This window comes from Mariniflexile sp. HMF6888, from assembly GCF_044335535.1.
In the GTDB taxonomy this organism is placed as follows: domain Bacteria; phylum Bacteroidota; class Bacteroidia; order Flavobacteriales; family Flavobacteriaceae; genus Mariniflexile.
Genome location: NZ_JBIQVZ010000007.1, coordinates 1 through 57,671 on the forward strand (window position 1 = coordinate 1; position 57,671 = coordinate 57,671).

Annotated in this window: 51 protein-coding genes (1 of these 51 running past the window's edge); 36 read left to right on the plus strand and 15 right to left on the minus strand. The window is 33.4% G+C overall.

Annotated elements, in window-relative coordinates; genetic code table 11:
* Positions 1 to 348: 348 nt before the first annotated feature.
* Entirely contained in the window at positions 349 to 2,238 is a 1,890-nt protein-coding gene (locus ACGLWY_RS14350) for a peptidase M61 (RefSeq protein ID WP_396620361.1), read from the plus strand.
* 112 nt (positions 2,239 to 2,350) lie between these two features.
* Here the strand turns inward: ACGLWY_RS14350 and ACGLWY_RS14355 are convergent, their stop codons facing one another.
* Complete coding sequence (locus ACGLWY_RS14355; RefSeq protein WP_396620362.1) at positions 2,351 to 3,115, minus strand: TIGR02757 family protein; 765 nt, start codon at positions 3,113 to 3,115, stop codon at positions 2,351 to 2,353.
* A gap of 267 nt (positions 3,116 to 3,382) precedes the next feature.
* Here ACGLWY_RS14355 and ACGLWY_RS14360 point away from each other — a divergent pair, with 267 nt between their 5' ends.
* Positions 3,383 to 4,192, plus strand: a complete 810-nt coding sequence (locus tag ACGLWY_RS14360) for a hypothetical protein (RefSeq protein WP_396620363.1) — start codon at positions 3,383 to 3,385, stop codon at positions 4,190 to 4,192.
* A gap of 179 nt (positions 4,193 to 4,371) precedes the next feature.
* Here the strand turns inward: ACGLWY_RS14360 and ACGLWY_RS14365 are convergent, their stop codons facing one another.
* Positions 4,372 to 5,037 (minus strand): ABC transporter ATP-binding protein, encoded by a 666-nt coding sequence (locus tag ACGLWY_RS14365; protein WP_396620498.1) that lies wholly within the window; start codon positions 5,035 to 5,037, stop codon positions 4,372 to 4,374.
* 327 nt (positions 5,038 to 5,364) lie between these two features.
* Between ACGLWY_RS14365 and folE the strand changes: the two genes are divergently transcribed.
* The gene (gene folE / locus ACGLWY_RS14370; RefSeq protein ID WP_396620364.1) at positions 5,365 to 5,952 is read left to right on the plus strand and encodes a GTP cyclohydrolase I FolE; all 588 of its coding nucleotides are present in this window, start codon (positions 5,365 to 5,367) and stop codon (positions 5,950 to 5,952) included.
* A 52-nt stretch (positions 5,953 to 6,004) separates the two neighbouring features.
* A complete protein-coding gene (locus ACGLWY_RS14375; RefSeq protein ID WP_396620365.1) occupies positions 6,005 to 6,280 on the plus strand; it encodes a hypothetical protein in 276 nt (91 codons plus the stop codon).
* 166 nt (positions 6,281 to 6,446) lie between these two features.
* Here ACGLWY_RS14375 and ACGLWY_RS14380 read toward each other — a convergent pair whose 3' ends face one another.
* From ACGLWY_RS14380 to ACGLWY_RS14410, 7 genes are all read right to left on the minus strand, one after another.
* Positions 6,447 to 8,657 (minus strand): TonB-dependent receptor domain-containing protein, encoded by a 2,211-nt coding sequence (locus tag ACGLWY_RS14380; protein WP_396620366.1) that lies wholly within the window; start codon positions 8,655 to 8,657, stop codon positions 6,447 to 6,449.
* A gap of 75 nt (positions 8,658 to 8,732) precedes the next feature.
* Positions 8,733 to 9,074, minus strand: coding sequence for a hypothetical protein (locus tag ACGLWY_RS14385; RefSeq protein ID WP_396620367.1), 342 nt, complete (start codon positions 9,072 to 9,074; stop codon positions 8,733 to 8,735).
* Positions 9,074 to 9,376 (minus strand): DUF6787 family protein, encoded by a 303-nt coding sequence (locus ACGLWY_RS14390; RefSeq protein WP_396620368.1) that lies wholly within the window; start codon positions 9,374 to 9,376, stop codon positions 9,074 to 9,076. The genes ACGLWY_RS14385 and ACGLWY_RS14390 overlap by 1 nt, the downstream gene beginning before the upstream one ends.
* A gap of 37 nt (positions 9,377 to 9,413) precedes the next feature.
* A complete protein-coding gene (locus tag ACGLWY_RS14395; protein WP_396620369.1) occupies positions 9,414 to 9,851 on the minus strand; it encodes a DUF6146 family protein in 438 nt (145 codons plus the stop codon).
* Positions 9,852 to 10,418: 567 nt separating this feature from the next.
* A complete protein-coding gene (locus ACGLWY_RS14400; RefSeq protein ID WP_396620370.1) occupies positions 10,419 to 11,369 on the minus strand; it encodes a D-2-hydroxyacid dehydrogenase in 951 nt (316 codons plus the stop codon).
* Positions 11,370 to 11,570: 201 nt separating this feature from the next.
* Positions 11,571 to 12,635: a 3-phosphoserine/phosphohydroxythreonine transaminase gene (gene serC / locus ACGLWY_RS14405; protein WP_396620371.1), complete on the minus strand. Its 1,065-nt coding sequence runs from the start codon at positions 12,633 to 12,635 to the stop codon at positions 11,571 to 11,573.
* 73 nt (positions 12,636 to 12,708) lie between these two features.
* On the minus strand, positions 12,709 to 13,770 hold the full coding sequence (locus ACGLWY_RS14410; protein ID WP_396620372.1) for an acyl-CoA reductase: 1,062 nt from the start codon (positions 13,768 to 13,770) through the stop codon (positions 12,709 to 12,711).
* 67 nt (positions 13,771 to 13,837) lie between these two features.
* Between ACGLWY_RS14410 and ACGLWY_RS14415 the strand changes: the two genes are divergently transcribed.
* The 13 genes from ACGLWY_RS14415 (at position 13,838) to ACGLWY_RS14475 (ending at position 24,361) form a co-directional block, all read left to right on the plus strand.
* Positions 13,838 to 14,188, plus strand: coding sequence for a 4Fe-4S dicluster domain-containing protein (locus ACGLWY_RS14415; protein ID WP_396620373.1), 351 nt, complete (start codon positions 13,838 to 13,840; stop codon positions 14,186 to 14,188).
* Between the two features lie 821 nt (positions 14,189 to 15,009).
* Entirely contained in the window at positions 15,010 to 15,450 is a 441-nt protein-coding gene (locus ACGLWY_RS14420; RefSeq protein ID WP_396620374.1) for a hypothetical protein, read from the plus strand.
* A 213-nt stretch (positions 15,451 to 15,663) separates the two neighbouring features.
* A complete protein-coding gene (locus tag ACGLWY_RS14425; RefSeq protein WP_396620375.1) occupies positions 15,664 to 16,929 on the plus strand; it encodes a hypothetical protein in 1,266 nt (421 codons plus the stop codon).
* Between the two features lie 178 nt (positions 16,930 to 17,107).
* Positions 17,108 to 17,863, plus strand: coding sequence for an ABC-three component system protein (locus tag ACGLWY_RS14430; protein ID WP_396620376.1), 756 nt, complete (start codon positions 17,108 to 17,110; stop codon positions 17,861 to 17,863).
* A 2-nt stretch (positions 17,864 to 17,865) separates the two neighbouring features.
* Positions 17,866 to 18,099 (plus strand): ABC-three component system middle component 7, encoded by a 234-nt coding sequence (locus tag ACGLWY_RS14435; protein ID WP_396620377.1) that lies wholly within the window; start codon positions 17,866 to 17,868, stop codon positions 18,097 to 18,099.
* Positions 18,083 to 19,684, plus strand: coding sequence for a DUF2326 domain-containing protein (locus ACGLWY_RS14440; RefSeq protein ID WP_396620378.1), 1,602 nt, complete (start codon positions 18,083 to 18,085; stop codon positions 19,682 to 19,684). The genes ACGLWY_RS14435 and ACGLWY_RS14440 overlap by 17 nt, the downstream gene beginning before the upstream one ends.
* A gap of 120 nt (positions 19,685 to 19,804) precedes the next feature.
* Positions 19,805 to 20,002, plus strand: a complete 198-nt coding sequence (locus tag ACGLWY_RS14445; RefSeq protein ID WP_396620379.1) for a hypothetical protein — start codon at positions 19,805 to 19,807, stop codon at positions 20,000 to 20,002.
* Between the two features lie 149 nt (positions 20,003 to 20,151).
* Positions 20,152 to 20,736: a hypothetical protein gene (locus tag ACGLWY_RS14450; RefSeq protein WP_396620380.1), complete on the plus strand. Its 585-nt coding sequence runs from the start codon at positions 20,152 to 20,154 to the stop codon at positions 20,734 to 20,736.
* A 149-nt stretch (positions 20,737 to 20,885) separates the two neighbouring features.
* On the plus strand, positions 20,886 to 21,458 hold the full coding sequence (locus tag ACGLWY_RS14455; RefSeq protein WP_396620381.1) for a nucleotidyltransferase family protein: 573 nt from the start codon (positions 20,886 to 20,888) through the stop codon (positions 21,456 to 21,458).
* Positions 21,459 to 21,646: 188 nt separating this feature from the next.
* Positions 21,647 to 22,204: a hypothetical protein gene (locus ACGLWY_RS14460; RefSeq protein ID WP_396620382.1), complete on the plus strand. Its 558-nt coding sequence runs from the start codon at positions 21,647 to 21,649 to the stop codon at positions 22,202 to 22,204.
* A 247-nt stretch (positions 22,205 to 22,451) separates the two neighbouring features.
* On the plus strand, positions 22,452 to 23,321 hold the full coding sequence (locus tag ACGLWY_RS14465; RefSeq protein WP_396620383.1) for a cation diffusion facilitator family transporter: 870 nt from the start codon (positions 22,452 to 22,454) through the stop codon (positions 23,319 to 23,321).
* Positions 23,322 to 23,376: 55 nt separating this feature from the next.
* Positions 23,377 to 23,631 (plus strand): transposase, encoded by a 255-nt coding sequence (locus ACGLWY_RS14470; RefSeq protein ID WP_396620384.1) that lies wholly within the window; start codon positions 23,377 to 23,379, stop codon positions 23,629 to 23,631.
* A gap of 235 nt (positions 23,632 to 23,866) precedes the next feature.
* On the plus strand, positions 23,867 to 24,361 hold the full coding sequence (locus ACGLWY_RS14475) for a DinB family protein (protein ID WP_396620385.1): 495 nt from the start codon (positions 23,867 to 23,869) through the stop codon (positions 24,359 to 24,361).
* Positions 24,362 to 24,671: 310 nt separating this feature from the next.
* Here the strand turns inward: ACGLWY_RS14475 and ACGLWY_RS14480 are convergent, their stop codons facing one another.
* Positions 24,672 to 25,427, minus strand: a complete 756-nt coding sequence (locus tag ACGLWY_RS14480; protein ID WP_396620386.1) for a class I SAM-dependent methyltransferase — start codon at positions 25,425 to 25,427, stop codon at positions 24,672 to 24,674.
* 69 nt (positions 25,428 to 25,496) lie between these two features.
* Here ACGLWY_RS14480 and ACGLWY_RS14485 point away from each other — a divergent pair, with 69 nt between their 5' ends.
* From ACGLWY_RS14485 to ACGLWY_RS14535, 11 genes are all read left to right on the plus strand, one after another.
* Entirely contained in the window at positions 25,497 to 26,285 is a 789-nt protein-coding gene (locus ACGLWY_RS14485; protein ID WP_396620387.1) for an AraC family transcriptional regulator, read from the plus strand.
* A 156-nt stretch (positions 26,286 to 26,441) separates the two neighbouring features.
* Positions 26,442 to 26,975: a hypothetical protein gene (locus tag ACGLWY_RS14490; protein ID WP_396620388.1), complete on the plus strand. Its 534-nt coding sequence runs from the start codon at positions 26,442 to 26,444 to the stop codon at positions 26,973 to 26,975.
* A gap of 71 nt (positions 26,976 to 27,046) precedes the next feature.
* On the plus strand, positions 27,047 to 27,346 hold the full coding sequence (locus ACGLWY_RS14495) for a DUF6615 family protein (protein WP_396620389.1): 300 nt from the start codon (positions 27,047 to 27,049) through the stop codon (positions 27,344 to 27,346).
* A gap of 177 nt (positions 27,347 to 27,523) precedes the next feature.
* Positions 27,524 to 28,135, plus strand: a complete 612-nt coding sequence (locus ACGLWY_RS14500; protein WP_396620390.1) for a hypothetical protein — start codon at positions 27,524 to 27,526, stop codon at positions 28,133 to 28,135.
* Between the two features lie 149 nt (positions 28,136 to 28,284).
* Entirely contained in the window at positions 28,285 to 28,725 is a 441-nt protein-coding gene (locus ACGLWY_RS14505; RefSeq protein ID WP_396620391.1) for a hypothetical protein, read from the plus strand.
* 671 nt (positions 28,726 to 29,396) lie between these two features.
* Positions 29,397 to 30,812, plus strand: coding sequence for a pyridoxal phosphate-dependent decarboxylase family protein (locus tag ACGLWY_RS14510; protein ID WP_396620392.1), 1,416 nt, complete (start codon positions 29,397 to 29,399; stop codon positions 30,810 to 30,812).
* Positions 30,813 to 31,125: 313 nt separating this feature from the next.
* Positions 31,126 to 32,112: an SPFH domain-containing protein gene (locus tag ACGLWY_RS14515; protein WP_396620393.1), complete on the plus strand. Its 987-nt coding sequence runs from the start codon at positions 31,126 to 31,128 to the stop codon at positions 32,110 to 32,112.
* On the plus strand, positions 32,112 to 33,047 hold the full coding sequence (locus tag ACGLWY_RS14520; protein ID WP_396620394.1) for a sugar kinase: 936 nt from the start codon (positions 32,112 to 32,114) through the stop codon (positions 33,045 to 33,047). Before ACGLWY_RS14515 ends, ACGLWY_RS14520 begins: the two co-directional genes overlap by 1 nt.
* A 430-nt stretch (positions 33,048 to 33,477) precedes the next feature.
* On the plus strand, positions 33,478 to 33,987 hold the full coding sequence (locus ACGLWY_RS14525; RefSeq protein ID WP_396620395.1) for a MarR family winged helix-turn-helix transcriptional regulator: 510 nt from the start codon (positions 33,478 to 33,480) through the stop codon (positions 33,985 to 33,987).
* Positions 33,965 to 34,702 (plus strand): hypothetical protein, encoded by a 738-nt coding sequence (locus tag ACGLWY_RS14530; protein WP_396620396.1) that lies wholly within the window; start codon positions 33,965 to 33,967, stop codon positions 34,700 to 34,702. The genes ACGLWY_RS14525 and ACGLWY_RS14530 overlap by 23 nt, the downstream gene beginning before the upstream one ends.
* A gap of 7 nt (positions 34,703 to 34,709) precedes the next feature.
* Complete coding sequence (locus ACGLWY_RS14535; RefSeq protein WP_396620397.1) at positions 34,710 to 35,102, plus strand: RidA family protein; 393 nt, start codon at positions 34,710 to 34,712, stop codon at positions 35,100 to 35,102.
* Between the two features lie 549 nt (positions 35,103 to 35,651).
* On the opposite strand, the gene ACGLWY_RS14540 is transcribed toward ACGLWY_RS14535, so the two are convergent.
* Positions 35,652 to 38,330 carry a TonB-dependent receptor domain-containing protein gene (locus tag ACGLWY_RS14540; protein WP_396620499.1) on the minus strand — a complete coding sequence of 893 codons (2,679 nt, stop codon included), beginning with the start codon at positions 38,328 to 38,330 and terminating at the stop codon, positions 35,652 to 35,654.
* 401 nt (positions 38,331 to 38,731) lie between these two features.
* Between ACGLWY_RS14540 and ychF the strand changes: the two genes are divergently transcribed.
* From ychF to ACGLWY_RS14565, 5 genes are all read left to right on the plus strand, one after another.
* Positions 38,732 to 39,826: a redox-regulated ATPase YchF gene (ychF, locus tag ACGLWY_RS14545; RefSeq protein WP_396620398.1), complete on the plus strand. Its 1,095-nt coding sequence runs from the start codon at positions 38,732 to 38,734 to the stop codon at positions 39,824 to 39,826.
* Positions 39,827 to 40,166: 340 nt separating this feature from the next.
* The gene (locus ACGLWY_RS14550) at positions 40,167 to 40,631 is read left to right on the plus strand and encodes a cell division protein (RefSeq protein WP_396620399.1); all 465 of its coding nucleotides are present in this window, start codon (positions 40,167 to 40,169) and stop codon (positions 40,629 to 40,631) included.
* A 704-nt stretch (positions 40,632 to 41,335) separates the two neighbouring features.
* Entirely contained in the window at positions 41,336 to 42,232 is an 897-nt protein-coding gene (locus tag ACGLWY_RS14555; RefSeq protein WP_396620400.1) for a DMT family transporter, read from the plus strand.
* Positions 42,233 to 42,532: 300 nt separating this feature from the next.
* The gene (locus tag ACGLWY_RS14560) at positions 42,533 to 44,389 is read left to right on the plus strand and encodes a DNA topoisomerase IV subunit B (protein ID WP_396620401.1); all 1,857 of its coding nucleotides are present in this window, start codon (positions 42,533 to 42,535) and stop codon (positions 44,387 to 44,389) included.
* 155 nt (positions 44,390 to 44,544) lie between these two features.
* A complete protein-coding gene (locus ACGLWY_RS14565; protein WP_396620402.1) occupies positions 44,545 to 47,211 on the plus strand; it encodes a DNA gyrase/topoisomerase IV subunit A in 2,667 nt (888 codons plus the stop codon).
* Positions 47,212 to 47,747: 536 nt separating this feature from the next.
* Here ACGLWY_RS14565 and ACGLWY_RS14570 read toward each other — a convergent pair.
* The 4 genes from ACGLWY_RS14570 to ACGLWY_RS14585 all read right to left on the minus strand — a co-directional run bounded on the left by ACGLWY_RS14570 (position 47,748) and on the right by ACGLWY_RS14585 (position 53,588).
* On the minus strand, positions 47,748 to 48,551 hold the full coding sequence (locus tag ACGLWY_RS14570) for a TerC family protein (protein WP_396620403.1): 804 nt from the start codon (positions 48,549 to 48,551) through the stop codon (positions 47,748 to 47,750).
* Positions 48,552 to 48,795: 244 nt separating this feature from the next.
* Entirely contained in the window at positions 48,796 to 49,998 is a 1,203-nt protein-coding gene (locus ACGLWY_RS14575; RefSeq protein WP_396620404.1) for a carboxypeptidase-like regulatory domain-containing protein, read from the minus strand.
* Between the two features lie 165 nt (positions 49,999 to 50,163).
* The gene (locus tag ACGLWY_RS14580; RefSeq protein ID WP_396620405.1) at positions 50,164 to 51,990 is read right to left on the minus strand and encodes a cytochrome-c peroxidase; all 1,827 of its coding nucleotides are present in this window, start codon (positions 51,988 to 51,990) and stop codon (positions 50,164 to 50,166) included.
* A 74-nt stretch (positions 51,991 to 52,064) separates the two neighbouring features.
* The gene (locus tag ACGLWY_RS14585) at positions 52,065 to 53,588 is read right to left on the minus strand and encodes a hypothetical protein (protein WP_396620406.1); all 1,524 of its coding nucleotides are present in this window, start codon (positions 53,586 to 53,588) and stop codon (positions 52,065 to 52,067) included.
* Positions 53,589 to 53,912: 324 nt separating this feature from the next.
* Between ACGLWY_RS14585 and bshC the strand changes: the two genes are divergently transcribed.
* The 3 genes from bshC to guaA all read left to right on the plus strand — a co-directional run.
* Complete coding sequence (bshC, locus tag ACGLWY_RS14590) at positions 53,913 to 55,517, plus strand: bacillithiol biosynthesis cysteine-adding enzyme BshC (protein ID WP_396620407.1); 1,605 nt, start codon at positions 53,913 to 53,915, stop codon at positions 55,515 to 55,517.
* 3 nt (positions 55,518 to 55,520) lie between these two features.
* Positions 55,521 to 56,891 carry a pyridoxal phosphate-dependent decarboxylase family protein gene (locus ACGLWY_RS14595; protein WP_396620408.1) on the plus strand — a complete coding sequence of 457 codons (1,371 nt, stop codon included), beginning with the start codon at positions 55,521 to 55,523 and terminating at the stop codon, positions 56,889 to 56,891.
* 226 nt (positions 56,892 to 57,117) lie between these two features.
* Positions 57,118 to 57,671, plus strand: the 5' portion of a protein-coding gene (guaA, locus tag ACGLWY_RS14600; protein ID WP_396620409.1) for a glutamine-hydrolyzing GMP synthase. The gene runs 982 nt beyond the window's last position; only the first 554 of its 1,536 coding nucleotides appear in the window; its start codon is at positions 57,118 to 57,120; its stop codon lies off the right edge, out of view.

Here is a 57,671-nt window from a genome sequence, read left to right on the forward strand (position 1 = left end):
AATAGACAATAGACAATAGAAAAATAGAAATTGCATGATAGACAAATATTTCTCGCTAAGGCGCAAAGGCGCAAAGCTTTTTAAGACAATAGATAATTGTAATCTAACAGTGAAACAAGAAACTTGAACAGAACTCCGAACCCATAACTTTAGTGCACTTTAAGTCCCCATAACTTTAGGCACTTTAAATTAAGTACCCATAACTTTAGTGCACTTTAAGTACTCATACCTTTAGGCACTTTAAATTCAGAATTCAAGTTAATTAAGCTTTTTAACAAAACCTTAAGATGTGGATGCGTAACATAATAGTAATTTGGACGTCAATTACAAAACTCTAAAAAGCCATTAATGAATACTAAAACTTTAGCCGCTTTATTCGCCGGCATTTTATTAGCTAGCTGTAGTGCTACAAAAACATCAGGGAACGATTTAGCTACAAGTGTACCCATAGAAACTTCAATAAATTTATCGAAAGTTGAAAACGATAAAGCCCCTGTAGTTATTAATCCTGGGCGTTTTACCGTTGAAACCGTTAGCTATCATTTGCCTAAAGTGGTACAAGGTACTTATTCGGTAAGTGATTTTGGAAAGTATATTGACGATTTTAAAGCTTTCGATTATAAAGGCAACGAGATGCCTGTAAACAAAACCGATGTAAATACATGGGTTATTAAAAATGCGAAGCAATTAGACAAAATCACGTATTTTGTTAATGATACTTATGATACTGAAGTTTCAGGTAGAATTGGATCAGAAAACCCTTTTTCACCAGCAGGCACAAATATAGAACCTGATAATTATGTATTAAACCTACATGGTTTTATTGGGTATTTCGATGTGTTAAAGAATAACCAATACAAATTGGATGTTACAGCTCCTGCCGATTTTGTTCGTACTTCGGCTTTACAAAATACAGGCTCGAAAACAAGTGAAGATGGTACCATTACGACAAGTTATTTCGCAACACGCTATTTTGATATTACCGACAATCCGATGATGTATGGTAATTTAAGTGTTGAAGAGTTTCAAGTAGGCAATATTAAAATTGTTTTAAGTGTATATTCCCCAAATAAAGTACACTCTGCTGCGTCTTTAAAGGAAACCATTTTTAAGATGATGCAAGCCCAAAAAGCATTTTTAGGTGATATCAATTCTACACCACGTTACGATATTTATTTGTATTTATCTGAAGAAAAAGATGAATCACCAAAAGGGTTTGGAGCTCTTGAACATCATACATCTACTATGGTGGTTATGCCCGAATCTATGGAAGAAGATGCTTTGGCAGAAAGCATGCTAGAAACGGTATCTCATGAATTTTTTCATATTGTAAGTCCGTTATCAATTCATTCTGAAGATATTCATTATTTCGATTATAACAATCCCACCTTCTCAAAACATTTGTGGATGTACGAAGGTGTAACCGAATATTTTGCAAATTTATTTCAGGTAAACCAAAGTTTGATAGATGAAAATGAATTCTACAACAAAATCATGGAAAAAATTCAACGTTCAAAAACAATGAATGATGCTATGAGTTTTACCATTATGAGTGAGAATGTATTAAAAGCACCATATAAGGACGAATATTATAATGTATATCAAAAAGGTGCGTTAATTGGCATGTGTATAGACATTTTAATGCGTGAAGAAAGTAATGGCAACCGAGGCATTTTATCTTTAATGAAAGAACTATCAAACAAATACGGTAAAAACAAGCCCTTTGAAGACGATAAGCTTATTGAAGACATTTCGAGTATGACGTACCCTTCGGTTCACGATTTTTTAACAACACATGTGGTTGGTGATATCCCAATTAACTACAACGGGTTTTTTAATAAAGTAGGCTTGGAGATTGGCGAAGGTAAAATAGAAACAAATTATATTTTAATGAATGGTGCTCCGATAGTTAGTGGAGACCCTCAAACAGGCACCATATTTTTTACAGATATGGTTCTACAAAACAGCTTTTGGACAGATAATGGAGCACAGCCAAACGATGTTATTAAATCTATTGGTGGTACCGAGTTGACCATGCAAAATGCAAACCAAGTATTGCAAGGTGTATTTATGTGGAAACCAGGTAAAGACATTGAGGTAAAATTAGAAAGAGATGGTAAAGAAGTCGTTGTTAAAACTAAAACCACACCAACTTACACAATGGGTGAAAGCATTGTGGAAAAACCAGATGCTACACCAGCACAAAAAAAATTACGTGACGCTTGGTTAAAAGGATAATGTAATTCTCGATTTTAGAATTTATATTAACGATTGATGAACTTTAAGTTTGTCAATCGTTTTTTTTTAGAACCCAATCAGGGTTTTAAACCCTGATTGGGTTGGTTAATCATTAAAACCCCTCAAACACACCCAAACCAAACAAAGCAAAATCGTATTTAACCGGATCGTTGACATCAAGGTTTCTTAAAGCAGTATCTAATTCCAATAATGCTTTGGCATCATTTTGCTTTCTTTTTAAAAGACCTAACTTTCGAGCAACATTGCCTGAATGAACATCTAACGGACATGACAATTGAGCAGGAGAGAGGCTGTTCCAAATGCCAAAATCAACCCCAGTTTTATCGTTTCTCACCATCCAACGCAAAAACATATTAATACGTTTTGCTGCCGAATTTTTTGATGGATCGCTAACGTGTTTTTGGGTTCTTTCTAAATGTTCAACTTCAAAAAAAACGGTTTTAAATTTAGAGATGGATGTTTGAAGTGACTCTTTTTCGGCATGTTTAGCAAACACAGTTTCCAAACCGTTATGGTTTATATAAATATTTCTTAGGCATTTTATAAACTGTATGGTATCATTACCATTAAAAGTTCTGTGTACAAAAGGATATAGCTTTTCTAAATCGGTTTCAGTATGATTCATTACAAAATCAAAAGGAGAATTATCAAGAAACTCCATGAGTCGTTTCGCATTAGTAATAATGCTTTTTCGATTTCCCCAAGCGATGGTAGCAGTTAAAAACCCTGCAATTTCAATGTCTTCTTTTATAGAAAATTGATGCGGAATTTGAATGGGGTCACTTTCAATAAACTTTGGGTTATTGTACTGTGCTACTTTACTATCTAGAAAGTCTTTTAGTTCGCTTTTATTCAAGAAATTCAATTTTAAAATTCAAAAGTAAACTTATTTTTTTACTAATTGAAGGTATTGAGGAGGCAAAAGGGGTATCGATAATCTTACCGGTAACAGGTATTCTTTTATGGTATGGCAGAAAATATAAAAAGGAAAAACTTGTAAAAATTATCGATGAAAAGTAAAAATAGACTTTAAACAGTAAGATTTTAGTGTTTGAACTAACTAAAAATAAAATTTATAACGTTATTTAGTTTCAAAATTAATGTATTTCTAAAACATTGTATTATGAAAAAAATGATAGTTCCCATTCTTGCACTTTTTTTTATGAGTTGTCAAGAAGATGATTTAAAACCAAATGTTGATCCTGCATCTGCTATGGAAGCTTTAACCGAATATGCCATAGTAAATAAGGTTTTTCAAGATGCAGGTAATAATAGTGGAGACGCTGTTTTAAATTCCGAAAATTCAGCATCTATTTCAAAAATAAGTAAAACGAGTGCCGTGGGGCCAATAATAACCGTTGAGCCTTTAGATTTGACCACGTTTCCCAAGACCATAACTGTTGACTACCAAGATGGTGTGTTATGTAAGGATGGTATAACACGTAAAGGAATCGCTACTATCGTTTCAACCAATTGGTATGGTGTAGAAGGTAGTGAGCATACAACCACCTTTAACAATTATTATCACAACAATTATAAAGTAGAAGGAACCCATTACGTGAAAAATTTAGGTAAAAATATAGATGGTGATTTGCAATATAGCGTTATCATTGAGAATGGAAAAATAACCACAGAAATGGGTAAAACCATCAATTATACCGAGAATTCTACCAGAACTTGGGTAGCAGGTTCTGATACGCCTCTTAATATTTGGGATGATGAATATATGTTAGATGGCACCCAATCGGGTGTGAGTTCAAAAGGCATTGAATATTCGTTAACCATTGAAGAATCACTACATTTTGTGTTATTGCCAAGAAGCATCAAATCGGGTATTCTTGATATTGATGTTGCGAATATAAAAGACATCAAATTGAATTATACTACCTCAACAATTACTATATTGGGTCAAACGTTTCCTTTTGGAAATTGATTGAACCTACAACAATAATTAAACAAAAGAGGCTGTCTAAAAAGTTTAATTGGATGTCATATTGAGCTTGTCGAAATATTTAAACATACTGGTAATCAATATCGGTTTCGACAAGCTCAACCTGACAAATTAAATTTAAAGGACTTTTTAGACAGCCTCTTTTGTTTGCTAAAAACCTGTTAGTTATTGATTATTTTCCCATCAACCATTACTAATTTTCTATCAGCTAAATTGGCAAGTTCTTCATTGTGTGTTACAATTACAAAGGTTTGCCCGAATTCATCACGTAGTTTAAAAAATAAGCTGTGTAGATTTTCTGCAGATTCGCTGTCTAAATTACCAGAAGGTTCATCAGCAAAAATTAAATCAGGATTATTTATAAGTGCTCTGGCTACGGCAACACGTTGTTGTTCGCCACCGGAAAGTTCGTTTGGCTTATGATTGTATCGGTGTGATAATCCTAAAAAATCCAATAATTCTTTGGCACGTTTTTCGGCATCGGCCTTTTTGGTGCCTTTTATAAAAGCGGGTAAGCAAGCATTTTCTAAGGCAGTGAACTCAGGTAGTAATTGGTGAAATTGAAAAATAAAACCAATATGTTCGTTTCTAAACTTTGCTAAAGCTTTATCGTTAAGTCCGTTAATGCTAACATTGTTAATAGTAAGCTCATAAGGTTCTTTGGAAGAAGCTCTGTCTAAAGTACCCAAAATTTGCAGTAAGGTTGTTTTTCCAGCACCCGAAGCTCCTACAATAGAGACAACCTCTCCTTTTTGTACATGAATGTCTACGCCTTTAAGAACTTCTAAATCCTTATAAAATTTATGAATGTTTTTTGCTTGAATCATAAGTGTAAAATAATAGCGTGAAAATACTACTTTAAGCCGTTCTGTACAATTAAGAAACTGTTTAAGTTTTATCCGTTGGCTTTTTTGTGTGCCTTTTTCCGCCATACATCAGCTATTTTTCGGTCTATAGCTATGTACCTCTCCCTCTCGGTAGCCTGGCTCCTTCGCTAAAAAGGTCTCCCAGGTCTTTTTTATACGCTCGGCCCTGTCTGACAAAAAACACCCTATAAAGCATTCCAAAAACAAAATATAAACAGTTTATAAGAATTGTTTTTATTGCTATCTGCTATTTATACTTTATATTTAGGTACTATAAAAACATAAAGAATGTCATATAAAGATTTTGAAGAATACAACATACAGGTTACCGATGATGTGACAGACAGATATAAAAAGATTATTGAAGATTTGGGTGAAAATACAGAGCGCGATGGTTTGTTAAAAACCCCAGAACGTGCTGCCAAAGCCATGCAGTTTTTAACGCAAGGGTATCATCAAGATCCTGTTGAAATTCTTAAAAGTGCTATGTTTAAAGAGAGCTATAACGAAATGGTTATTGTAAAGGACATTGAGTTGTATTCCCTTTGCGAACATCATATACTGCCGTTTTTTGGAAAAGCACATATTGCCTATATCCCTAACGGACATATTGTGGGGTTAAGCAAATTACCCAGGATTGTCGATGTGTTTGCACGTCGGTTACAAGTACAGGAACGCTTAACCGAACAGATTTTGGATTGTATAAACGATACCTTAAAACCTCAAGGTGTTGCAGTGGTTATTGAGGCATCGCACATGTGTATGATGATGCGCGGTGTGCAAAAGCAAAATTCGGTAACCACCACATCTGGGTTTAGAGGGCAATTTGAAAAAATTGAAACCAGAAACGAGTTTTTAAAACTAATAGGGAAGTAGTTTTTGGTATATTTATTGTAATGTGTTCAATAACAATGCAATATTATTATAAATGAAATTGGAGAATTTAAGTAAATACAAAAAGCTAGCTTTAGGTATCGTATTCGATATTATTGGTTTTATCACCTTTATAGATATTGTTTGGGCACCACTTTCGGCGTATTTAATGACCAAGATGTATAAAGGCAACAAGGGTAAAATTGCTGGGGTCATTTCCTTTTTAGAAGAGATTATCCCAGGCTTGGATATTATTCCAACCTTTACTATTATGTGGTTTATAACCTATGTTTTTAGTAAGGAAGAAAGCGTTATAGACATTAAACAATAAAAAAGAGGCTGTCTAAAAAGTCTAGTTTGATGTCATATTGAGCACTTCGACAAGCTCAGCACAAGCTTTGTCGAAATATTTTAACATACTGGTAATCAATATCGGTTTCGACATGCTCAACCTGACAAATTAAATTTAAAGGCCTTTTCAGACAGCCTCTTTTGGTTTACAAATTATAAGTTAATCCAACAGTTATATTTTTACCCATATTAAAAATACCATCTGGTTTTAAACGCGACAGATGATTTACATAGGTTTTATTAGTTAAATTAGTTCCCGACAAAGTTATGGTAGCTTCGTTTTTAAATAAGTTGAAATTACCACCCAATCCGGCACTTAACAAACTATAGCCAACAGTATTGGTTTCAAAAGCACTTGCGTTATTTTGGTTAAATGTTGTGGTTAGTTTCACAAACGAATAGGCTTTTTTTAGCCAAGGTCTTTCAAATTCAACTCTTAAAATATTGGTTACCGAGTTTGCAGGAATTAAGGGCAAATAGCTAGCATTGGTTTGTTTTCCGGTAACGGTTTCAAAACTTGACTCCATGTGTAACCAATCTAAAGGATGTGGGTGGATGTGCAATCCAACTTCACCACCATATAAATTTGCGTCATTTTGCAGATAGACAAACACAGGATCGCCATCAATGCTTTCTCCGTTAGGTGAGAGGTAAATGTAATTATTAATTGTGTTATAAAACCCGTTCACAAAAAACTCAACATGTTCGTTTTTAAATTCCAAAGCAATATCCGTTTGAAAGTTTTGCTCACTTTCTAAATTTCCGTTTCCAATTTCGTAACGGTTTGTACCTTCATGAGAACCGTCAGAGGTTAATTCAGATAGGTTCGGTGCTCTAAAACCTGTTGCTAAATTTATTCTTGCGGTTACCTTTTTTAAGATGTCTGTTTTTAAACCCAAAGCACCATTAAAACTATTAAAGTTTTTTTGTAAACCAGTGGTTACATCAATAGTTCGGTTATCAAATCGAGCACCCAATTGCACATCTGCTTTTTCAAAATGGATATGTGAGGTTGCTAAAACTCCAAAATCGTTTGTGGTAGCATTGGGTATTAACTGTTCTTCACCGTAATTGGTGTTTACTTGGTTCATACCTTGTATACCTACAATGGTTTCAAATTTTCCTAGTTTTGGCAGGTTGTATTTAACATCGTAATTAGCTGTTTTCAACTTCATGTGAAGGGCGGCTTCCAATACTTCATTTTCGTCCTCAAGCTCTTCTTCTGCCTCGTCATGGTGGTGTTCTTCAAACTCTTTTCTGTCATTATAGATATAACCCAAATTGATATCTAAACGTGAATTATTAAAAAACACCGATGATTTTGAACTAAACACATGGTTTGTAATATCTTGAAACGGAAGTAAAGGTGTTTTGTTAGTAGATTGTTCGCCAATTTCTTCTGGTATTCCTAATTTGGAATGGTTTACATTATAGCGAAACTCTGTTCTAAAACCTTCTTTTTGGTAGCCCATACCTGCTTTAAAATCTTGTTCTTTAAAGCGCGTGTTGGTCACTCGGTATGTGTTTGTTTTATAATCGGCGTGTTCGGTTAGACTTCCTCTGAATAAAAATTTAAAATGTTCGTCTGATGCTTTATAGCCAGCATTGGTACTAAAACCTTGAGTATTGCTAAAGTAATTGCCATTAAAATCGGCATTTGAAGTGTTGCTTTGGGCAAACTTTTCAGGGTTTATATAGAGTACGCCACCAAGCGCATCGCTACCATAGAGTAGGGAAGCAGGTCCTTTTATAACCTCGACACTTTCAATGCCCGAATCGCTAAGTCCCAAACCGTGCTCGTCTCCAAATTGTTGGTTTTCCAAACGAACTCCTTGGGCATAAACCAAAACGCGATTAGAGCTTAACCCACGAATAACGGGTTTTCCTATACTTAAACCCGTTGTAACGCTTTCTACGCCGGCAATATTGGTAATACCATCGGCTAAATTTACAGCACCATTGGCTTTTAAATTAGCGATGGTTTGGTGTTCTACTTTCATCACGTTTTCACTTTGTAGTTTGTGAAATGGTGTCGATACAATAACGGCTTGCATTTCAATAGCTGTAGGTGTTAGGCTTATTGTTAGGCTGTTTGCTGTTGGAATTAAGATGTTTATGGATTTTGTTTCGTAACCTAAAATAGAAACAACTATTTTACGATTTCCCGAGGGCAAATTTTCTAATAGAAAGTCACCATTTTCATTGGTATATGTCCCTTTTTCAAGCTCTGAAAGGTAGATGTTAGCATACGGTATTCCTTGATTTGTTGTAGCATCTGTAACAGTGCCTTTTATTGAGTTTTGGGCATACGAGTTTGTAATTGCTAGAAATAGCAATACATTCAATAGTATTCGCATAGTATGTTTTTTAATTTAATAATTATTTTAATACTGAATAAGTTTCAGTGTATTTTATAGAACTCGTTTAGGGGTTCAAATTATTAAATTAAAGCTGGGGGGTCCGCGGAGTGCTGTTTGTAAACGTTGAAAATCACTTAAAAATTGATACTGTGAAATAATCTGTAAAGTATCTTCTTCAAAAGAAATTAATTCAATATTAAAAAAGGTGAAGGTATAAGAATTGCTTATTTTGAATTTATAAAAGTCACAATCGGTATTTATTTCATGTAAGTGTGTAGATTTTTCACCTTTACAGATATCATGTTTATGGTGAGCGAAGATATGGGCAAATTTAGTCGCCGTCGGAACTAATAACGCTAATGCGAGTATTAATGTTATTGTTTTAAAAGCGATATGTTCCTTTGCTTTTTGCATTAATCTACTAAGCGTTTTAAGCCAATGCGCCTTAATGTCTTTTTTTCAAAATTCCAGAAAAACTTATACTGTCCAAATAGCCACCCAAAAAAGACCAGCATAAATTGGTACATGATAAATAGTAAAATAATACGCGTTGCCCAATATCCAAAAGATCCAAAACTTTCAGTAGTAATGTTTAAATAATTTAAAATGGGTTTTCCCATAAAAGATGCGGTTGAACCTGTTATGGCAAACACGATTAGTATAACAATAATTTCCCAATTATGTTCAATACCCCAACGTTCTTTTAATTTTTCCACAAGCCTTATTTAAAGTACAAATGTAATTAAAAGAGATTTAAATTCTAGGAATAAATGACCCTAATCTTTGTTTGTAAGTCAGCTGAAAATAAATAAAGTAATTATACAATTTATAATTAACATCATACCCATAGTCTATACCAGGCTGATAATCAATTTGCATTTCGTATAAATTGGGATTATATCTTTGAGGTTGTAAAACACGGTTATTCCATTCGTTTACATAAACTAGGTTCCTGCTTTCAAGATATTGTTGCGAATAGTAGCCTTCGGGTTTAGCCATGCTGACTAACCAAGAGTTAAAGCCAGGTTCGATAATGATGATTTCGTATTCTAATTCATCATTGGAAATGGTAACTGTATCGCTAAGCTTTGTGTTTTCCAGTTTTTCATTTTTGTTAGCTGTCGTGGACTTTGTTGTATTGCAGCTTATCGCAAAACCACAAATTAGCAGTATGTATATGATAGACTTCATTTTTTTAAGTTTTTAAGATTATATGCCCAAAACTAGTGCTTACTATGCCATTATAAAAGTTACAATGAGCGAAACCCTATTTTGAACTAGTAAAATAGTCTTGTCTGTTTACTTAAAATTACAAAAAACATTTCTTAAATACTTGTTTTTGAGTTGTTTTAACAAAGAACTCATCTTGACTTTTTCTATTTCCTGAAACCTGCCTGCCGGCAGGCAGGAATGGCTAAAAGTTATCCATATTTCGGTTAAAAACAAAAGTTTAGTACATGACAAAAAACCAAAACTGTATACAAAAGTGTTAGGATTGGGACTTCGACAAGCTCAGTCTGACAAACGACAAGCTCAGTCTGACAAACCAAACGTTACTTTATATTGCCTTTTTAGAATGAAAATAATACCTGCCAATGATGTTTTTACAATTAGGACTTCGACAAGCTCCATGTGATATGCTTCAATTTTTGTCATGTACTAAAAGCAAAAAGTCAAAATGAGTTCAAAAAAAAGGCTGTCCGAAAAATATGGACAGCCTTCTTTTAAACGTTTAGGTCACAATTTCTTATTGTTTCCCTATTTTAAAATGCTTATTATCTGTTCTGCTAATTCGGTACCAATTCTGTCTTGTGCTTCGTTGGTAGCAGCACCTGTATGTGGTGTTAACGATAGACCGGCATTCATTAATAATTGAATTTCTGGTTTTGGTTCGTTTTCAAAAACGTCTAATGCAGCACCGGCTACTTTTCCGCTTTCAATAGCGGTTACTAAAGCAGCTTCATCAACCACACCACCACGTGCAGCATTGGCAATAAATACGCCTTTTTTCATTATTTCGAATTCTGGTGCACCAATAACATACTCTTTTTGGGCAGGTACGTGTAGGGTTATAAAATCGGCTTGTTTTAAAACCTCTTCTTTAGAAATGGTTTTAATATTGAAGCTTACTTTTTGTCCGTCAAAAAACTCTAATTCTAAATCAGCATTTTCAATAAATGGATCGAAAGCAACGACTTTCATACCAGCTCCTAAAGCTACTTTAGCTGTGGCTTGACCAATACGTCCAAAACCTAAAACACCCAAGGTTTTTCCTTTAAGCTCCACACCTTTAGCGTATGCTTTCTTTAATTTACCAAAGCTAACATCGCCTTCAAGAGGCATGTCTCTGTTTGAGTTATGTAAAAAACGGGCCAATCCGTAAAAATGTCCAAATACTAATTCGGCAACGGAATGTGATGAAGAAGCAGGTGTGTTAATAACGTGTAAGCCTTTGCTTTTTGCATAATCAACATCGATGTTATCCATACCAACACCACCACGTCCAATGATTTTAATGCTTGGGCATGCGTCAATTAAATCTTTACGTACTGTTGTTGCACTACGCACTAATAAAACACTAATTTGTTTTTCGTTTATATAGTTTGCTAGTTGCTCTTGTGCTACGGTTGTTGTAATCACTTCAAAACCACCTTTTTCAAGGGCTTCAATACCACTTTTTGAAATACCGTCGTTTGCTAATACTTTCATTGAATTTGATTTTTTTTTCATTTCCGTGAAAACGGAAATCTTTTTTAGTTTCTTTTGATAAAATCCCCACTTTCGTGGAAATAATAAAATTCTATTTTAAGGGTTTGAGTAAGCACTGCAAACTGCAACTGCCCACTGCAAACTTTTCATTTTAAGGGTTCGAGTAAGCACTGCAAACTGCAACTGCCCACTTCAAACTTTTTATGCTTTACTCTCCAATTCGCTCATGACCTCAACAAGTGCTTTTACACTGTCTATTGGTAGGGCGTTATACATAGAGGCTCTGTAACCACCAACACTTCTGTGTCCGTTTACGCCGCTAATGCCTGCTTCTTTAAGCATGGTTTCAAAGGTTTCCTTTAAATTTTCATTTTCTAGGGTAAACGTCGCATTCATTAAAGAGCGATCTTCTTTTGCAGCAAAGCCTTTGAATAATGGGTTTAAATCAATTTCAGAATACATGACTTGCGCCTTTTTCTCATTCAATTCCTCAACGGCTTTAATACCGCCTAAGCTTTTAATCCATTCTAAAGTTAACATAGACGTGTAAACCGAGAATACTGGAGGTGTATTGTACATACTGCCATTATCAATATGGATTTTATAGTCCATGATAGAAGGAATATCGCGAGATACTTTACCTAAGATATCTTCTTTAACAACCACAAGTGTTGTTCCTGCTGGGCCCATATTTTTTTGTGCACCGGCGTAGATTAATCCGAACTGTGAAAAATCCAATTGACGAGAAAAAATATCGCTACTCATATCGCAAACCATCGGGATTGGTGAGTTAGGGAATGATTTCATTTGTGTTCCAAAAATGGTATTGTTTGATGTACAGTGGAAATAATCGTAATCTTTAGGGATATCATACCCTTTAGGGATGTAATTAAAGTTAGCGTCTTTAGAAGATGCCACTTCATAGATATCGTCCAATTTTTTAGCTTCTTTAATGGCTTTTGCACTCCAAGCACCTGTATTTAAGTAACCAGCTCTTTTTTCTAAAAGATTCATGGCAACCATTAAAAACTGTGTGCTAGCGCCACCTTGTAAAAATAAGGCTTTGTAACCTTTGCCTTCTAGTCCCATAAGTTCTAAAACCAATGCTCTGGCTTGTTCCATAACATCAATAAAAGCTTTACTTCTATGGGATATTTCTAATATGGATAATCCTTCATTATTAAAATCAAGAACGGCTTGAGATGATTTAAGAATGACTTCTTGTGGTAAAATACTTGGTCCTGCACTAAAGTTGTGTTTCTTCATTTGTGTTGTAGAATTTAAAGATGCAAAGTTGCTAATTAATTAGAAATTTAATGCTAAAAATTCAATAATTTTTTTAGGAAATTGCTAACAAAAATTCAACAGAATCGATACTATCCGCATAATCCCAAAGTTGAGGTTTTTGTGTCGCCCCAAATGCGATTTCGTTTTCTGTAAATCCGTTAGAAACAATGCACTGAATTTGACTTTTATCGGCTTCTAATTTGTATTTTAATTGAGACATATCGTCATAATATTCATAAAAAACGGTAGCGATTGGCGAGGCATAACTCGGGTCTTCTTTTATCATTAAAAAACCATTTTCCAGCATATCGAATTCGCTCATTAAATAAACGGCTTTGTTATAATCGTAATTATTGGCGTATTTCGCTTTGTCTATAATAGGATGCCAGTGGTACATGCCATTAAAAAAGGCATCAAAATTATAACCTTTGGGCAGGAACAGTTTCGATACGTTTCGGCAGCCCAAGCCGTAGTATCTAAAAATATCTTCGGCTAGGTTTATTAAATCGTCTTCGGTTTCCTGTCCTGTTAAAACAGCTACTGAGTTTCTGTTGTTTCTAATAATAGATGGTTTTCCTTTAAAATAATATTCAAAATAGCGTGCGGTATTATTGCTTCCTGTGGCAATTACGGCATCAAAATTTTCAATTTTTTCTTCCGTAAAGTGTATGGTTCCTTTAAATTCGGGAGCTACATATTCTAGGTATTTTGCCAAATAGGGTAGCAGGTGCTTATCGTTTGATGATTGCTTTACCAGCACCTTATGCCCCGTAATCAACACCGATAAAAAATCGTGAAACCCTACCAGCGGGATGTTCCCTGCCATGATAATGGCCACTTTTTTTGGCGTCGTAACATTCATATTGTAAGGAGCGAGCCACTTGGTTAAATTGTCTTGGGTTAAAGCATTTACCCAGCCTTTAATGGCAAATCTAATATTTTCGGGGGTGAACCAGCCATTGTGTTCTTCTGCCAATTTTAATTGATGCTTAAATCCATCAAAGAATAATTCGTTGTGTTCAACATTCTCTTTTTTTTGAATTACTTCATTAGAAAATTGACTTAAAAAGTCTCCTAATTTCACAAATGCGGAAATTCTTTGTTGTAATTGCATGGTTAATTTGGTTATGAATACTTTTGGCGTTATTTTTGCGAGTACAAAGTTAGAAAGAAAAAACACTATGGCAATTATTATAACAGACGAATGTATAAATTGTGGTGCTTGCGAACCTGAGTGCCCAAACACAGCAATATATGAAGGCGCAGACGATTGGCGTTACAAAGATGGTACGAGTTTAACAGGCAAAGTAGTACTAACAAACGGCAGTGAGGTTGATGCGGATGAGGCTCAAGAACCTGTAAGCGACGAGATTTACTATATCGTGCCAGATAAGTGTACAGAATGTAAAGGTTTCCATGACGAGCCACAGTGTGCTGCGGTTTGTCCTGTAGATTGTTGTGTGCCAGACGAGGACCATGTAGAAACCGAAGAGGAGCTTTTAGCAAAACAACGCTTTATGCACCCGGAATAATTTACAATTAGCAATGAACAATTAGCAATGAACAATTGACAATTAGCAATTTACAATGAACAATTAGCAATTGGTAATTAATAATAAAGAATGAAATCCTGAGCGTTTGCTTGGGATTTTTTTTTGTATCGTGAATCGTGAAAGGTGAATCGGGAGTCGGGAGTTGTGAAACGTGAAAGGGTTTTTGGTTGATGGTTGTCCTAAATTCAAAATCATTAGTGTACGATTAAAGATTCAAGGCTTCGCTACAAGAATATAGAAAATAGAATAAAGAATAAAGAAAATAGACTAATAATAATAAACTGATATTCAGTCATTTATTTGTATACCTGTTTTAATAATCGTTAAGTAACTTATATTATTACAAAAAGCTAGCCCACAAATCAGTAATCTCTTTAAAAAGCCATTATCACTGTGTTTGCAGTGAATTGTAAAAGTTTTATCGAACAACAATGATTCAAAACTCTGAATTCTGAATTTGTCAAATCGTAAATCGTAAATCGTAAATCGATAATGCTGTTAGTTTGCAAATCCATGACACAAATTGACACAAATTGACACAAATTGACACACATTGACACATATTGACACAATGGGTGAAAAAAGTAGGGGTTTTGTTCGAGTTTTGTTCGGGTTTTGTTCAGCTATGGGTTTGGGGTCTGTTGTTTGGATGGGGGTTTGCCTGAACAAAGGGCGAATGAAACTAAATTGAGAACCAATCATTGTATTATTAGTGGGTAAATATTTATTACATTTGTAAGTATATGCAATAGAGGCATGGATAATTATTTGTATTCAATTATCATACACAAGCTGAAAAAATGAAAAAAATAACTTTAATGATTCTGACTTCAATTTGGATTTTTGGTTGTACGGAAATTAATCGGACTGAAAATCTACTTGCAAAAATTGATAGTTTAAAAATAAAAAATGATTCTCTAACCAAAATATTGACTGAAGAAAAGCCTAAATCAAATTATTGGTATGATGCGGAATATGATGGAGAAAAGTTCCTTAAAAGTGGCATTAAAAATTCAACGGAATTTATAGAAAATAATCTTAGAGAAAAAACGGAATTAATTCCTTTAAAAGCAGTTTTAGGCGGAACAATGCATTTCGGAAATATCCAACTTTTAAGTAGTGAATGGTTAATTGCAGACTTTGATGATGGACACATTCAAGGAAGGGCGATTTATAGATACAAATTAAATGAAAAAGGACAATTAGAATTTAATTTGCTGCATTCAATTGAACCTGAATAAATGAAAGCCAACGTGTCTATTTTTTAGAAGGGGGTTTCTCCGAACAAAGGACGAATGAAACTAAACTAAGACTGCTGCCATACCTAGATTACATTTTAAAAATGTTTTTTGTAGGTGGTTTTTTATTATATTCGTAAACATATAAATGATATAACTACAATGGTACTACTGTTTGTTGTGGTTATACAATTGTTGCCAACAATACCGAACTGAATGAAACCAACAACAGAAAATACATTAAAAATTCTAGAAAATGCAAGTTTTCAATCGAATTTAGAAAATCTAAAAGCTTCCAATCCAACTCATTCAAGTCAAGAAACAACAATACTTGAAGTTTATGATAGAATGGCAGAGATAAGAAATTTGTTAACGGATTCAATCGATAATGGTACTTTTGAAAAATTACCCTTCAATCAAAGAAATGCTATAAATTCACAATTAGCAAATGTTCAAAATTATTCAACTAACGCAAGTCAAATAATCCCTCAATTCAATGCTCTTGAAACAACAATTCATAATAGCAGATTATTAGATTTAAGTGCTCAAAGTTTAAATTTTGAGGAAAAAGTTAAAGAAGTAAATAGTCTGCGCACACGTTACAAAAGACTATTAAAGGATATTCAAGATTCTGAAAAAATAAAAAACTCGATTGATGAGATAAAAGCCCAAGTAGAAGAAGATGCTGAGAATATAAATGTAATAAGCGAAAAAGCTGATGAATTAAAAATAAAATACGAAAAAGATGAAACCGAAATCGAAGAAAAATTTTCTTCAATAACAGAAGCCGAACAAGAAATAGAGAATAGAAAAAAAGAAATTCTAGCTTTCGCATCAAACATTGAGGACAACGAAAAGAAATTAGAGACAATCTATAATAAACTCAAAGATTCAATAGAAAAAGAGTTGTCGGACAAACTATTAAAAGTCAATTCTTTAATCACAGAAGCTGAAAATGCTTTAGAATTAAAACAAACAGAAGGAATAGCAAAAGCATATAGCTCTAGACTAAAAAAAATTTCTGAATCCAAAAACAAACGTTATTGGTTAATTGGAGCAAGCGTTTTTGTTCTAATAACACTATTATTTGGTTTTTTACTTACTGGCGGGCAAATAAATATATGGAAGTTCGATTTAGGTTTTGCAGATACTGAAAATGTAGGATTCATAATTGGTCGAATAGTATTGACATTTATTGGTATATCAGGAGCCGTATTTTGTGCAAATAGATTTGTGATACTTCGAAATTTGGAAGAAGATTATGAATACAAAGTAGTTTTAACAAAATCGATATTGGCTTTTTCTAACAAAATAAAGGAAATCGACAAAGACAAAGTTGCGGATTATCTAACTCAAGTTCTAAATGAATTACACCAAGATCCATTAAGAAATAGGAAACCAGAAAAAAGTTCAAAAAGTGATATGGATTTGGATAAAATCAATAAGTTTTTAGAAATGATCAACAAGGTCAAACCTGAATAAAATACTGTTGGCAACAAAGCCGTATAAATTTAATTGCTATTGCAAGCTTACTTACGAAAATCCTCGCGGATTTTCTATTCGGTTTGTATTTGCTAAATTAGGTGCTTAAAACACGTAATTAATCTTATATAAACACGTTAACAACAAGTCTAAAAATAATATCGAAAAGAGATAAAAAATGGGAAAAGACAGAAGAAAAATACCACCAAATGAACAGCTGATTCTACATTCAGAGGTTAATGGTATTTGTCCTTTGTGCCCGACTGTATTGGTCTATGAGAAGAATGGTAGGAATCAAAAAGGTTTTGAGATTGCTCATATTTACCCTTTAAATCCATTAACAAAAGAAGTTGAACTCTTAAAAAATGAAGAAAAGCTTAATGCCGATTTAGACCACGGAGACAACTTAATTTGTTTATGTAATCCTTGCCACAAAAGATATGATAAGGATAAAACAGTTGAGGAATACAGGGAACTATTTAAAAAGAAAAAGGATATTCTAAAAAGAAAGAAAGAACAAGAACTGTGGTCAAGAACAACAATTGAAAAGCAAATTTTTGAAATAATTGAAATACTAGTTGACCAAGATTTTGAATTTGATGACAACCTTGAATATAGTCCAAAAACAATAGACGATAAGACTGATGGCACTATTACACTACTTACTAAAAGAAAAATTCATCAAAATGTTCAGGACTATTTTTTTAAAATTAGAGCGAAATTCAAAGAAATAGATTTTGTAGAACCTATGACAACAGAAATTATTTCGTCTCAAGTTAAAACACATTATTTACTATTAAAAAAACAAGGTACTAATCAAAAACAGATTTTTGAAGCAATGGTAGATTGGCTCCAAAAGCAAACCAAACAAGATAATCGAGAGGCTTCAGAAATAATAATTTCATACTTTATCCAAAACTGCGAAATTTTTTAAAAATGATTTATCCAAATAAAAATATCCGCTTTGAAGAATCAATTATTTATAAAATGATTTCCATTTTAGAGGAGAGAAAAAAGTTGATAATAAACATACACGAGTTGTATAATGAAACAAAAAACAAGTTTAAAAACACTGATGAGTTCATCGTATCACTTGATGTGTTGTACGCTTTAGATATGATAAATGTAGACTTTGAAAACGAAAACATTGAATATGTTAAAAGAAATTAATTGCCCTCAGTTTATAAAGCCCACAATTGTTTTTACAAAGGGATTAAATTCAATTCTTGGAGATGATGTTTCAACCAATTCTATTGGTAAGTCTACTTTTTTAATGATTATTGATTTTGTTTTTGGAGGAAATACATTTTTGACCAAAAATTCAGGAAGTATAAAACAATTAGGTCATTTTACTTTCAACTTTAAATTCATATTTGAGAATAAAGAATTTTGGTTTTCAAGACAAACAGAAAATCCGGAAGGCGTGAGTATTTGTGACTCTCAATATAATGCTTTAAGCAATATAACAACAAGAGAATATACAGCTTTACTTTTAGAAAAATATGGAATAACTTATTCCCACTTCTCTTTTAGGGACGTTGTGAGTTTATTTTCTAGAATTTGGGGTAAAGAGAATTATAGCGTTGATAAGCCCTTACTCTCTTTTCCTAAAGAACCTGATAGAGATTCAATTTCAAGAATAATTAAATTATTTGGCTTCTATCATAAAATTATTGAGGCTACGGAAAATCTAAAAGACAAAAAAGATTCAAAGAAGTTTTTAAATGGTGCGATTCAAAAGAATTACATTCCAAGAATCACAAAAACAACTTTTGAAAAAAACAACAGACAATTAGAGATTATTGAAAAAGAAATATCAGATATAAAAGACAATATTTTAAAATTTACACTAAACATTGAAGAATTAACGAATAAGGAAGTTATTGACCTTAAAGTGGAAAAAAGTCATTTATTAAAAGAACAGTCAATAATCTTAAATAAAATCCAACGCATTGATTTAAACCTTAATCAAAAAAGTATAAAAAGCAAACATCTTAATAAGCTATCAACTTTTTTTGAAAATCCAAACGAAGAAAAAATAATAGAAATAGAAACTTTTCATAATAAAATAAGCTCAATATTAACAAGGGAATTAAATGCGACTAAAGATATATTGGAGAAAGAAAGCGAATTTTTTGTTTCTAAAATAGATGAGATAGATTTAAAAATTACGTCATTACTTAGCAATGTAAGTAGCCCCAAGTATATAGTTGATAAAATATATGAACTGACTATTGAATCTAATAAACTCAAAAATGAAAATCGATTCTATCAGGAAAAAATTGATATTACTGAAGAAGTCAAAATAATCGAAATTAATATTGAAAGCCTTATTGGTTCGATTTTAAAGGATATTGAAACTTCAATCAATAAAGAATTAGTCGACATCAACGAGAAAATACATACTAAAGATAAAAAGATTCCTAAAATTAAAATAGATAGAAAATCTTATCACTATGACCATTCATCAAATACGGGAACGGGGAAATCATATGCTGACCTTATCGAATTTGATTTAGCTATTTTGAAGCTTACCGTTTTACCTTTTTTAATACACGATTCTATTCTATTTAAGAACATAGAAGATGTATCAGTAGATAAAATAATAGAACAATATATAAGTTTTGATAACCAGATATTTATTTCAATAGACGGAATCAATAAGTACAGCAAAGAATCAATTAATATTTTAAATAAGACGAAAGTATTGGAATTATCAAAAGACAGAAAATTATTTAACAAAGATTGGAGCTAAAAAAGCCCAGTTGCAAACAGCGTTTATAAGAAATAGTGGGTTTAGTGCTAAATCAAAGGTCAGTGCTTTTAATCCGCTACTTCTCATACTCGCAAAAAGTTAGCAATTATTTAAAAAACAATGCCAAAACCAGCTCAATATGTAAGAAAAGTAAAAAGAGGAGACTCAATTAATGTCTACTCAAAATCTTTTAATGTAGATGAAAAAGGACTGCGAAAGGCTCAAGAATATGAAAAGAATTCATCTACAAGCAAAGTCAGTGGCGAACGCCAGCTCTACGAAGTCTATGACTTCGTAGCGATATTAAAGCAAAAGTAAGCATATATAAGAGCTACATTTACAGGTGTAGTTTTTTTGTTTTTAATACCTTATTAAAAAGTAATATATTGTATACATAAACGATATGACTACAATTGTATAGCTGTTTGTTGTGGTTATACGAATGTTAGGCTTTATTTGAGAAAAATATGAACATCCCAAAATTTTTATTTCACTATTACGAACTTGACAATGGACCATTTAGAAATATTACGGAACACGGATTAGAAAAAGCTGAAAGCATTCAGGCTCAAATATCCAAAGGATTTAATAGCAAAAGGCCTGATAACTATCTTGACTTAAGATTTTCATTAGAGAAAAGAATTAAAAAACAATTTATCTTGAAAGGTGGAAAACCAAGCAGAAATGACCCTTTCTACTTCACTTTAGGTGAATGTAATTGGGCTAAATCTTGGTATGTAAACCCTGGAGTTATAAAAATTCCTTTAACTGACTTTAAAACCGAACATATAAGTTTTACTTATCCTGACAGTATGGTATCATTTCAATTTTATGACCAACCAAAACTTAAAGCATATAGAAAAGATTGCAATGGACAAGTTTTCTTATTAAACGAAATGAATGACCTAATAAATGTGTATGGACTGCCGACTGAGGAAAAATCTCAAATCCAAGAAAGTTTAAAATATGATAAATACATAGAAGCCCAAGTATGGGATGACGAAATAATAAATGAATATAAAAAACAAAGCCTAACGGCATATCGGTTATAAGTAATTTTAAATTAAGTAAAAGTGAATAAAACAAAGGTCAGTGCTAAAATATAAGGTTTGGGTATAAAATCTCCGACTGCTTATAGCCGAGATATAACCCCTTTGAGTAATATATGTTATGAGTAATATGTGTTATATAACTACAAAAAATGAGTCTAAATTTAGAAAAGGAACTTATTGAAATCATAGAAAGTGATTTATGGATGATTTATGTTTTAAAAATCGTTAGGGATTTAAAGCTAAATGATTCTTGGGTTGGCGCTGGTTTTGTGAGAAATAAGGTTTGGGATGTAAAACACGGAAAAGAAAGCACCGAACTTAATGATATTGATATCATATACTTTGACAAAACAAACCCGATTAAAGAAAATGACTCACAAATTGAGACGAAGCTAAAATCAATGCATCTAAATCTGAATTGGTCTGTAAAAAATCAAGCAAGGATGCACCTCAGAAATGGACACAAACCATATGCAGATTGTCATGAAGCCATTTCTTTTTGGCCAGAGACTGCAACTTCAATAGCTGTAAGATTGAATTCCAAAAACCGCATTGAGTATATGGCGCCTTATGGTTTGGAAGACTTATTTAATCTTTTAGTGATTCCTACACCAGGATTTGATTTAGCCACTTACAATGAACGAATTCAAGAAAAGGGTTGGAAAGAAAAATGGAACCAGCTGGAAATAAAAACTGGTTCCGAGAAGTCTATGACTTCGTAGCGATATTAAAGCAAAAGTAAGCATATGTAAGAAACTACACTTTATTGTAAAATGTAGTTTTTTATTTAATGGCTTATTAAAAAGTAATATATTGCATATATAAACGATATAACTACAATTGTATAGCTATTTGTTGTGGTTATGCGAGTGTTGTGCAACATTGAAACAAACCCCAATAAATAATTAAAATGATTAAAAAAACCTTACTATTTATTACTTTAATTCTAATTTCATTAAACTCGTTTTCACAGAGATGTGTGGACGAGACAGACCCGTTTACTAATGAAAAAAAAATATCTTTTGACTACAACTATAAAACTGTTTACTTTCAAGTAATCGACAAAAAAATCGAATTTGAAATAATATTCAGTTATAGAGGAGAAAGAAATACAGAATTCAAAGAAGGAACAGAAATATTATTCAAGCTTGAGAACGGAAATATTTTAAACTTAAAAACAATTAGGAAATCCATTCCTAAAATAGAACTAATAAATTATTCATCTAATCCTTTTGGATATGGTATGGGGATGTCAATGTCTAAATCGCAAAACTTCTCTACATATTCTTTTGCTTTCTCATTATCAAAAACTCAATTAAATCAGTTTTCTGAATCTGAAATCGAATTAATTAGAGTTCCAGATACGGACGAGGGTAAGTCCTACGATTTAGAAGCTAAAGGAGAGACTAAGAAAAAAATTAAAGCAATAAAAAAAGGAGCAACCTGTATGAACAGTTCTATCCTATAAAAAATAACGTTGCACAACACCAGTAGTTGTTGCACAACTCCTAATTTCAAATAAATCAATAAATTTTGACACTGCTAAAAAATATAAATCATTAAAAACAAGAAATTTACTGTTTACCAAGGTAAGGAATCGGCTAAGCCTGTGACTTTGTAGTAATATAAAAGGAAAGCATATATAAGAAACTACATTTTACAATAAGGTGTTTTTTTATTTAATGGCTTGTTAAAAAGTAATACCGAAAAACGGAATGAATAACGAACAAACTGCTATACGAACTACCTATTTTAGCATAATTGGAAACACCAGTTTAGCTTTGATTAAAGGACTTGCAGGATTCTTTGGTAATTCATACGCACTCATTGCAGATGCAATAGAATCAACAACTGATATTTTCTCTTCTCTACTTGTTCTATTTGGTTTAAAATACGCAAAACGACCAGCAGACCAAAATCATCCATATGGACACGGAAAAATTGAACCACTAATAACGTTCTTGGTAGTCGCTTTTCTAGTAACATCAGCAACCATTATTGCCTACGAAAGCATTCAAAATATTCAAACACCTCATAAAACTCCTAAACCTTGGACGTTAATTGTACTTGGGTGCATCATTTTATGGAAAGAAATCTCATTTAGAATAGTTCTCAAAAAAAGTAAAGAGACCAATAGCTCTTCACTCAAAGCAGATGCTTGGCACCATAGAAGTGATGCAATAACTTCAATTATGGCATTTATCGGTATTTCTATAGCTTTAATTTTGGGTAAAGGATATGAAACAGCTGATGATTGGGCCGCTTTATTCGCTTCTATTTTCATTCTTTACAATAGCTATTTGATTTTCAGACCAGCTTTAGGAGAAATTATGGATGAACATCTGTATGACGACTTATTGGAAGAAATTAGAGAAAAATCTATAAAAGTCAAAGGTGTAGTTGGAACAGAAAAATGTTTTATTCGAAAAGCAGGAATGAAATACCATGTTGATTTACACGCAATAGTTGATGGAGAAATTTCTGTTAAGGAAGGACACGATATTGCACATAATTTAAAGGACTGTTTGCGAAATGAAATACCAAATTTAGGGCATGTTTTAATACACATTGAACCAGATAAATAAAAAAGGCAGCACATAACACCGGCTCCTATGAAAAGCACTAGCCTAGCTTCCCTTGATGAGCGAAGTGGGCATAGAGGGCATCAAAAGAATCACTACGGCAAAGCATTTTGCCTCATGGCTCCGTTTGACACCAAACAATAAAGTAAGTGGAGGAAAAGCTCTATCGAGCAGGGCGCCAAAAGGGAGCAACCGCCTTAAAATAGCATTGCGCAATGCTGTCAATGTCATTGGTAATTTAAAGGATTCTACTCCGCTGAGGGTTTTTTTTCCAGAGGATAAACTTCCGCAAAGGAAGAATATCGGCAATTAGTGCAACGGCACGAAAGCTCGCGGTTATCATTTGGAATATGGTAGTAAAGGGAATACCCTATATCAATCCGGAAGGATACCTGTTTTTGGATCAAAAGAAAAAACTCGGACTTGTCAAGAGAATTAAAAAACAAATCGATAAATTTGCTTTGACCGATAAAGATCTTTGATTTACAAATGCTTGATTTTAAATAAATTAAAAAACGTTAGTCAGAATTAAGAAAACGAAGTGAAAAATGAATAAAACATATAGAAAAGGTGCTATTGGAGCTTTAACTGACGAGTATGAAAGAGCTCTTGAGGAATTAAAAACGCTACTCGTCAAGATTTCTGATGCTGAATTTAAAAAAGTGTTTAACAGAGAAGCTGGTACGGACTTTCAGTCAGTAAAAAATTTAATTGTACATATCGTTCGTTCTGGATATGTATATGCAAACCATATTAGAAAAAGATTTGGAAACAGTTATGTTGTTCCTGAAATAGAAATTACAAAAACCCAACAAGGTATATTAGAGCTTGATAAAATGTTTGAATATACTGTTCAAACTTTTGAAGATAAATGGCTTCTGACGGATGAAGAATTGTTGAATACGATAATTAAAACTTCTTGGACAACTTATGATTTAGAAGCTATCATTGAACACGCAATAGTTCATATTTTAAGGCATAGGCTTCAAATTGAAAAAATGATTATAGAATACAAAATTTTAGAACAAGCAAAGAAGAAATAACTGCTGCCAATAACTAGAACACCGGTTCCTATGAAAAGCACTAGCCTAGTTCCCCAAAGTTAATAGTTGTTTTTTAACTAACAGTTTTAAGAAGACTATGACTTAGCAGCAATATAAAAAAGTAAGCGTATATAAGAAACTACATTTTATTGTAAAATGTAGTTTTTTTATTTAATGGCTTATTAAAAAGTAATATATTGCATACATAAACGATATAACTACAATTGTATAGCTGTTTGTTGTGGTTGTACAAATGTTGTGTTCCATACGAAAAAAGAGTCCATTCTTATAAAAAGGGACTCTTAATTAGTTATTTTTTTGCAGAAAATATTTGAATCGGATAATGTAGAAAATACTCACTATTAATTTCTGTGACATTTATTCCTAAATCATCTACTCCAACATCTGCAATAATCATATTTTTTAGAGCAATAGAATCACTCGGAAAAGATGCCTGAAGTTGCTCATTAAGTCCAATTTTCATTGAATAAAAATCAGCATTGACATTTTTGAAGCCTACTTTTTCAAAAAGACGAGAAAATTCAGTTAATGAAAGTGCGGCAACATGAGAACAATCCCTGTTTTTCTCCATTTCATTGTATTTTTTAATTTTAGTGTCCGGTAAAGAAACATCAACAATCATAACTACTCCATTAGGTTTACAAACTCTTTTCATTTCAGACAATACTTTAAGAGGATTTAAAAAATGATGAAAACCAAATCTAGAAACTACTATTGAAAAACTATTATCGTCATAAGGTAAATTCTCAACATCTCCTATCTGCCAAGTAAGGTTTTTAAGATTAAGTTTTGTTTGTAGTTTTTTTGCTTCATCAAGCATTCCTTGAGTCATATCAATACCTGTTACATGATTGGTGTGTTTGGCAAATTCGCACGAGACAATGCCAGAACCACAAGCAATATCTAAAACTTCATCTTTTTTAGAAGCCAATGTTATTGAAATTAATTTCTCTAAAGAATCGCTATGTGAAGTTATCGCACTATAACCGCTTGCTTGTTTTGAAAATTGCTCTACAATGTTTTCATTGTGTTTTTTAGTGTCCATAAATTTAATATTTTAATTTTCTACAAAGATTGGAACTTATCTTAGAGTCTTGATTACTATATTTGGACAATGAATATTGATTACAAGACAAGTGTTAAAGTAGATTATGGTTTTGAGATTGACGAATTACGTCCTGTTACAACATATTCAGAACATATTCAAAATTCAAAATGTGCAAATTCACACGCACATACAAGAGCTCAACTTATATCATGTAATACGGGCATTATGGAAGTTGTTACAAAAAACAATATTTGGATAGTTAATTCTTTACAAAGTGTTTGGATTGCTAGTAACGAAGAACATCAGGTTTATTTTCCTAATAATGTAAAAGTTAATACTGCTTTTATAGATGAATCTAAGTTGGGTAACTTACCAAAAGATAGTTTTGCTTTTGAAACCTCAGATTTTTTAAAAAGTATCTTAGAAAAAATAATTTCCTTTTCTAATCCAAATATATTTACTCAACAACAAAATAGAATTATCGAAGTATTCTTAGATGAACTCTCTGATTTGAAACCAAGTAAAACTTTTTTACCAACAAGTCAAGACAAAAGAATAAAGTTAGTGTTAGATACTTTAATGAATGATTTGTCAAGTCAGCATACAATTGATTACTACGCTAGTAAATCATTTGTTAGCCCTAGAACTCTTTCTAGGTTGTTTAATAAAGAACTAGGTATGAGTTTTGGGGACTGGAAAATGCGGTTAAAATTAATGGAAGCAGTTAAACAGTTAGGAGAAAATAAAAGTGTAAAAGAAATTGCATTTGATTTAGGATATGAAAACGTTAGTTCATTTATAGTTACTTTTAAAAAGAATTTTGGAAAAACACCGACAAATTACTTAATGAAATAAATACGAAAACACAACAACGAATATAAAACATAGCTGCTTTTTTTCTCCATCTAAGTTGGTTTTCTTTTTATTTTGTTTATTTTTAGTTCAATAATTAATTGGCTATTTAAACGCTAAGTTCCATAGCCAAAACCGTTGGCATTCATTAAATAGAAGTTGAAGGAACGAGTCGAAAAATATAAATCTGAACTGATTAATGTTACTGAAAACATTAAGAATGACTTAAAAGAATATTTCGAAGGTTTTGATTACAACTGTGATCATAGAGATATTGAAATTACCTCAATTAAATCAGAAAAGGATATTAATCAAATTTATGCCAGTCCGGGATTTTACATTATTCTGACCGATAATGAATTCGATGACAATGAATGCAGTTTTAAATTTAATAAACAGGTAGCTATTTATCGCGGTCACTCTTATTCAACTAGAAAAAGAATTTCGAGCCATTTAGCCAATGATACTTATAACCAAAATAGAAAATTGGGAGAACCTAATTATACTGTTTGCCTAAAAATAGAAAATGGTGTAAACGGAATCAACATAGACAATTTACAATACAGTAATTGGAATTGGACTGTCATTGTACATAAAATGAGAAACAGCAATAAACTTATCAGGGAACAGGCAGAACTTGCCTTTGATGCTGCTTTCGGAAAACCGTGCAAATCAAGAGAGTCCGAAAAATAAAAAAGAATAATGGTTGTGTACTACAATCAAAAGATGTTCACAGGAAGTTTTAAAATAGATTATCCAACTAGATGAAGTTGGTGAAGAATCAATTACTGATTGCTTCCTATAAGCTTAGCGACCTTGACCCAAATATATCATATCAATTGTTTAATAGAATTCAAGAAGCAAGAACGACAGGTGCTGATTTTGAATTTTGGATACTGACAAACAACTTCAATTTCAGGGCTAGGGTTCAGGCAAAAAGGTTGAGACAAAATAAAGACCACTATAGTAGTATCGCTTACACAAACAATTATGGTTATCAAATAGAGAAATTGAGAACTGATGCAATATCTAATGGATTTGGACCATTATATGCTTTTTTATAATCACGAAAGGTTAAATAGTTAATGTAGGGGGCTTATTAAAAAGTAATATATTGTATACATAAACGATATAACTACGATGGGGTTGCTGGTTGTTGTGGTTATACGAGTGTTGTGTGTAATTTTAAGAACAATGCACTAAACATTAATTGAATTGATAATTGACTAATGATTTAATAAATGGATAAGATTATTGGAACACTGGGAATTACTTTAATCATTATTTTACCTCTGATAAGATTATATCAAAGGGGTAACTGGAGCAAGACTCAAAATTTGATTGGGATAATTGGATTGACAATTTTATGGTTTTTAATTGCAACACCTCTGCATGAACTAAGTCATATGATTGGTGCTAAATTATCAGGAGTTAAAATTACAGATTATCAACTATTACCTAAATATTGGACTGGTGATTTTCGCACGGCATACATAGTGTCGGATTATGAGACAAGAATTCAGGAATTTATAATAAGAACTTCCCCTTATTTTCGCGACTTGATAATTGCTATACTTGGATATGTGGTTTTAATAAAAAAACGGATAACCAATTCATTTATAGTAGGATTTATATTTGTCTTTTTTCTCTTAAATTCTGTATTTGATATAGTTGTTAATTTTTTAGGTTATTCAATTGACAAAGACGGAGATTTAAATGGTTTATCAAAATTAATTGGACATTTATGGACATACTTTATTGGAATATCGATAATTGGATTGACATCGGTTTTAACATATCGAATATTTAAAGAGTATAAGGGATTTCCAAGAGAAGTGATAAAAACACAATAAAAACTACACACAACAATGTATATACAAAATAGGCGGGATAGTAGTAAATTCAATAGCTGTAGCTCGCTTCAACATCTCAACGGTTTGATAAGTTCGAAGCCCGCAATCGCCTACTTTGCATATACTCAACGTTGTGCACCATAAAAAAAATGAAGAACGAATTACTAAGACATATTATATCGACAATAAAGTATCGTTTTGAAAAGTCAATAAATGACAGCCATCAAGCTTTCAGTGATTTTAGTTTAGGCAAAGGCAGCAGAAGCCCCAAAGAGATAATCCATCATATGAACGTTGTAATTTATTCTACAAGAGTGTTTATTGAACATGAGTCAATACCACAAGAGGAAATGGAGAAACTGAGTTTTGAAAGCGAAATTGAACGATTTGATGCTGAGTTAAGCAAAATTGACCAATTGTTAGATAATAAATCCTTGGACATTAACTACTCAAAAAGACTTGTTCAGGGACCATTTTCAGACATTTTAACCCATATCGGGCAAATAGCAATGTTGCAGAGATTGGTTGATAATCCGATAGATGGAGAAGACTTTTCAAAAAGTGCGATAAAGACTGGAATCAATGATTGAAAAATAAAAATGGTGCACAACAAAAGTAGCTGTTGCACAACTCCTAATTTCAAATAAATCAATAAATTTTGACACTACTAAAAATTATAAATCATTAAAAACAAGCAATTTACTGTTTGCCAAGCAACGATGATTAGAAAGGAATTAGAGAATTTGATAGATATTATTGCTTCTGACTTTCTTTGCGGAAAGTCCTCGCAAATTTGCTATCTTCGGTTTACGGTGGAGAATCCTCGTGGATTTTCACGCAACGAAACCATTGCCAAATACGTTGGCGTTAATTTGAAAAGAAATCAAATCGGTATTAATAGATTTGTTATGTTTGACATATAAAATTAGTTGAAATAAATAAAGCTTTATCAAACCAAGTTAGGGTTGATATCTTAAATTGGCTTAAAAAAACCAGAACAAAATTTCCCTCCATATTTAGAATTAGGTCATTATAATTTTGGAGTTTCCCTTGTTTTTATCAAAAACAAGGCTAATTTATCACAATCAACAATATCTCAGTATATGTCTCAATTACAGAATGTGGGGCTTGTAATTGCTATCAGATTAGGTAAATGGACATACTTTAAAAGAAATGAAGAAAACATTAAAAAATATATTTCCCAACTAAATAAAGAGCTTTAAATTTTAACTAAACAAATCGACAAATTTAAATTTATTATATGAAAAAAAATGACATCCAAAATAGAATGTTTGTGGAGATTAAAAACAAAGAAATATTCAAACAGGTCCAACAATATTCTTTTGAATATTTGGAAAATATTTTTGACCGAAATGTTTATCCAACAGAGGAAGCTCTAAATAATTTATCAAAATTTGATGAAGAACTTCCTATTAGCTCTACAAAAGCAGAAAAGGTACTAGAACAATTAAATCAAAATGGAAGCCCTGCAACAACAGCAACATTAGGTGGAAGATATTTTGGATTCGTGTGTGGTAGTGCTTTACCTGTTGGGTTAGCGGCTAAAAACCTAGGAACTTATTGGGATCAAGCCCCTGCTATGAATGTTCTTTCTCCAATAGGAAGTAAATTAGAATCTGTTGTAGAAAAATGGCTAATTCAATTATTCAATTTACCTAAGGACAGCTCTGCGGGTTTTGTAAGCGGAACCTCTACAGCAAATTTATGCGGTTTGGCTGCTGCAAGATACCGAATCCTAAAAAAGAATAGCTGGGACATTAACCAAAAGGGATTATACAATGCCCCCAAAATTAGAATTGTAACAGGAAAACAAGTACATTCTACTGTGCTAAAAGCCATAGGTATTTTAGGTCTTGGGCAAGAAAGTATTGAGTGGGTTGATGTTGACAATCAAGGAAGAATAATACCTGAATCGATTCCTGCATTGGATGAAAACACAATATTAATTTTGCAAGCAGGTAACGTTAATAGCGGTGCATTTGATGATTTTGAAACTATTTGCACTAAAGCTCAAAAGGCTGACTCTTGGGTACATATAGATGGAGCATTTGGTCTTTGGACTGGAGCTGTTGAAGAACTAAAACACTTAACTCAAGGAATTGAAAAGGCAAACTCCTGGGCAGTTGACGGGCATAAAACTCTAAATACGCCATATGATTGCGGAATTATTTTATGTGAAGATACAGAAGCGATGACTGCTTCATTACATATGTCAGGCAGTTATATCATAGAAAGTAAACAAAGAGATGGAATGTTCTATACACCCGAAATGTCCAGAAGAGCAAGGGTTATCGAATTGTGGGCAATAATGAAATATTTAGGAAAAGAAGGTATTGACAATATGGTTTTAACCATGCATCAAAGGGCTAAACAATTCTCAAATGAAATAAGTAAAGTAAAAGGATTTTATGTAGATAACGATATTGTATTTAATCAAGTCATTGTTAGATGTGATAATGATGAAATTACTGAACGAGTTTTAAACAAAATTCAAAATCTCGGGGAGTGTTGGTTAGGTGGTTCCGTTTGGCTGGGCAATAAAGTTATGAGAGTTAGTATCTGTTCTTGGGCTACGACAGAAAATGACATATCCCTTTCAGTTAAATCCTTTGAAAAAGCTTTCGAATTAGAAATAACTAACGCCAACAATGGCTAAAGTTCACCTCTGCTTTTCTTTGAATAAAATTAATGTTTTTTATTAAATCCAAAGTAAAGACGAAGCCTGTGACTTCGTAGCAATATTAAAGCTAAAGTAAGCATATATAAGAACTACATTTTACAGGTGTAGTTTTTTTGTTTTTAATACTTTATTAAAAAGTAATATATTGCATACATAAACGATATAACTACAATTGTATAGCTGTTTGTTGTGGTTATATGGGTGTTGTATGGCATTAAAACGAACCGAGTAACAAAAAATAAAATACTGAAAAAATATGTTTGGAATTAAACACATAAAATTTGACTCAATGACATATGTTCTTCATTTTAAAAATGGGAATATAAAACGAGAAGGAAGAGGACTTTCATTTTTCTATTTTGCACCTAATAGTTCAATAGCTGCAATTCCAATGGGGAGTAATGACTTACCTTTTGTTTTTAATGAATCTACAAATGATTACCAAACGGTAACAATCCAAGGACAAATTAGCTATAAAATAAACAATCCAAAAACATTAGCAGATGTTTTAGATTTTACGGTTCAGGATAACGGACAATACAAAAAGAATGATATTGAGAAATTAAATCAAAGAATAATCAATGAAGCACAGACTGCAACTTCTGCATACATTCACGGAATAAAACTAAAAGAAGCAATACGTTCTGCAAAAGCAATTGAAGAAAATATTACAGAAGGACTAAAATCTTCTAGTGCAATTGGTATGCTCGGTATTGAAATTCTTGGGGCAAATATCCTCGCAATTCAAGCAACGCCTGAAATGGCAAGAGCATTGGAAACTGAAACTCGTGAAAAACTACAACAAGAAGCTGACTTGGCAGTTTATGAAAGACGAAATTTTGCTGTTGAACAAGAACGAATAATTAAAGAATCAGAACTAAATACAGAAATTGCAGTTGAAGAAAAACAAAAGCAAATTGCAGAAAAGAAAATGGAGTCTGATGTTCAAAAGGCAGAAAACCAAAGAAAATTGAGAGAAATGCAGTTAGAAGCAGATATTTCAGTTGAAAACCAACGTAAATCACTTATTGAACAAAAAACAGAAAATGACAAAAGAGAGGCGGAAACAAAAGGCTACGTATTAGAAACAACTCTAAAACCATATCGAGATATGGATTGGAAAACTTTGACTGCCTTAAATAATAATTCTGACCCAAGGTTTAATATTTCACTTGCATTTAGAGAATTAGCAGACAATGCTGAAAAAATTGGTAATTTAAATATTAGTCCTGACTTGTTAGATTCAATTCTAAACGAAAAGGGAAAAACCAAATAATGAGTTTCGAGTATGCCATAATTGTAAAAAGTAAAACTCGTCTTGAATCGCTTATTGAAAGATTTAATACAAAGTCTCAAGCCAAGTTCTACATAGAAAGACTTGGAGGGAATTTTGACGAGTATGAAATTGAAGATGAGATTTTTAAAGACTCATTAAATTCTTTACAAACTCAACTATCAAAAGTAATTAAGAACAAAACGATTGACAGACAATATGTTTCTTCTTATATTTTTTCCAAGAAGAATATAATAATTGTTATTGGTCAAGATGGACTTGTTGCTAATACCGCAAAATATTCTGATAATCTACCTATTATTGCAGTAAACCCTGATGTAGAGAGATATGATGGAATATTATTACCATTTAATGTTTCAAATTTTATTCAAGGAGTTGAAAATGTGTTAAATAATAAATACCAGTCCAAGATTATGAGTTTTGCAGAAGCAAAATTAAATGACGGACAAAGATTGCTTGCTTTTAATGATTTATTTATTGGTGCTTCTTCCCACGTATCAGCACGTTACAAAATATCATTCAAAAACAAAACGGAACAACACTCATCAAGTGGAATTATTATTTCAACTTCAGCAGGTTCTACAGGATGGTTGAGTTCAATTTTTAATATGGCTTATGGTGTTACAAATATGTTTGATAAAAACCTGACTCTTAAGCAGCCAAAACTAAAAGAAAAAGATTTACTTTTTGCCGTTAGAGAACCGTTTAAAAGTATTAGAACTCAAACAGAAATGACAGTGGGAATTATACGAAATAGCACTTTAACTATAGAATCATTTATGCCAAATAATGGAATAATATTTAGTGACGGAATAGAAAAAGACTTTTTAAATTTCAATAGTGGTTCTATTGCGACAATTGGAATAGCAAAAGAAACAGCAAACATAGTAATGAATAACGCCATACAACAAAAGTAACCGTTGCACAAGCCCGTAATTTTGCAAACCTATGATATAAAAACGCCCATTTTAAGGGCGTTTGTTGTTTTTTATAGGTATTACAATGTAAATTCAAGATGACTATATGGACTTATAATGGCGTCTATAATAGCCTTAAAACGATAAAATAGAGAACGTAGGTTTGCCGCTCCACTTTTACTGTGTTTTCAGGGACTTTTTAAGGTTATGGATACTAGAAATTGTGCTTTGGAACCCGAACACTTAACTGGAACTGGTTGAACAGTTTCTCCTGATACTGTTTTTTGCCTTGCATGCTTTAAAATAAAGAAAACCGTTGTGTGCAAGCTTCCACTAAGTTAGATTATTTTCAATAAACATTTTAAATTTAATTAACCAACTATGTAGTTTACTAACTATATTTATTATATTTACTATAATAATATTGAAAATGGAAAAAGATTTTATAAAAGACCTAGGTTACAAGGCTTTAGATAACAGATTAAAACGCATTAGTGATAGAATGTCTCACGATACGAGAAAATTCTTTAAACAAATTGAAATAGATGTTGAACCAAGTTGGCATTTAGTATTTAAATTATTAAGGGACTATGAAATGCTAACTATGGTGGAAATCGCTCAACAGTTGGGTTATACACATCCCTCTATGGTGGTATTGCTCAAAAAGATGACTTCTAAAGGTTATATAGTTTCTGAAAAGGATGCTGTAGATAAAAGAAAACAAAATATTAAACTCACTCAAAAATCTTTAGACCTACTTCCTGAATTAGAACAAATATGGAACAGTTGTGAGGACGCTATTTATAAAATGCTAAAAGGAGATTTGTCTATTCTAGAGCATCTTGATGAAATTGAGACCTCATTAAAAACGACTCCTTTTAACGAACGTTTTTATAACGAATACAAAAAGCAAAAAGATGAAAACGCACAACAACGCTGAACAAAAAAAAATAGAAATTACAAGAAGGGGCATGATTAGAACTTTAGGCTTGGGTTTAAGTTTAGTAACACTTCCTTCCTTTATGTCATCTGCAATGACAGAGATCTCAATAGATGCTTTAGATTATGGAGAAGAAATTATTCCTGTTACGGAAAGGGAATTAATAGAAATGCAAAAATTTATAGAAGATTGTATTGCTGCCAATAAAGATTCTAATCCACAGGAAGCAGTGAAAGAAGTTTTAACAAGAGGTGTTTCTAATCCACAAGCAATGCTTAAAGCGATTGGTGAACCGAAAGAAGCAGGGTTGAAAGTGTTTTTACGCTCAAAAGACTTAACCATTTTCGCAGCTTCATGGACACCTCAAATGAATCTCATGCCACATAACCATCATATGTGGGCAAATATTGGACTTTATACAGGAAGAGAAGACAATATTATATGGAAAAGAAATAAGGAAAGTTTAGAAGCATATGATGTTCGATGTTTATTTGCTGGAGATGTTGCCACATTAAACACAAATGCCATTCATTCTGTGACAAACCCACTTCAAAGATTTACTGGGGGTCTTCATATTTATGGGGGTGATTTCTTTGCGACGGAACGTAGTCAATGGGATCCAGATACACTTATTGAAGAACCCTCTAATGGTGATGTAATCCGGGATATTTTTAAGAAAGCAAATGAACAAATGCGTAGAATGAAAAACGATTAGTTATAAAATGATGAAAAGAGAATTAATATCAGGAGGAAGTCCTTATGAGGATATAGTTGGATTTAGTCGTGCTGTACGAGTTGGAACATATATTACAGTTGGAGGAACTGCACCAATTGATGCAAATGGAAATACAGTAGGGATAGGAGATATTTCTGTGCAAACCAAACAATGTTTGGAAACTATTAAAATAGCTTTGGAAAAAGCAGGTTCAAGCTTAAACGATGTCGTTAGAACACGACTATTATTAACTAATATAGAGGACTGGAAAGCTGCTGCCAAAGTTAGAGCATCTTATTTTAAAATTATAAAGCCCGTAGATACCATCATGCAAGTATCTCGTTTTATTAATCCAGATTGGTTAATTGAAATTGAGGTTGACGCAATTGTTGCTTCATAAATTTCGATTTAAACAATAAAAACATTGGGTAACGTCATGTTCTATGAAAAGCACTAGTAGTATAAAACCAAGTGCATCCTATTTAAAAAAAATCTGCTTTGATAGTTTTAAAACATCTATATATATGGTATAAGAATTTTTGTCCTTTTGAAAGAAAGACAAAAGACTAACGATATCCTGATATATTTATGGGATAGGAGTAATAAATGTTACTTTATAACATGTTATCAACAATTTAAATAGAACAGAGTCAATGGTAATGTTTGACTTTAACAAAACAAATATCAACACATAAAAATCCGTAACGGACGGTTGTAGAAGACCGTTTAATCTAAATAATTCCCCGGAAGGCTCAGCCTCGGGGTATCCGATTCACGTCTCCTTTGGAGAAGCCAGAACTGCCCTTTCGGGCAGTTCTGGGTAAGGTAAAACACAAAAATTCGGTTTTGAACCCTGAGGTCAAAATGAAACAGGCGAAACCTGTACTCGGCCTAGAAGTATCTCTCTATGGCTTTGCCTTGAGGATAGTCAGTTTCAAGAAATTTTTATTTAAAATTTATAATTCAGTTTAGCATAGTAGTAAGCACCGCTAAATCCCATTTGAACAGAATCCCAATAACCTCCAGCTTCTGTCCAGTCGTCTTGTTGGTCTGGGTAGATGTTGAATAAGTTATTGCTTCCTACATTAAGTTTTAGGCTCTCAGATAGTTTGAAGCCAAGATTTAAATCGGTTACTATTTTAGCGTCATAAGTATCTGTGGCTGCGGCTATTTGTTGCGCAAAGCTACCGTAGTCGGCAGTATCTTCATACATTTGATAATCCAATAATTCAACTTCACTAAATCTGGTAAACGTTAAAGCAGCATCAAATTTATTTTTGCTATAGTTTAAATTTAAACTCATTTTACTTTTTGGAGCAGAAGTTAATAAAAAGGCTTTATCTCGTTCACCAAAAAAGATTTGTTCGTCTAATGTGCCATTTTTTACTTTATCGATTTCCATATCGTTAAAGTTCCCTAAAAAGGTCGCTCCAATAGAACTGTCGTCTGCAAGTCTGGTTTTATACGCTAGAATGACATCTAAACCAGTGGTTTTTGTATCGGCACCATTTGCAAAAAATTGTGCAGCCTCAACATTTTCTATTTGTGGGGCATCAAAATTACCTGTTAATACAATTCTGTCTTTTACATTAATATAGTAACCATCAATAGTTGCGGTAAAATCACCAAATGAACTGGTAAACCCTAAAGCGGCATTAAATGCTTTTTCTTCTTTTAAAGGACCAATTCCAAAAGATGCAGTTACTGGGCTATTGTTAGGAGATAAAAGTGATTCTAAGGCTTGACCACCAACAAAGTTTGTGAACTTTAGGTTATAGTAAATTTGTGCTAGGGAAGGCGCTCTAAATCCGGTACTTAAAGAACCGCGGATGTTGAAGTTATTGCCTGCTTTTAAACGTGCTGCTAATTTTCCGTTCATGGTGCTTCCAAAATCGCTGAAATTCTCAAAACGCGCTGCAGCACTCAATAAGAATGTTTCTGTTAAATCAAATTCGGCATCGGCATATAATGATAAGTTGCTTCGGCTTCTGTTCACTTCATTTGCCGGACTATAACCAGGGAAACCTTGAGAACCACCTGGACGTGGGTTGCCTAAATCGTCTTCAGCTTGCGTTTGGTTTTCTGGGTCGGTAATTAAGATACCGTTTTCGGTATATGTACCATAAGAACCTTCTTCACCCGCAAAAATTATAAATTTTTCGGTTCTATATTCCGCACCAAATGCTAAGTTCATGCCATTTAGAACCTCTTCGTAGTATTTTGAAAAATCAAAATTGACCGTATTTTGACTTAAGCTATGCCCGCCAGCATCAAAATCTGTTGGTGATACATCTTCTAAAGAAGCATTAAGTGTCCCTTTTATAAAGTAGTGGAAGTTGTTTTTGCCAAAGGTATTACTAATGTCAATTTTCCAACCACTAGTTGTTTCAGTTCTTACTCCAGCAGAAAGTGAATTGTCGGTAATAATAGAAGTTATTCTGGGAGTGAATCCATTGGGGTAAATAGATTCCACGACACGTTCACCACCGTTTCTTGTAAAGGCATAAGCATCAGTATCTCTATAATTTCTGCCTCCAAAGGCATAGATTTCAGTTTTATCGGATACGGGAACTGCAAAATTCCCAAAGAAATTAAAACCATCTATAGCAGCTTCTCCAAATCCTTTTCTAAAATCAAAAGCAGGCCGTAAGGTTTTGTTCTTACTTAAATATTCGGTAGTAAAGTTAGCATAGCCACCTTCACCAACTTCAAAACCATAATTGGCAGTTACTTTAACCGAACCACCATCAAAATTTTTGTCTTTTCCAATGGCGTTTCCATCTTTTTCGGTATCCAATCGGTAACCATCGGTGTTCCATGCACCATATTCACCAAAATCGCTGGTTTTTACATCTGCATTGGTGCTGTAGGCGCCATAGCTTACACTTCCTGTTAATTCATCTACATTATCTTTTAGAACAATATTGATAACCCCTGCAATAGCATCCGACCCGTATTGAGCCGACGCACCATCTCTTAAAATTTCTATTCTTTTAATGGATGAAGCTGGAATAGCGTTTAAGTCGGTTCCTGTATTGCCACGACCTCTGGTGCCAAAAATATTTATTAAAGACGATTGATGCCTACGCTTGCCATTGATTAGAACAAGTGTTTGGTCTGGACCTAAGCCTCTTAACGAAGCGGGGTCTACGTGGTCGGCACCATCGGAACCTGTTTGTTTGTTGGCATTGAATGATGGTGCAGCGTATTGCAACATTTCATTAATTTCAACTTTTCCAACTTGTGTGGTAACATCGGCAACATCAATAACATCAATAGCTACGGCAGTATCAACGGCCGTTCTTTTTGGGCTCCGGGATCCAACCAAAACAACTTCGTCTAGACCGACACCGTCTTGTAAGGTAACGTCTATGATTGTTCTGTTATTTATATCAATAGTCTCAGAGTTATAACCTATGTAACTGAAAACAAGAGTGGCGGTTGCTGGAGCTGTGATGGAGTATTTACCATCAAAATCTGATATAGTACCATTAGATGTACCTTTTTCAACAATATTGACATTAGGTATGGGAACACCCAAAGCATCTTTAATTGTTCCTGTAATATTTTGCGCAAGAGAATAGTTAATACTAAAGAGTATTAACACTGAGTAGTAAATGTATTTCATAACGATTGGTTGTTTTGAGTTATTCATGCTAATATATGTTAAAATGTAATAAAAATGAATTTATTTTGTTATTATTTTGAATAGTGTTTAATGAATAGTCGTTTTAAGTAAATATAATTCAATTTGATTTTTTTTGTGATTAAATTATAGAATACTCTTAATGGTTTCTCTTTACTGCCTTGGTTTTAAACTTCGTCTAGCATATAGTTTGTTGGGGTTTGCCCGAGCAAAGGGCGTACTTGTATAGCATAAACCACATAAACACTGTTTTTCGAAAAAAAATGTTTTGATAGCTTTTAAAACATTCAACGCTTATACTTTAAATAATTAATGAATTAACTACATTTGCACCCGTAAATTATAGATTTCCGTCTTTGTGGAAATAAAAAAAATAAATTTTAATGAAAGCAGGTATTGTAGGATTGCCAAACGTAGGAAAATCGACCTTATTTAATTGTTTGTCTAACGCCAAAGCGCAAAGTGCTAACTTTCCGTTTTGTACCATAGAACCTAATATTGGTGTGGTAAACGTGCCGGACAAACGTTTAGAAAAGCTTACGGAGTTGGTAAACCCTGTGCGTGTGCAACCTGCAACCGTAGAGATTGTTGATATTGCAGGTTTGGTAAAAGGCGCAAGTAAAGGAGAAGGTTTAGGAAACCAGTTTTTAGCCAACATTCGCGAAACCGATGCTATTTTACATGTATTGCGTTGTTTTGATAACGATAATATTGTACATGTTGATGGAAGCGTAAACCCCATTCGCGATAAGGAAACCATCGACATGGAATTACAGCTTAAAGATTTGGAAACCGTTGATAAAAAGCTTGAAAAAGTAAAGCGTGCAGCTAAAACAGGTAATAAAGAGGCACAAAAGGAAGAAGCGGTTTTATTAAAAATAAAAGAAAATTTAGAAGCAGGTATTTCGGTTCGTGCTTTAGAATTTACAGAAGATGATTATGAGGATTTTGTAAAACCTTCGCAATTTATTACTGAAAAACCAGTGATGTATGTGTGTAATGTAGATGAAGCGTCGGCAGTATCTGGTAATAAATATGTCGATTTGGTAAAAGAAGCGGTAAAAGATGAAAAAGCCGAAGTATTGGTTTTAGCTGTTGGTACTGAAGCCGATATTAATGAGTTAGACGATTATGAAGAGCGTCAGTTATTTTTACAAGATATAGGTTTGGACGAGGCAGGTTCTGCAAAATTAATAAGATCGGCCTACAAGCTGCTAAAACAGCAAACATATTTTACAGCTGGTGTTAAAGAAGTACGCGCTTGGACTATCGATATTGGTGCTACGGCGCCACAGGCAGCGGGCGTTATCCATACCGATTTTGAAAAGGGTTTTATTAGAGCCGAAGTGATTGGTTATAATGATTTTGTGTCTTTTGGAAGTGAAGCCAAAGTAAAAGAGGCTGGTAAAATGCGTGTTGAAGGAAAAAATTACATTGTTAAAGATGGTGATGTGATGCATTTCCTTTTTAATGTTTAATGTCACTTTATCGATAAAAGCAATTCGCTAATTTTTTTATTGGTCACAGAAATAGTTAAAACTATGCACTTTAGTGCATTTCCCTTTTAGGTTCTAAAAATTTTTACCTCAAATTCGCAGATTACCTAAAATGTTAAAAATTCGCGAATCTGTGGTAAAATTTTACTGATTAATTTCGCAAACTAACCTTGCAGACTTTTAGTCTGCAAACAAAACTAAGGACTTCAAGTCCATAGGAGGAGTAGTTTATTTATTTTAAATAAAAGCAAATAGTTGTAGGTAAATTTATATTTTTGAAATAATTTTGTAATAATATTATTATTCTATACTATAAGTTGTTATGCCTTACGTTAAAGTAGAAACTATTATTAATGCAGATATAAAAACGTGTTTTAATTTAGCGAGAAATATAGAGATCCATCAAGAATCTTTAAAACATTCAAGTGAAATTGCCGTTGCAGGAAGAACTTCAGGTTTAATTGAATTAAACGAAACAGTTACTTGGGAAGCCAAACATTTTGGGTTTGTGCAGCATTTAACTTCAAGAATCACAGAATTTAAGTATCCAGACTATTTTGTAGATGAAATGGTTTCTGGAGCATTCAAATCATTTCGACATGAGCATCACTTCAAAAAAGTTGGTAAAAAAACAATTATGTCCGATATTTTTTATTTTGAATCTCCTTATGGCATTTTGGGGAAATTAGCGAATTGGCTATTCTTGGAAAAGTATATGGCAAATCTTCTGCGGACAAGAAATGCATTTTTAAAAGAAAAAGCGGAATCTGCTGTCAGTAGTCAGTAGTCAGTAGACAGTAGTCAGTAGGCAGTAGCCAGTGCCAGTAGTTAATAGTTGGTGATTAACAATCAATTCAACGATTCAACGCATAAACAATAGCCAATAGCCAATAGCCAAAAGTCAATAGCCAGTGCCAGTAAGCAGTAACAGTAAGCAGCAACAGTAGTCAGTAGACAGTCGCAGTAGCGAGTGCCAGTAGTCAGTAATCAACAATCAATTCAACGGTTAACTAATTCAACGCATAAACGTATAAACAAATAAACCCATAAACTTATAAACAATAATTAGTAGTCAGTAGACAGTAGACAGTAGACAGTAGACAGTCGCAGTAGCGAGTGCCAGTAGTCAGTAATCAACACCCAATTCAACAATTGAACAAATAGACAATAATAAAATCAATGTCAGTCTGAGCTTGTCGAAGACCTGAATAATCAATAGGCAGTAACAATAGGCAGTAACAGTAGACAGTAACAGTAGACAGTAACAGTCAGTAATCAACAATCAATTCAACGATTAACCAATTCAACGCATAAACAAATAAACCCATAAACAAATAAACAATAGCCAATAGTTGATGATTAACACCCAATTCAACTCATAAACCCATAACCCCATAAACTTATAAACTCATAAACTAATCACACGTTTGAACATCGTAATTCCTTCCTACATTAATTTCTTGCCACTTACACGTAGTTTATATTCGCTTCATGCAATCAAAAAAGAAATTCATCTCCGGTATTTTAATAGGTATTTTAGGCATCGTCCTTTTTTCATCTAAAGCTGTCATGGTAAAATTGGCGTATCTATATCAAGTGGATGCGTTGAGTCTTTTATTGTTGCGTATGCTCTTTTCGTTTCCATTTTATTTGGTTATTGCTATTATATACAGTAGAAAAGAAAACCCAAGTGTTATTGTAAAAAACGATTATTATTGGGTCATCTTTTTTGGTTTGGTAGGCTATTATTTGTCTAGTTATTTTGATTTTGTAGGGTTGCAATATATTAAAGCGAGTTTAGAGCGTATCATCTTGTTTTTGTACCCAACCATTATCATTATTTTCAATAAGTTATTTCTTAAAAAACCAATAAATTCAATACAGGCACTGGCTATATTTCTAACTTATATTGGTATCGTTATTACTTTTCGGGGCGAAGTGGTTATTTCTGGTGCCGATACTTACTTAGGAGGGTTTTTTATCCTGCTTTGTGCCATTACTTATGCTGCTTATTTAGTAGGAAGCGGTTGGCTCATACCTAAGTTCGGTGTGGTTAAATTTACATCGTATGCCATGATAGTTTCATGCTTTTGTGTGTTTATTCATTTTGGTTTGTTTTCCAATGTTGATATTTTTGGTTTGCAGTGGGAAGTGTATTTATTAGGGTTTTTAATTGCCATTTTTGCTACCGTTATTCCATCGTATTTGGTTTCTGAATCCATCAATCGTATCAATTCTTCAAATTTTGCAGTTATTGCCGGTTTTGGACCTATTTCGACCATTATATTAGCAGGGATTTTTTTAAATGAAGTGCTTACATTGTTGCAGTTATTTGGTGCATTAATCGTTATTTTTGGTATCTTGCTGGTGTCTTTGAGGAGGGGGTAGGAAGTGGAGAAGTGGAGAAGTGGAGAAGTGGAGAAGTGGAGGAGTTTAGGAGTGGAGGAGTTTAAGTATTAAATTTTTAAAGATTTAGAGTTTAAAAAGAGTATTATATATTTTCATTATTCATTAACCAATATTAGTAACAGACCAAAACCCAGAACCCAGTAACCCAGTAACCAATAATCCAACAACCAAAACCCAACTTATTAAACAATATTGTTAATTACTTTGTGTAATGGCAGTTTCATTTTTTCTAGGGTTGTATTATATTAGCGTCCAATCACAAAATTTTACTCAAAATCTATGGCTGAATTAACCAATTACACCGAAGATAATATACGTTCACTAGACTGGAAAGAGCATATCCGTATGCGTCCAGGGATGTATATTGGTAAATTGGGTGATGGCTCTTCACCAGATGATGGTATTTACATTCTTCTAAAGGAGGTTTTAGACAACTCTATTGATGAGTATGTGATGGGAGCAGGAAAGACCATCGAGATTTCTATCCAAGGTAGTAAGGTAACCGTTAGGGATTACGGTCGTGGTATTCCTTTAGGAAAAGTGGTGGATGTGGTTTCTAAAATGAATACCGGTGGAAAGTACGATTCTAAAGCCTTTAAAAAATCGGTAGGATTAAATGGGGTTGGTACCAAAGCGGTGAATGCCTTGTCGTCATTTTTTAGAGTAGAATCTACACGCGATAATAAATCTGCTTCCGCTGAATTTGAACAGGGTAATTTAGTCAATCAAGATTTATTAGACGATACAACGCGCCGGAAAGGAACGAAAGTGTCTTTTGTTCCTGACGACATCATTTTTAAAAATTACAAGTACAGAAATGAGTATATCGTTAAAATGCTTAAAAACTATGTGTATTTAAACCCTGGTTTAACCATTGTTTTTAATGGTGAAAAGTATTTTAGTGAGAATGGACTGAAAGATTTGTTATCTGAAAATATTAACGAATCGGATAGAACATATCCCATTATTCACTTGAGAGGTGATGATATTGAAGTGGCGATAACGCATAGTAAAACACAATACAGTGAAGAATATCATTCGTTTGTAAATGGTCAAAATACCACACAGGGAGGTACGCATTTAAACGCATTTAGAGAGGCTTTGGTAAAAACCATTCGTGAGTTTTATGGTAAAAACTACGATGCTTCCGATGTTAGAAAATCTGTTGTAAGTGCCATTGCCATTAAAGTCATGGAGCCTGTTTTTGAAAGTCAGACCAAAACCAAATTAGGCTCTACGGATATGGGTGGCGATTTGCCAACTGTAAGAACCTATATCAACGACTTTTTAAAAACGCATTTAGACAACTACTTACATAAAAATCCAGATACTGCAGAGAAGATTCAACGTAAAATTCTGCAAGCAGAAAGGGAGCGAAAAGAACTTTCAGGGATTCGAAAACTAGCAAAAGACCGTGCCAAATCCGCTAGTCTTCACAACAAAAAACTACGTGATTGCCGGGTGCATTTTGGCGATACAAAAAATGACCGTAGTTTAGAATCAACCCTGTTCATTACCGAGGGGGATTCGGCTTCCGGAAGCATCACTAAGTCACGCGATGTAAATACCCAAGCGGTTTTTAGTTTAAAAGGAAAACCTTTAAATTGTTATGGTTTAAGCAAGAAGATTGTTTACGAAAACGAAGAGTTTAATTTATTGCAAGCTGCTTTAAATATTGAGGAATCGTTAGAAGACTTGCGTTATAACAACGTGGTTATTGCTACCGATGCCGATGTGGATGGGATGCATATTCGGCTACTTTTAATAACCTTCTTTTTGCAATTCTTCCCAGAAGTCATCAAAGAAGGCCATTTGTACATTTTACAAACACCATTATTTAGAGTACGAAATAAAAAGGAAACCATTTATTGCTATTCAGAAGAAGAGCGAAGGGATGCGATAGAAAAATTAAAACCAAAACCCGAAATAACCCGATTTAAAGGACTTGGAGAAATATCGCCAGATGAGTTTGTGCATTTTATTGGGGAGAATATTCGTTTGGATCCTGTGATGCTAGATGATAATATGTCTATTGAAGATTTATTATCATTTTATATGGGGAAAAACACACCAACGCGTCAAGAGTTTATTATAGACAATTTAAAAGTAGAATTAGATATTATAGAAGACAACTAAAATAAAAAGTCATGTTATACAGTAAGGAAAAACCAGTGTTGAGGAAAAATGTTTATGATTTCGTAACCTCATTTAATAGAAATTTAAGCCATAAAAGAGCGAAGGGATTCAAAAAAACCATGCTTAACGGAAAGCCAAAAAAATAAGATCGATTAATGATTGAAGACGACAACGATTTAATTAGCGGACAAGACGAGCCAACAGAAACCATTACCCGTGTTACGGGCATGTATAAAGATTGGTTTTTAGATTATGCATCGTACGTTATATTAGAACGTGCTGTTCCCGCAATTGAAGACGGTTTTAAACCTGTACAACGCCGTATCATGCACTCTATGAAAGATTTAGATGATGGGCGTTATAACAAAGTAGCAAACATTGTAGGGCATACCATGCAATACCATCCACATGGTGACGCTAGTATTGCCGATGCCATGGTGCAAATTGGTCAGAAGGATTTGTTGATAGATACCCAAGGAAACTGGGGGAATATTCTTACTGGTGATAGTGCGGCGGCATCACGTTACATTGAGGCACGTTTGTCTAAATTTGCTTTAGATGTTGTTTACAATCCTAAAATAACCGAGTGGCAAGCCTCTTACGATGGGCGTCGAAAAGAGCCTGTAAATTTGCCGGTGATGTTTCCGTTATTGTTGGCGCAAGGTGGTGAAGGTATTGCGGTAGGACTTTCAACCAAAATACTGCCTCATAATTTTATTGAACTCATAGATGCTTCCATCAAGCATTTACAAGGAAAGCGGTTCACGATTTTACCTGATTTTCCCACTGCAGGCATCGCCGATTTTTCTAATTATAATGATGGTTTAAGAGGAGGGCGTGTACGTGTACGTGCCAAAATATCGCAGTTGGATAAAAATACCTTGGTTATTACCGAAATCCCTTTTGGAACAACCACATCATCACTTATAGATTCTATTTTAAAGGCGAATGATAAAGGTAAAATCAAGATTAAGAAGATTGAAGACAACACCGCTGCGGAGGTTGAAATTTTAATTCACTTACCTTCGGGGCTGTCTCCCGATAAAACCATCGATGCCTTATATGCTTTTACAAGTTGCGAGTCGTCCATATCGCCATTAGGTTGTGTTATTGAAGACAATAAACCGCTGTTTGTTGGTGTTACGGAAATGTTGCGTCGCTCCACCGATAATACCGTTCAGCTTTTAAAACAAGAACTGGAAATACGTTTAGGTGAGTTTGAAGAGCAATGGCATTTTGCTTCTTTGGAACGTATTTTTATAGAGAATAGAATCTATCGTGATATTGAAGAGGAAGAAACATGGGAAGGCGTTATTAGTGCCATTGATAAAGGGCTGAAACCGCATATTCAACATTTAAAACGGACTATTACCGTTGAAGATATTGAGCGTTTAACCGAAATAAGAATCAAACGTATTTCTAAATTCGATATTGATAAAGCACAGCAAAAAATTGATGCTTTAGAAGAACAAATTGCCGAAGTAAAGCACCATTTAGAACATCTTATCGATTATGCCATTGCATATTTTACAAGGCTTAAGAAAGATTATGGCGCAGGACGCGAACGTAAAACTGAAATCCGCACTTTTGATGATGTTGATGCTACTAAAGTCGTTATTAGAAACACCAAACTTTACGTAAATAGGCAAGAAGGCTTCGTTGGAACCTCGTTGCGAAAAGATGAGTATGTTTGCGATTGTAGTGATATAGATGATATTATTGTGTTTACCAAAGAGGGTAAAATGATGGTAACGAAAGTCGATTCAAAAACCTTTGTAGGGAAGGATATTATTAACGTAGAAGTTTTTGATAAAAAGGACAATCGTACCATTTATAATATGATTTATCGCGATGGAAAAAGTGGTCCATCGTACATAAAACGCTTTTCGGTTACAGGAATTACCCGCGATAAGGAATATGATTTAACCAACGGTAATAAAGGGTCGGTAGTGCTGTATTTTTCAGCAAATCCCAATGGTGAAGCCGAGGTAGTTAGTGTTTTACTGCGTCAAGCGGGAAGTATTAAAAAACTGAAGTGGGACATCGATTTTGCCGATATTATAATTAAAGGACGAAATTCCAAAGGAAACTTAGTTACTAAATATCCTGTTAAAAAAGTAGAGCTAAAAGAGAAGGGTATTTCTACGCTAAAACCCCGAAAAATATGGTTTGATGATGCCGTACAACGCTTAAATGTTGATTGTAGGGGCGAGTTGGTTGGTGAGTTTAGAGGTGAAGACCGTATCTTAATCATCAATCAAAAGGGTGTTGCAAAGACCATCATACCAGAGGTTACGACCCATTTTGATAGCGATATGATTGTGATGGAAAAATGGATTCCTAAAAAACCAATATCAGCTATTTATTTTGATGGCGAAAAAGAAAAATATTTCGTAAAACGATTTTTGATTGAAAACGAAAATAAAGAAGAAAGCTTTATTACAAGCCATAATAAATCGCATTTGGAAATTGTTTCAACAGACTGGATTCCCATGGCTGAAATTGAGTTTACCAAAGAACGGGGTAAAGAACGAAAAGATAATTTAATTGTAAATTTAGAAGAATTTATTGCCGTTAAAGGCATTACAGCTTTAGGAAACCAATTAACAAAAGAGAAAGTAAACCAAATTAGTTTATTGGAACCGCTTCCTTATGAAGCACCAGAAGAAATACACGCCGATGATTTAGAGGTGGTTGATGAAGAAGATGTATCTTTAAGTTCGGAGAGCACTAAAGATGATGACCAAAATAGAGCTGATTCTAATTCTGAGAGTGATGATGATAATAAACTAGATGATAAAGGACAAACAAAACTGTTTTAATCTGATTCAGAGTTCAAAGTTCTGAGTTCTGAGTTCTGAGTTTGTACCTATGAAGTTTGTGATACACGATTCAACAATTACACGGTTAAACTGTTAAAAAGTTATAGGTATATTTATCAACCTGAACTGAGGTTTTGTAATGATATCGTTTTTTTATTTATTTTTATATATAACTATTTAAACATTTGGATATCAGATTACATTACATAGAAACTCACGTTATTTTAATAATTTTATAGTATGATTTTCAGACTCATAATAATCGTATTGCTTGTAATAATTGCTTATTATTTATACCGTTTATATAAAGGCAATAGAAATTATTAAATCAGTAATAGAACTGCTACATTAAGTGCTATCGAAATGTATTGATGATCTGATTAATAAGATTTTCGACTTTAGTTTACCTTAAAGTCGAAAGACTACCAACGACATTTTTTTAAATTAGGACTTCGACAAGCTCAGTCTGAGAAACTAACATCATTTTATATTACTTTTTTAGAATAATAATGATACCTCAAACTTGATATTAACGTTTACTTTTTGGCCACCTTCTTTTGTTTCTTTTCAATTCTAAAGCTCAAAAACTCCACAAAAAGTGAAAAGGCTATGGCAAAATATAAATAGCCTTTTGGTATGGCTCCGACGGTATTTCCAAGTATTTTAGTGTGCGATAAATGTGCGGCCTCGGTAATTAGCATAAATCCAATCAGAATTAAAAAGGCTAAACCTAACAACTGCATACTAGGATGTTCATTAATAAAGCGACGAATCGGGTTTGCAAACCCAATCATCATAAAAATGGAGATAACCACAGCAATGATCATTAAAACCAAATTGTAGTTGTGGTTGGGGTGCAACCCATTGGTCATACCAACTGCTGTTAGAATAGAATCGATTGAAAAAATAAAATCGATTAGCATGATTTGGACAATGGCCTGCGAAAGGCTTTTTATTTTTTTTCCTTTTAAGGCATCTTCATCGTGGTCGGGCATTTCAACCTTTTCATGTATCTCTGAAGTGCTTTTGTAAATCAAAAACAAGCCACCACCAAATAAAATAATAGCTTGCCAACTTACAGCGATATGAAGCCACGACAATTCAATAGTATAAAAGGGGTCTTTTAAGCCAATTAAAAAGCTAACAAAAAACAACAAGATAATACGCTGTATCATGGCTAGTATCAAGCCAATGGTTGTTGCTTTTGCTTGTTGGTGTTCGGGTAGTTTATTGGCTGCAATTGAAATGAATACAATATTATCAATGCCTAAAATAATCTCTAAAAAAGTAAGCGTTAAGAGTGCCATTATGGCATCGCTGGATAATAAAAAATCTATCACAATATGAAATATTAGATGGGATTAAGTGAAGAGGTTTGACCTTTTTCGATTGAAGCGAAAATCAGTCATTTTTTGTCCAATCGAAGCCTTTTTCGAGTTGCATAGCATCGCTACGGAAAGAAAAAAAGACGTAGAGTGGGCAAAAAAGGGCGTTTTTTTAGCCAATTAGAAAAAGTTTAAACCACTTCAGTATGTAAAATTACTTAAAATTTACTTGTTCGATTAAAATTTTACACGAAATGTTTTAGGTACGTTTTAACTGTTTTTTAATTTTTTCTATGGCGGCTTCAATAGACTTTTCTGGTTCAATAATATTATATTCACCCCAAAAGGCGGGGTCTTTAAAACCTGAAGTTTCATCTGTTAAAATAGTAGTTGGTTTTAGCATGTTTTCTTTTGTTTTAACTAATTTAGGGTTGGTAATACGCCAATCGGTAATGGCCATTTCACTGTTTAAGGTGTACACGCTATTAAATAATTTACCTTTCCAGTTAACCTTAAAGGTTAGCAAAATATTGCTGTAGGCGTAGTGCCATTTTCCGTTTTGGGTACGGTAGTTAACACGGTAAGTGGCTTCAGTAGGATATACATCTACTTTTCTTGGTTTCTTCCGAATATACATGTTGCTAGATAATTCTTTGTTTTCAACATTAAGTCTAAAAATAGCATTGGTTAATGCTAAAGTTTCGGAATCTATATAAAGTTTGCCGTAGTACAAAGGTTCTTTAATACCAGGTTTTTGTTTAAAATTGATAACATAAACGGGTTTGTTATTCACTTGGGTTGATTCGCCAAAGCTGAACTCGTATAAAGCAATGTCCACATTCGTAAATATATATTCTGGGTATTTTATAATATCGGTGTATAAATTACTAAAGGGACCTCCCTGAAGTTTTAAAGCTAATGTATCCAACCTGGTGTAATTGGTGCTTTTTCTGGATTTTATAAGTTCGATAGCATCATTTTTAAAATTGCTGTAAGGCTGTTTGTGTATGTGCACAACGGCTTCCGATAGTGAAGCATTTTTTCGTCTCTTTTTAATGGTTTCCCTATAAAAAGCAGTCATTAACGCATTCTCGTTATTATAAGCATTGCTTCTGTTTTTTAAAGTTTCCCGTAATAAGGTTTCAGCATCCTTAAAGGTTTTTATTTCTACCAAATTCAATTCTGTAATTGCGGGAATGAGCTTTATTTTTGAATCCGTATGTAATTCAGAAACTTTTAGTTCTTTTTTTTGATATCCTAAATGGGAAAACGTAACAGATTTATCGGCAAGTGAATCAGGTATTTTTAAAGCAAACTCACCATCTGAATTTGTTATGGTACTAATGTTTGAGTCTTTAATAATGATGTCGGCAAAAATTAAGGCATCGTTAGAGTCATCATCTACAATTTTTCCTTTAATTTCTATAAAAGCTGTTGGAGTTTGTGCATAAAGGGACTGCATGCCATTAAAAAAAGGAAGGCACGTAAGTATGAAAAGTAAAAAGCGTTTCTTTTTCATGAGGTATTGATAGCTAATCATTTAGCTTGCATTAAGATACGAAAAAAAAACGCTTATTTATACTGTTTGTGTAATATTTTTTAACTTAAACGGTTGTTTTTAAAAGACTTACTGCTTGTGTTGCGGGTTTTTAGGAGTATGACTCTCGGTAAGTGTCTTCATAAAGGCAACAATATTTTTTTGTTCTTCGGCACTAAGGTTTAATGCATCAAAAGGCAATGTTTGGTGTTCTATGCCAAAACCAAGTCCGTTACCACCACCTTTATTGTAAAAATCTACCACTTCTTCTAGGGTTTGATATACACCGTTGTGCATGTACGGTAATGTTTTTTCAACGTTTCGTATGGTAGGTGTTTTAAACATACCTTTGTGTAAATCTTCTTTGTATTTCCAATAAAATCCCAAATCATTATCTAATTCTTTGTTGTCGGATGTTTTTGGAACACCTATAACTTCTTTTTCCGTTTCGTTAAAAAATGGAGGTACAGTTCCATTTGTTAACGGGATAAAATGACAGGTTGCGCAAAGTGCTTTCCCCATAAAAAGATTATATCCTTGCTTTTCTTCATTTGTAAATGTATTTTCTTCGCCTCTGATGTTTTTGTCAAATTTAGAGTTAAAGCTATTAAGTGTAGAAATGTATGATGAAATAGCCTTAATAACATCTTTGTTGTTTTTAGGAATACGACCATATGCATCTTTAAAAAGGTTAACATAGGTAGAATCTTTTAAAATGGTATCTGAAAACTCATGTACATTGGTATTAAATTCTCTGTTGTTTGTAAACACTAGTGAAATTTGGTCAATTAAACTACTTGCCCTACCGTCTAAAAAGAAACTTTGCTGAAATGCTGTGTTTATTAGTGTTGGTGTATTACGCTGAAGCGGTTTACCATTATTGTCTAAATTAACTTTCATGCCATCTGCATATCCTTTATTTGGAATATGACAGGTTATACAGGCCATAGTGCCATTTGAGGAAAGTTTAACATCTGAAAACAGTTTTTCTCCAAGAGCAATTTGTTTGTCTGTTGGGTTTCTGTTTGTGGCTGGTGTAAAGAAGTTTAGGTTGAACGCATCATTTTCAAAGAAAGTTGGAGCATCAAAATTGAAAGGTTCTGTATTTACAGGCTTCCAAAGATTACTTGTTTTGCGTATGTCTACCCAATTTCGGGTGATAGGATTCATATAATCTCTGGTAAAAGTAAATCTATCAAACGTATCAAAATCATCATTTTGTTCAATAAATTTTACAGCTTTTGAAATGCTATTTAAAAAATCTGTATCCAATGATTTGTTTTTATTTTGAATAATGGGCTGAATGGTATTTTGGTAAACAGTTTTTAAACCTTCTAAAGAAATTTTACTCTCATTAATTCCCAAATGACTTACAGGCGTATCGAATCCAGAAATGGCTAAACTTACAATTCTGAATAGTTGCTGATGGGTCGCTATAAAAAAGCGTTGGGCATTTAGTTCTCTTTTTTCAATGCCTTTTTTTAGCACATAAAGCATGCCCGTAGTTACATAAAGTTCTTGTTCGAAATCGGTCGTACTGGTTTCTTGTTCGTAAATGCTTTCTTCAATTTTTTGAAAGCCTACAGGGTTCAATACTTTCCCATTATCATCTTTATAAATAGGAAGTGCTGGACCGTTAGCTCTATGTCCAACTTCGGGGTTTAAATAGGAAGCATAAGGTTCAGATTTTTTAAAGGCTTCATGTGCGCGTGTGAAATATTGTTTAGATTTTGTCCCATGGAATCCTTCCATTTTTAAACTATCTAGGTAATCTATAGATATTTGAATGTTTTTTAAATAATAGTTTTGGGCACTTGACCAATTTATTGCATCAGTGGTAGTTTCTTTTTCTTTTTTACAAGATATAGCTAAGATTAAAAATAAGGAAAAGGCTGATGATTTAATGGATGTTTTCATTTTGAAGGTTTTATAATAAAAAGAATCTCCATTAAAAAAATGGAGATCTTTTTATCTTAGTAAATAATATGTTTTTATCTAGGAAGTCCTTTTAAAATAACAATTTGGCCACCTTGGTTATGTGGTAAGTTTGTTGATACAAAACTATCACTTTTCCAATAGTGTGGTTGCAATGCTAAAATAAAGGTGTCAGGTACTCCAACTTTATCCGAAACATCAACTAAAGCTCCAAATTCACCAGAAAGACTGGTACTTCCCGTAGGAGACAGATTGCTTTCTATTTTAAGTTCTAAGACAACTTTAGTGTTATTGCCATTTAAATCAGATTGATAAATATACGCGGCATGATTTCTACTAAAAGAGTTGGGGTCTTCTTGAAAATAAACATAGTTTTCGGTCACACAGATATTATCAGGACTTTGAAGAGAGGAAACATTTCCATCATTGTTGTTAGAATCGGTATTTCCGCTTATAATTTGAGTTAATTTTCCAGCTAATGGATTTGTAGCATCTAACTCTAATTTGTAAATAGTTCCCCAATCGTTAACATCTCCCGTATTTGGACCAAGACCAGTTACAGCAAAGTATACGTTTCTAGCATTGGCATCACTTCCTTTTTGGTAATCTACGTCTTCAACTCTAATAAATTGAGATGCGTTAACAGCAGTACAAGCAGCTTCCATTTCATTTTTTGTCATAGCAGCACCATCAACAATTTCAACAAATTCCACATCGTAGGTTTTGCCAAAATCAAGTGAACCTTCATCGTAAGTAGTTGAGGCAGTAACATTCATAGTGCCACCAGTACCGTTGGAAACTTGTTTAAATCTTAAAACGTAAATTTTTCCGTTTTCTAAATCGGCATCACTGTTTTCAGATAAATACATTATTACTTGACCCTTAGAGCCACTAGAATCATCATCACCTCCAATAATAACTGTTTTTCCTGAATAAGTGTTTTTTGGTAATGGTACTGCATTTTCCCATGAAAATTCTCCAAGAGCATCTAAACCAAAATCGGCAGTAGGTGTTGGGGTTGTTACCCATGGATCAATACCTTTAACATCATAAGCAATACTTTCTGAAGCTGATAAAAAGATATCTTTATCTCCACCATGGATGTCTTTTTCCCACATAGTTCCTGAACATTGTCTAGCATAATCTGCAACACCAGCGTTTAATAACCAATCCCCTTTAATAGGGCTTAGGTTTTTATCAAAACGGATACGAGACACACCATAATCATCTTCAGCATTGACCACACATATATATTCATCACCATCTTTTAAAAATCCAGCACCATCTTGAGAACCAACTAATCGGAAACCATTTGAAAGTACGTCGGTTGAACTTATTAAGGAATAGGCTTCTACAGAGCTAAACTCTGAGTGCATTTGAACTAGAGGTGATAAAGATGATTTGTTGGTAAACATCATGGCAGAAGGCGTAAAATCTTCTCCATCTTGTCCGTCTTCTCCATCGGCACCATCTTTTCCATCGATACCGTTTATTCCATCTTCACCTTCGCAACTTATTAATACGGCACTTGTTGAAGTAAACACAAATAAGAATAAAAATAGTTTTAGTAATTTGTTCATAATCTAATAATTTTTTTGGTTGTTATTTTGACGTCAAAGGTATTATTAGAGGTTTTTAAGTTTGTTAACTTAATACTGTGGTTTAATTAATTTAGGGTTATTGGAATGTAAACAAGGTTAATAAGGTATTAACTGAAGTTTCTTTTTTGTACTTAGACAGGCTCTTAATGTTACTTTAAAATTAAGATGCAGAAACTGTAATTTATATGAAGCTATTTATACTTTAGTGATTTATTTTAAAGAGCCGAATAGAATTCTTAACTTATTTTAAGATTTCTAAAAATAGAATAACTGTATATTTACACTTTAAATTACACTATTTATATGCCAACCGATTGTATTTCATTTAAAAGAACAGGCTATTTTTCGTCACTTATTTGTGATTATTTAGATGAGAAACCAGAATTGCAACCTTTTTATAACCGATTTCCAAAACTTGAGAATTTTAAAGCACAGATTGAAGAAAAACAAACCTACTTTGATAAAGATTGGAGAGTGAGGTTAGTTAGTGCTATTGGTCATCAATACAGAAAAATTGATACGTCAAGTTTAGTTTTACAAAATATTAATTATTTAATCTCAGAAAAGACTTTTACAATTACCACAGGACATCAATTAAATCTGTTTACGGGACCGCTTTATTTTTTGTATAAAATAGTGTCGGCCATTAATCTTTCAAAGGAATTAAAGAATACCTACCCAGAATATAATTTTGTGCCCATTTATTGGATGGCAACCGAAGACCATGATTTTGAGGAAATAAATTATTTCAACTTTAAAGGAAAAAAAGTCCATTGGAATAAAGAAGCGGGTGGAGCAGTAGGAGAACTTTCTACCGATGGTTTAGAAACCGTATTGAATTTGTTTTCTTTGGAATTGGGAACGAGTAAGAATGCCAAATATTTGAAAACACTTTTTGAGGAAGCTTATGTAAAGCATCAAAATTTAGCCGATGCTACTCGTTTTTTGGCGAACGAATTGTTTAAAGACTACGGTTTGGTGATTGTTGATGCCAATGATGTCGAGTTAAAAAAGCAGTTTATTCCTTTTATGGAAGATGAATTACTAAATCTAACGTCTTTTAAAAGCGTATCCAAAGCAAATGAACAAATAAACAAATTGCCAAATCAACCCTACGGTATTCAAGTAAACCCGCGTGAGATTAATTTGTTTTATCTAACTGAAAATTTAAGAGAGCGCATTGTTTTTGAAGAAGGTGTTTATAAAGTAATCAATACTGATATATCTTGGAACAAGAGTGAGATAATAAAACACCTCGATGAGGTGCCGGAACGGTTTTCCCCCAACGTTATTATGCGTCCGTTATATCAAGAAGTCATTTTGCCAAACCTTTGTTACATTGGAGGTGGCGGTGAGTTGGCGTATTGGTTTCAATTGAAGCATTATTTTAATCAGGTTAACGTGCCGTTTCCTATATTGTTGTTACGCAATTCAGTATTGATTCAATCTGAAAGTCAGCATAAAAAGCTTCAAAACTTAAATATATCAAAAGATGCTATTTTTTTAAAACGTGACGCGTTCATTAATAAAAAAGTAAGAGAGATTTCGAATATAGATATTGATTTTTCAGAGCAGAAAATAGCTTTAAAACAGCAGTTTGAAGCATTATATAAACTAGCAGAACAAACAGATAAATCGTTTTTAGGAGCTGTAAAAGCACAAGAAATTAAACAGTTAAAAGGTTTGGATGCTTTGGAAAAACGGTTGTTAAAAGCACAAAAAAGAAAACTGTCAGGTCAAGTGTTTAGAATGACCGAGATTAAAAACGAGTTATTTCCAAACGGAAGCCTGCAAGAACGAAACGCCAATTTTTCGGAATTTTATTTGGAATACGGCGACCAACTTATACCAAAACTTATAGAAAATTTAGAACCTTTAAAGGGCGAATTTTTAATATTAAATCTTTAAAAAATGCATAAGGCAGATATTGAATTAGTTGAAATGTCTATGGATGTCATGAAATATGCTATCGATAGATTATCATCTAAAAAAATTAAAATTGGCAAGCCAAGAAAGGAAGAAGAACTAAAAGCATTAGTTGGCGAAACCATTACGGAAAAAGGTATTGGTGGCGAGGTGGCTTTTAATCTTTGGAAAAAGCATTTAATGAAAGCCAATGTGTCCATTGACCATCCAAGGCATTTGGCATTTGTGCCTGCATCCCCAACAAGAGCGGCTATTATGTTCGATTTGGTTACATCGGCTTCAAGTATTCATGGAGCGTACTGGATGGAAGGTGCTGGAGGTGTTTTTTGTGAAAATGAAGCTATGAGATGGATCGTATCCTTAACAGGTTTACCTAAAGGTGCCTTTGGAGTTTTTACTAGTGGTGGTACCGCTGCAAATCTATCGGCTATGGTTACAGCTAGAGCGCATTGGAGAGAAAATGATATTTATAAAGACGAAAAAGGACTTATAATAACGTCTGTTGGAGCGCATTCATCCATAAAGGCCATGGCAAAAGTGATTGACGTGGATGTTTTTTTAGTTGATACTGAAGATAAATTATTAGGAACTGAATTGGAAAACGCCATTAATAGTTTAACAAAACAACAACGAAAAAGATTGTTTGCAGTAGTGGGAACGGGCGGAACAACCAATGCTGGTATTATTGATGATTTGGGAGGTATTGCTACTATTTGCGAAAAAGAAAATCTTTGGTTTCATGTTGATGCGGCTTATGGAGGTGGTGCTTTGGCAGCAGATTCTGTACGGCATTTGTTTAATGGTATTGAAAAAGCAGATAGTATTACTATAGACCCCCATAAATGGATGTTTTCACCATACGATTGTGGTTCGGTTATTTATAAAAATCCAGAATTAGCTAAAAAGGCACATTCACAAGAAGGCTCTTATTTAGATATTTTTAAAGACGAAGGTGCCGATGGCTTCAACCCATCAGATTACCAGATACAGTTAACACGTCGTGTTCGAGGTTTGCCTTTATGGTTTTCATTGGCAATGCATGGAACGAACAGATATAAACAGGCGGTGGAGCGAGGCATTGAATTGGCACAGATAGCGGGTAAATTAATTGATGAAAGCCCACATGTTGAGTTGGTTAGAGAACCAAGTTTGTCATGTGTGTTATATAGAAGAATTGGATGGACACCTGAGGATTATATACATTGGACCTATAAAAACCATAAAAAAGGATTTGCTTTAGTAACGCCAACAAAATGGAAACAAGGCAATGTTTATGAAACAGTTTCCCGTTTTTGTTTTATCAATCCAGATACTACAAAAAGAGACATTGAAAAGATTTTAGACTCCATGCACTAGAGACTGTTTAAGTTTTACCCTTTGGCTCTTTTATGTGCCTTTTTCCGCTATACTTCAGCTATTTTTTGGTCCTTAGCTGTGACTATGAATCTCAAAATACCTTCATCTGACAAAAAAAAGACTCTAAAAAACATTCCAAAAACAAAATTTAAACAGTCTCTTAAAATTTTATTTAAAAAATTGGATTGGTAATTCGTCAATCTAAAATCAATTATTACTTTTGCGCATGCAACATGACAAGGTACTTATTTTAGACTTCGGATCGCAATACACACAGCTTATTGCCCGTAGAGTTAGGGAACTCAACATTTACTCCGAAATACATCCATTCAACAAAATTCCAACAAACTTTCAAGAGTATAAAGCTGTTATACTTTCTGGTAGCCCTTATTCGGTAAGAGGTGAACAGGCTTTACACCCCGATTTAACAAACATTAGAGGAGAGAAACCTCTACTAGCGGTTTGTTATGGTGCACAATATTTAGCGCATTTTTCGGGAGGAGAAGTAGCACCTTCCAATACGAGGGAATACGGTCGTGCAAAATTAGCTTTCATTAAAGACAATGAAGATTTCTTTAAAAATATTCATGTAGGAAGTCAGGTTTGGATGAGTCATAGTGATACGATTAAAGAACTACCAACTGACGGTGTTTTAATGGCAAGTACGCATGACGTTAGCAATGCTGCCTATAGAATTGAAGGCGAGGACACGTATGCTATTCAATTTCACCCAGAAGTTTATCACTCTACAGATGGTAAACAATTATTGGAAAATTTTTT

Coding starts and splice junctions, on each gene's coding strand:
- ACGLWY_RS14350 (WP_396620361.1), top strand. CDS start 349: ATGAATACTAAAACTTTAGCCGCTTTATTCGCCGGCATTTTATTAGCT.
- ACGLWY_RS14360 (WP_396620363.1), top strand. CDS start 3,383: ATGAAAAAAATGATAGTTCCCATTCTTGCACTTTTTTTTATGAGTTGT.
- ACGLWY_RS14365 (WP_396620498.1), bottom strand. CDS start 5,037: ATGATTCAAGCAAAAAACATTCATAAATTTTATAAGGATTTAGAAGTT.
- folE (WP_396620364.1), top strand. CDS start 5,365: ATGTCATATAAAGATTTTGAAGAATACAACATACAGGTTACCGATGAT.
- ACGLWY_RS14375 (WP_396620365.1), top strand. CDS start 6,005: ATGAAATTGGAGAATTTAAGTAAATACAAAAAGCTAGCTTTAGGTATC.
- ACGLWY_RS14380 (WP_396620366.1), bottom strand. CDS start 8,657: ATGCGAATACTATTGAATGTATTGCTATTTCTAGCAATTACAAACTCG.
- ACGLWY_RS14385 (WP_396620367.1), bottom strand. CDS start 9,074: ATGCAAAAAGCAAAGGAACATATCGCTTTTAAAACAATAACATTAATA.
- ACGLWY_RS14395 (WP_396620369.1), bottom strand. CDS start 9,851: ATGAAGTCTATCATATACATACTGCTAATTTGTGGTTTTGCGATAAGC.
- ACGLWY_RS14400 (WP_396620370.1), bottom strand. CDS start 11,369: ATGAAAGTATTAGCAAACGACGGTATTTCAAAAAGTGGTATTGAAGCC.
- serC (WP_396620371.1), bottom strand. CDS start 12,635: ATGAAGAAACACAACTTTAGTGCAGGACCAAGTATTTTACCACAAGAA.
- ACGLWY_RS14410 (WP_396620372.1), bottom strand. CDS start 13,770: ATGCAATTACAACAAAGAATTTCCGCATTTGTGAAATTAGGAGACTTT.
- ACGLWY_RS14415 (WP_396620373.1), top strand. CDS start 13,838: ATGGCAATTATTATAACAGACGAATGTATAAATTGTGGTGCTTGCGAA.
- ACGLWY_RS14420 (WP_396620374.1), top strand. CDS start 15,010: ATGAAAAAAATAACTTTAATGATTCTGACTTCAATTTGGATTTTTGGT.
- ACGLWY_RS14425 (WP_396620375.1), top strand. CDS start 15,664: ATGAAACCAACAACAGAAAATACATTAAAAATTCTAGAAAATGCAAGT.
- ACGLWY_RS14430 (WP_396620376.1), top strand. CDS start 17,108: ATGGGAAAAGACAGAAGAAAAATACCACCAAATGAACAGCTGATTCTA.
- ACGLWY_RS14435 (WP_396620377.1), top strand. CDS start 17,866: ATGATTTATCCAAATAAAAATATCCGCTTTGAAGAATCAATTATTTAT.
- ACGLWY_RS14440 (WP_396620378.1), top strand. CDS start 18,083: ATGTTAAAAGAAATTAATTGCCCTCAGTTTATAAAGCCCACAATTGTT.
- ACGLWY_RS14445 (WP_396620379.1), top strand. CDS start 19,805: ATGCCAAAACCAGCTCAATATGTAAGAAAAGTAAAAAGAGGAGACTCA.
- ACGLWY_RS14450 (WP_396620380.1), top strand. CDS start 20,152: ATGAACATCCCAAAATTTTTATTTCACTATTACGAACTTGACAATGGA.
- ACGLWY_RS14455 (WP_396620381.1), top strand. CDS start 20,886: ATGAGTCTAAATTTAGAAAAGGAACTTATTGAAATCATAGAAAGTGAT.
- ACGLWY_RS14460 (WP_396620382.1), top strand. CDS start 21,647: ATGATTAAAAAAACCTTACTATTTATTACTTTAATTCTAATTTCATTA.
- ACGLWY_RS14465 (WP_396620383.1), top strand. CDS start 22,452: ATGAATAACGAACAAACTGCTATACGAACTACCTATTTTAGCATAATT.
- ACGLWY_RS14470 (WP_396620384.1), top strand. CDS start 23,377: ATGAGCGAAGTGGGCATAGAGGGCATCAAAAGAATCACTACGGCAAAG.
- ACGLWY_RS14475 (WP_396620385.1), top strand. CDS start 23,867: ATGAATAAAACATATAGAAAAGGTGCTATTGGAGCTTTAACTGACGAG.
- ACGLWY_RS14480 (WP_396620386.1), bottom strand. CDS start 25,427: ATGGACACTAAAAAACACAATGAAAACATTGTAGAGCAATTTTCAAAA.
- ACGLWY_RS14485 (WP_396620387.1), top strand. CDS start 25,497: ATGAATATTGATTACAAGACAAGTGTTAAAGTAGATTATGGTTTTGAG.
- ACGLWY_RS14495 (WP_396620389.1), top strand. CDS start 27,047: ATGAAGTTGGTGAAGAATCAATTACTGATTGCTTCCTATAAGCTTAGC.
- ACGLWY_RS14500 (WP_396620390.1), top strand. CDS start 27,524: ATGGATAAGATTATTGGAACACTGGGAATTACTTTAATCATTATTTTA.
- ACGLWY_RS14505 (WP_396620391.1), top strand. CDS start 28,285: ATGAAGAACGAATTACTAAGACATATTATATCGACAATAAAGTATCGT.
- ACGLWY_RS14510 (WP_396620392.1), top strand. CDS start 29,397: ATGAAAAAAAATGACATCCAAAATAGAATGTTTGTGGAGATTAAAAAC.
- ACGLWY_RS14515 (WP_396620393.1), top strand. CDS start 31,126: ATGACATATGTTCTTCATTTTAAAAATGGGAATATAAAACGAGAAGGA.
- ACGLWY_RS14520 (WP_396620394.1), top strand. CDS start 32,112: ATGAGTTTCGAGTATGCCATAATTGTAAAAAGTAAAACTCGTCTTGAA.
- ACGLWY_RS14525 (WP_396620395.1), top strand. CDS start 33,478: ATGGAAAAAGATTTTATAAAAGACCTAGGTTACAAGGCTTTAGATAAC.
- ACGLWY_RS14530 (WP_396620396.1), top strand. CDS start 33,965: ATGAAAACGCACAACAACGCTGAACAAAAAAAAATAGAAATTACAAGA.
- ACGLWY_RS14535 (WP_396620397.1), top strand. CDS start 34,710: ATGATGAAAAGAGAATTAATATCAGGAGGAAGTCCTTATGAGGATATA.
- ACGLWY_RS14540 (WP_396620499.1), bottom strand. CDS start 38,330: ATGAAATACATTTACTACTCAGTGTTAATACTCTTTAGTATTAACTAT.
- ychF (WP_396620398.1), top strand. CDS start 38,732: ATGAAAGCAGGTATTGTAGGATTGCCAAACGTAGGAAAATCGACCTTA.
- ACGLWY_RS14550 (WP_396620399.1), top strand. CDS start 40,167: ATGCCTTACGTTAAAGTAGAAACTATTATTAATGCAGATATAAAAACG.
- ACGLWY_RS14555 (WP_396620400.1), top strand. CDS start 41,336: ATGCAATCAAAAAAGAAATTCATCTCCGGTATTTTAATAGGTATTTTA.
- ACGLWY_RS14560 (WP_396620401.1), top strand. CDS start 42,533: ATGGCTGAATTAACCAATTACACCGAAGATAATATACGTTCACTAGAC.
- ACGLWY_RS14565 (WP_396620402.1), top strand. CDS start 44,545: ATGATTGAAGACGACAACGATTTAATTAGCGGACAAGACGAGCCAACA.
- ACGLWY_RS14575 (WP_396620404.1), bottom strand. CDS start 49,998: ATGCAGTCCCTTTATGCACAAACTCCAACAGCTTTTATAGAAATTAAA.
- ACGLWY_RS14580 (WP_396620405.1), bottom strand. CDS start 51,990: ATGAAAACATCCATTAAATCATCAGCCTTTTCCTTATTTTTAATCTTA.
- ACGLWY_RS14585 (WP_396620406.1), bottom strand. CDS start 53,588: ATGAACAAATTACTAAAACTATTTTTATTCTTATTTGTGTTTACTTCA.
- bshC (WP_396620407.1), top strand. CDS start 53,913: ATGCCAACCGATTGTATTTCATTTAAAAGAACAGGCTATTTTTCGTCA.
- ACGLWY_RS14595 (WP_396620408.1), top strand. CDS start 55,521: ATGCATAAGGCAGATATTGAATTAGTTGAAATGTCTATGGATGTCATG.